We start from the raw sequence: 43,964 nt of genomic DNA, 5'->3' as shown, positions 1-43,964 counted from the left end.
TGCCCTGCTTCACCATCGCCGCCCGGTATTCGTCCCAGTCGGGGTGCTCACCGGCGATGTTGCGGTAGTACTCGACCAGTGCCTCGACGGAGTCGGGCGAGTCGATGACCTCGGCGGTGCCGTCGACCTGGACCCAGGGCCCGTTCCAGTCGTCGCTCAGCACGAGCACGCTGACCCGCTCGTCCCGCTTGGCGTTGCGCGTCTTGGCCCGCTCCGGGTAGGTGGACACGACGATCCGGCCCGAGTCGTCGACCCCGCAGGTCAGCGGGGAGGCCTGGGGGCTGCCGTCGGCACGCCGGGTGATGAGGATCGCGCGGTGCCGGGGACGTACGAAGTCCAGCAGCTCGTCGAGGGAGACGGACGTGTTGGTCGCGATGTTCGGTGCCATGGGGCCAGCGTAGGCGCGGGGGCGGCGCGGGGGCGGGCGCCGGGGCCGCCCCGGCCGTGCCCACGCCCACGCGCGTACCCCTGCCCGTGCCCGCGCTCCTGCCCGCGCTCACGCCTGCGGCAGCGACTCCCCCTGTACGGCCTGGATGTCCAGTTCGACCTTGAGCGTCGTGCCGATGGCGGCGATGCCCGCCTGGACGACCTGGTTGTAGGTGATGGCGAAGTCCTCGCGGTGCAGGTCGGCCGTCGCGCGGAAGGCCGCCCGGGTGCCGCCCCAGGGATCGGCGCCGGTGCCGAGGTAGGCGAGGTCCAGGTCGACGGGGCGGACGACGCCGCGCAGGGACAGGTCGCCGTGGACGGTCCAGCGGTCGGGGCCCGCGGCCGTCAGGCCGGTCGAGCGGTAGGTGATCTCCGGGTGGGCGTCGGTGTCCAGGAAGTCCGCCGAGCGCAGGTGCGTGTCGCGCACGGCGTTGCCGGTGTCGATGGAGGCGGCGCGGATCACCGCCGCCACCCGCGATTTTCCGACGTCGTCGGGGGCGATCTCGACGGACGCGGTGAAGTCGGTGAACCGGCCGCGCACGCTGGAGATGCCGAGGTGCTGGGCGACCGCGCCGACCGTGGAGTGCGCCGGGTCGACGGTCCACGGGCCGGGCGGCGGCAGTTCGGTGCCGCCCTGCCGGGCCAGCGTGACCGTGCCGACCTCGGCCCGGCCGCTCGCGGTGACCAGCGCGCTCGCGGCGGCCGGCGCGTATCCGACGGCGGTGACGATCACGGTGTACGCCCCCGGCGCCAGCGCGGCCGTGCCGCGTACGGCACCCTCCGCGTCGGCCTCGGCGCGCAGCACCTGCGTGCCCGTCGTGTCCGTCACCGTGACGACCGCGTGCGACACGGCCCATCCGTCCCGGGTGCGGATCCTCGCGGTCAGTCCCATCTCACGCAACTCCTCGAAGAGACCGGCCCGTGGCGGGGAGCTCCCCACCACGGGCCGGTGCCGTGTCGTGCTACTCGCCGGGGTGGGCGAGTGCGATGTCGTGGCCGTCCACGCCGGTGCCGGCGACGGTCAGGGAGGTGGCCACCGGCGGGTAGCCGGTCGCGATGACCGTGTAGTCCCCGCCGTCCAGGTCGGTGAAGGCGTACGCCCCGTCCACACCGGTGGTGGCGGTGCCGACCACGTTGCCCGCCGCGTCGACGAGCGTCACGCGCGCGTCGGCCAGCGGACCGTGCGGCGCCCGGACGACGCCCTGGACCTGCGCCCCCGCGTCGAGGACCAGCTCCACGCGGGTCACCCCGGTCGCGCCGACCTCGACGGGCAGGGCGCGCGGCCGGAACCCGGCGGCGTTGACCGCGACGGTCACGGCACCCGGCACCAGCTCGGCGAAGGAGAACTCGCCCTGCTCACCGGTGGTCGCGGTGGCCAGCAGATCCCCCCGCACGTCGGTGACGACGACCATGGCGTGCCCGACGGGCTCGCCCGTCTCGGCGGCCCGCACGACACCGCCGAGCCCGCTGGTCCCGCTGAGCAGGATGTCGTACGCGACCGGCTCGCCGTTGACGACGATCGTGGACGCCTGCGGCTGGAACCCGTCGGCGGAGGCGATCAGGACGTACGAGCCCGCGCCCGGCGCGTCCAGCCCGTAGGAGCCGTCGGCCTGCGCGACCGAGCGGCCCAGCTGACGGCCCGCGAGGGAGATCAGCGTGACGGCGGCCTGCGGCACGGGCGCGCTCTCGGCACCGCGGACCAGACCGCGGACCGGGATGCCGCCGGAGGAGGCCGCGGGGGCCTCGGTGGTGGTGGCGGTGGTGGCGGCGAGCCGCTGCGTGTCCTCGGGACCGGCCTCGGCGGCGGCACCGGCGAGGGCCTGCTCACCGGCGGGAGCCGGGGCCTCGACGGCGGCCGAGGTCGAGGCCGGGGCCGGGGTCTGGGCCGGGGCGTCCGCGGAGTCCGTCTGCGCCAGCGCGCCCATGGTCCGCAGCGGGACCTCCTTGATGAACAGGGTGATGAGGAAGGCCAGCAGGGCCATGACGGCGGCGATCAGGAAGACGTCCGCGATGCCGTGGCCGTACGCGCTCTCCATGACCGTGCGCAGCGGCAGCGGCAGCTTGTCCATGTCGGGGATGGCGCCCCCGGAGTCCGAGGCGGCGGAGGCGTACTCGGGGCCGAGGTCCGCGATGCCGTCCCGGGCGTAGTCGCCGATGCGGTGGGCCATGACGGCGCCCAGCGCCGAGACGCCCATCGCACCGCCGAGGGAGCGGAAGAAGGTGACCGTGGAGCTGGCCGCGCCGAGGTCGCGCGGGGCGACCTGGTTCTGCGTGGACAGCACCAGGTTCTGCATCATCATGCCGACGCCGAGGCCGAGCAGGGCCATGAAGACGGCGGTCTTCCAGTACGGGGTGTCGTAACGGATGGTGCCCAGCAGGCCGAGGCCCGCCGTGATGAGCACGCCGCCGCCGACCAGCCAGGCCTTCCACTTGCCGGTGCGGGTGATGAGCTGTCCCGACACGGTGGAGGAGACGAAGAGCCCGCCGATCATCGGGATCGTCAGGACACCGGACATGGTCGGCGACTCGTCGCGGGCCAGCTGGAAGTACTGGGCGAAGAAGACCGTGCCGGAGAACATCGCGACGCCGACGAACATCGAGGCGGCGGAGGACAGCGTGATGGTGCGGTTGCGGAAGAGGCGCAGCGGGATGATCGGTTCGGCGGCCCGCGACTCGACGAGCACGAAGATCAGCCCGAGCGCGATCGAGCCCGCGACCATCGTGTACGTCTGCCAGGACAGCCAGTCGTACTTGTCACCGGCGAAGGTGACCCAGACCAGCAGCAGCGAGACCGCGGCCGAGATGAAGAACGCGCCGGCCCAGTCGACCTTGACGTCCCGCTTCACGACGGGCAGGTGCAGGGTCTTCTGCAGCACGATCAGCGCGATCACGGCGAAGGGCACGCCGACGTAGAAGCACCAGCGCCAGCCCAGCCAGCTCGTGTCGGTGATGACACCGCCGAGCAGCGGACCGCCGACGGTGGCGACGGCGAAGGTCGCGCCGAGGTAGCCGGAGTAACGTCCGCGCTCCCGCGGGGAGATCATCGCCGCCATGACGATCTGGGCGAGGGCGGAGAGGCCGCCCACGCCGACGCCCTGCACCACGCGGCAGGCGATCAGCATGCCGGGGTTCTGCGACAGACCGGCGGCGGCCGATCCGAGGACGTAGACGACGAGCGCTATCTGGACGAGCGCCTTCTTGTCGTACAGGTCGGCGAGCTTGCCCCACAGGGGGGTGGTCGCGGTCATCGCCAGCAGGGTGGCGGTGACGACCCAGGTGTAGGCGGACTGGCCGCCGCCGAGGTCGCCGATGATCTCCGGGAGGGCGTTCGAGACGATCGTGGACGACAGGATCGCCACGAACATGCCGAGGAGCAGCCCGGAGAGGGCCTCCATGATCTGCCGGTGGGTCATCGGAGCGTCGCCGGCGGACCCTCCGCCGTGCTTCGCGTGAGCCCGCACACCGGCTGGTGTGGTCGTTGCCATGGACTTCCTTCTCTTACGTCGCTTGTGCGGGTGTACGGGTGGTCCGGTCACGTGACGGTCCACGTGGGTGTTCGCTCTCGGGAACGGGCGGGGGCCGGTGGGGCCGGTGCGGGGTGGACCGGCAGTCGCCGAAGCTGGCGCGCAGCCGGGTCATCAGCCCGATGAGCTGACCGACCTCGTCGTCGGTCCAGTCGCTCAGCCGCTCCGCCAGCAGATCGGTGCTGCGGCGGGTCAGCTCGGCGAGCATCGCGTGGCCCTCGGGGGTGAGGCGCAGGATCCGCGAGCGCTTGTCCGTGGGGTCCGGGGACCGCTCGATCCAGCCTCGTTCGGCGAGGTGCGCGGCGTGCCGGCTGGTCACCGACATGTCGACGGCGAGCAGCTCGGACAGGGCACTCATGCGCAGGTCGCCGTGCCGGTCGAGCAGTGTCAGCACCCCCGCCGAGCCGGGCGAGCAGTCGGGCGGCAGGATCCGTCCGAGGTCCCGCTTCACGGCTCCGACGGCGCTGAGCTGACGCGCCAGCTCCTCGAACTGTGCCTGCCCTGCCATCACACCTCCCGCTTTTGTTGCTTAGGGCAACCATAGAAGCGCTTGGTTGCTACAGGCAAACAAATAGGGGGTGGGTGCCGCAAAAAGTTGGCAAAGACAAGTATTGCCGGAGTAAATGCCCAGGTGGGGGAACCGGCCGGGCGGGAGGGCGGGAGGAGCGGGCCGAATCGGTCGGGCCTGAGCACGCCCCCGCTTGGGACACCCCGGCCGCTTTCGCTAGTGTCTCGGGGCATGGCTAACACGCAGGGCCCCCAGGGCAACCACGACCCCGCCGGCAGCACCCAGATGTTCCGGGCGTTCGTCGACGAGGGCACCCCTCAGGCATCCCGCCAGGCCCCGGCCCCGGCCGGCCCCCGCCTCGGCCTGATCCTGGGCGTCGTCGCGGCGGTGGCGATCGTGGCGGCGGTGGCCTGGCTGGCACTGAAGTAGCGGACAGGACGGCGCGCCCCGACGGTACGGCCCGCTCGGCGGCGCCCGCTCGGGGGCGGCCGTCCCGGGCTTCGTCGCCCGGCCGCCACCCGCACCCCCGGTCGGGCGGCGCGGTCGTTCCCGCACCGGCACGCCCCGTGTCTGCGCAGGCATGCCCGGCGGACCCGCCAGGCGTCCACGCGCACCGTCCAGGTGCCGCGCTCACGGGCTTTCGGGGCGACCGGTGCCGGGAACTCCTCCCTCGGCCCGGTCGACGCCCAGGGCGCCGACGAGGTGTGTCCCCGGGGTGACCGACCCCGAACAGGCCGGTGCGTCGGCCGTGTTGGGGAAGCGGGAGGTGCCTGCCCGCACCACCGGCGGTCCGCGGCGGCGCGTTCGGACTCGCTCGCGGTCGAGGCGGCCGGGCCGCAGTGCCCGCCCGCCGGCAGGACTCCCGCACCTACGACGACGGCCGCCGAAGCGCCCGGTGAGGCGCCCCGGCGGCCCTGTGGCCACGCCGGCCGGCGCACCGCACCGGTGTCACCGGCGGTCCGTCCGGGAACAAGCCCGCGAACGGTGGTGCGGACCCGGCGACGGGCCCGCACCACGGCTCAGTCGGAGATCAGGCCCTCACGGAGCTGGGACAGGGTGCGCGTGAGCAGACGCGAGACGTGCATCTGGGAGATGCCGACCTCCTCGCCGATCTGCGACTGCGTCATGTTGGCGAAGAAGCGCAGCATGATGATCTGCCGCTCACGCGGCGGCAGCTTGGCCAGCAGGGGCTTCAGCGACTCGCGGTACTCCACGCCCTCCAGCGCCGTGTCCTCGTAGCCGAGGCGGTCGGCGAGGGAGCCCTCGCCACCGTCGTCCTCGGGGGCCGGCGAGTCGAGGGAGGAGGCGGTGTACGCGTTGCCGACGGCCAGCCCGTCGACCACGTCCTCCTCGGAGACGCCCAGGACCAGGGCCAGTTCGGCCACCGTCGGCGAGCGGTCCAGCTTCTGGGAGAGCTCGTCGCTGGCCTTGGTGAGGGCCAGCCGCAGCTCCTGGAGGCGGCGCGGGACGCGCACCGACCACGAGGTGTCGCGGAAGAAGCGCTTGATCTCGCCCACGACCGTCGGCATCGCGAAGGTCGGGAACTCGACGCCCCGTTCGCAGTCGAAGCGGTCGATCGCCTTGATCAGGCCGATGGTGCCGACCTGGACGATGTCCTCCATCGGCTCGTTGCGCGAGCGGAAGCGTGCCGCCGCGTACCGCACGAGCGGGAGGTTCAGCTCGATGAGCGTGTCCCGGACGTACGCGCGCTCGGGGCTCTCCTCGTCGAGCGCGGCCAGCCGCAGGAACAGGGAGCGGGACAGGGTGCGGGTGTCGATGGCTCCCGTGGCCGGGAGCGCCGGGACGGGAGCGGCCTCGAGGGCCGTGACGTCGTCGAGCACGTCGGGCTCGACGGGCGTGACGGGCTCGGTGGGCGCGGACTCGCTCTTCGTGAGCATGAGCACCTTCGAGCTGCCCTGGTCTGCGGACATGCCACCCCCTTTGGGTCGCGGGACGGTCGTGGCGAACGCTCCGGATCGAGGAACGCCAGCCTTCACCTGAATACCGGAGCCGAAGCCTCGGCAAACGCGCTTCCGGCAGAATGTCACATGTCGGCAACACGCTGTAGTGACATGTCGACATGTGAGTCTCGAATAGGCCCTGGAAACAGGGGGTGTGACGGTTTATCAGCACGGTTCGGCCGGGAATCGCCCCGCTGGGTGATTCGCCCGTGCCGGTGAGGGATCGCTCCCGCGTTCGGTTGCGGATCTTCACCCCGAAGGACCACGCGTCCCCGTCCGCCAGGGAGTTGCCGCCGCCTGCCGCCTGCCGCCTGCCGCCTGCCGCCTGCCGCCTGCCGCCTGCCGCCTGCCGCCTGCCGCCCGCCGCCCGCCGCCCGCCCGCCGCCGCCCGCCACGGCCTGCCGGGGTGCTGTCGCCGCGGTGGAGGAGCCGTGACCGCCGGGGAGTCGCCGCCGCCCGTCGAAGGGCTGTCGCCGCCCGCGGAGGGCCTGGCGGGGGCCGTCAGGCGTCGATGCGGTTCGCCGACCTCAACCGCTGGAAGCTGCGCGCCAGGAGGCGCGAGACGTGCATCTGGGAGACCCCGAGTTCCGCGCTGATCTGCGACTGGGTCAGATTGCTGTAGTAGCGCAGCAGCAGGATCCGCTGCTCGCGCTCGGGGAGCTGGACCAGGAGGTGGCGGACCAGGTCGCGGTGCTCCACCCCGTCCAGCGCCGGATCCTCGTAACCGAGCCGGTCCAGCAGGCCGGGCAGCCCGTCACCCTCCTGCGCGGCCTCCAGGGAGGTCGCGTGGTACGAGCGGCCGGCCTCGATGCAGGACAGCACCTCGTGCTCGGCGATGCGCAGCCGTTCGGCGATCTCGGCGGTGGTCGGCGTCCGGCCGAAGGCCGTGGTCAGGTCCTCGGTGGCGCTGTTGACCTGCACCCACAACTCGTGGAGCCGGCGCGGGACATGGACGGTGCGCACGTTGTCGCGGAAGTACCGTTTGATCTCGCCCACGACCGTCGGCATCGCGAAGGTCGGGAACTGCACGCCCCGGTCGGGGTCGAAGCGGTCGATGGCGTTGATCAGGCCGATGGTGCCGACCTGGACGACGTCCTCCATGGGCTCGTTGCGGGAGCGGAAGCGGCCGGCGGCGTAGCGTACGAGCGGGAGGTTGGCCTCGATGAGCGCCCCGCGCACGCGGTCGTGCTCCGGGGTGCCCGGTCGCAGGTTCTTCAGCTGGGCGAAGAGGACCTGGGTCAGCGCCCGGGTGTCCGCGCCGCGGCGCCGTTCGGGCGTCGGGGCGGGTGCCTCCTCCTGAGGCGGCGCAGTACTGGCCGACACGGTCAACGCCACCTCTTCGTCAGATCAACATCGGTCAACTCATCCATCAAAAGCGGTCATAGCATCACAAGACATGTGCAGTGTGTGCAAGTACCCCATAAGACCGTGTTGAGGGAGAAGTTGGGTGCAGGACGCGCGAAAGCCCCCCGCCGTTCCGGCGGAGGGCTCAGTGCGGCACGGTCCGGTCCGCGCGCCGGGGGGCGGGGGCGCGAAGGCGGGTGCGAGGCGTCAGGTGCGAAACATCGGGCGCGAAGTCGGTGCGAAGTCGGCCGCCCGGTCGGGCCGCGGCGTCAGAACGCGTAGTCGGCGACCACCCAGGTGGCGAACTCGCGCCAGAGGGCCACGCCCGCCTGGTGCGCCGGGTGCTCGAGGTACCGCTTCAGGGCTTCCGCGTCCTCGACCGCCGAGTTGATCGCGAAGTCGTAGGCGATGGGCCGGTCGCTGATGTTCCAGCCCAGTTCCCAGAAGCGCAGCTCCTCGATCTGTCCGCCCAGGGCGCGGAAGGCCGCTTCGCCCTCCACCACCCGGGGGTCGTCGCGGGTGACGCCTTCGTCGAGCTTGAAGAGGACCAGATGGCGGATCAAGGGCACTCCCGGTGAGTACGGCTGCCGGCTGCTACTTCGCTCCGTCGGCGAGCCAGGTGAAGAAGTCGCCGATGGCGCTGGCCGCGTCCGATATGCCCTCGAAGGCTATCTGGACGTAGTCCGCCGCCTTCTCCGGGTCCGTGATGATCACGTAGAGCACGAAGACCACGATCACGTAGACGGCGATCTTCTTGGCGTTCACCGCCACCGCGGCCTCCCTCTGAGTGCTGCCCCTGGGGCCCCCTGCTGCCGGCCGCGAGTGTAACCCTCACATCGTTTCTTCCGACCAACGCCACGACGGGCAGGGCGTTTCACGGGGACACCGTGCCCACCGCACAGCAGAACACCCCCTGACCCGTGTCGCCACGGTTCAGGGGGTGTCATCAGCGGTAGCGGAGGGATTTGAACCCTCGGTGACTTGCGCCACACTCGCTTTCGAGGTCTGTTCGTGCTGGTCACGGCGTGAACCGCACCCGTTCAACCTCGTTCATTCCCGTCCGGCCGCTCGAAGCGTGAACCGCTGTGGACGGCTCCGGACGGGGTTGAATGAGACGGAAACTGAGACGGAGTGAGACGGGCGTCCGCCGCACTGACCAGCCCTGTCACCACTGGCAGAAGGCTACGGCGGCATCGTCGCCGGATTTGTAGCGCGGCCACCGTCGCCCTGTGGGGTCGGTGGCTTCGGCCTTTCGCACGGTGGCGATCAGCTCTTGCGGGCCGCCGGTGCGGAGCGTTGTGAAGACTTCGGACCACGTGGCCATGCCGTACTCGGTGACCAGCCGCGACGCGCCGTCGGAGAGCACCGCCGCGGCCCGCACGTCCTCGGCGGGAGTGCTGCCGACGACGGCGTGAGCGGCAGCTTCCGCGTCCGATGCGGCGACCCAATAACCGGTGGGTGTGTTGCGGGTCTGGCGTTGCTCGGTGACGAGCCGGCGGAGCGCTTCCCGATGCTCCACCGTGTTCGTCTCGTACTGCTCGACTTCCGCCCGCAACTCGGGAAGGACGCCGTCCACCCGCAGGTCGGTGTGCACGGTGCAGCCGCCGGCGCCTTCCAGCACGATGGGCGAGTCCGCCAGGACCAGGTGGTCAAGGAAGCCGGGGCGCTCCCGAAGAATCGCCACCGTCGCCGAAGGCGTTCCGGGGTTGCCGAGGTCGCACTCAGGGTGCAGCGTGGCCACTCGTTCGAGGGCGCTCGCCAGCCCTGCCGTGAGCGACGTGTCCGGGTCTGCGAGCGCGCCCACAAGCTGACTGCCCAAGTGCGTCACGTACCAGGGCACGCCGTGGCGGCATCCGGTGTCCAGGCCCGCCGTGCTGAGTCCGTCCAGCACGACGGCGAGCGTTGGCGTACCGGCCACCCAGTCTTCATTGGGAGCGGCTCCACCGGGTTGGGTGTCAATGGCGACGCGCATTCTCAGCCCTCGTGTCGGTACAGCGGAGTGACGCGTCGACTCTCCAGCACTTCGAGCGTCTTCGGGTCGTAACGGCACGAAATCAGGGTGGAGAAGCGACGCGTGCGAACCTCTCGGTAAAGCTCTGCCAGGTTGTTCTCCAGGAAGTGAACGACCCCGTTCGCGCCGATCGCGTGGATACCGGCGACATAGAGGAACGTCCCCTTCCCGTCCAGACGGGGAAGCCGCCCCAAGTACCCGACATCGCCGGCCGACCCGTCTTCGTCCTGCGGTGACCGGTACTTCTTCCCGGCCACCTGGTCCACCAGGTGCCACGTGCTGTCTTTGGCAAACCGAAGGTTGTCGTCACCTTCGAGCACCTGCGCCACGATCGGGGAGAGGCGCGGGCCGCAGATCACGACGTGGTTGTCCCGATTGAGGTTCACGATTCCGGTGGGCGGAATCACCTCGTACTGCGTGTCGAGCTTCATCCCGCCCAGCAGCTTGCGCAGGTGCTCGAAGTTGTTGAGGTCCTCTCGGGTGACCACTTCGCTGGGGTTCTGATCGGGCCCCTTACCCGCTTCGTACTTGCCTCCGAGTGACACGGTGACCAGGTCCGTGCCGAAGAACGCGCGCTCTGGCGGTGGGCCGGCGGACGCGAGCTGCCCCACGCGCCCCCGGCTGACACCAAGTCGCTTCGCAATCTCGGCCTGAGTCATGCCCGCTGCCTGAGCCTCTTCGATCGCTTCCCGGCGGACGCGCGACAGCTCGTTCACGTGGCTCTGATACCGCGCCATCAGGTCGATTGCGGCTTTGGCGCGGTCAACGGGGTCCGTGATCCCAAAGACCTTCTCCATGTCGTTCTGCACGTCTCTCCCAACGTCGCCTAGGGGGGCTATCGAACTCTACCGCGAGAGGGGGTTGCGTACAGCTTCGAGTTTGCCTACCGTACCTATCAAGCGAGACGGCAACCCCCCCTAAGCAAGCGGGAGGAATGTGCTGTCGCCGCTGTTTCACCTGCACGTATGCATGGGGCGGAGGACGCTGCAAGACCGCCCGTCAAGGCCAGAAATCAGGGCTTCGGCCTGACTGGCGAGGTGGCCCGGTGACCGCGAGCAACGGCCGGAGGGTGGGGACGTGGTCCCCCTTGCAGTGCTGTTTCCGTGCCCCTTCGACCTGGGAGTTCCGATGCTTCGACGAACCCTGTGGGCGCCGCCGTGATGGACCGGCCGGCGGCGCCCGTACGCGACCCCGGCCCGTGAGCTGTGCATCCGCTCGCGGCCGATCCGGTCCGCCCTTCTTCCTGCCATCGCAGCGGCTAGCGCTGCGGCCGGTTGCCTCCCCCGCCCGTCCGGCAGCGCTTCGTGCGCTGGCCGTACGGGCGGGGCGGCGGGGAGCCGGAACCTTCTGTCTCCAACGGCGCGCGGCCCCGGTGTTCGAGCACCGGGGCCGCTGTTCGGGCCGTTCACCCCTGTGAGAGGAACACGACCCAATGAGTCACATCGTGACTGTTCAGGACGCTGTTACCGCGTTCGCCGACTTCATGGAGCCGACGGCCGCGGAGCTGGACGCGATCGAGCGAGAGATGCCCGCGATCCTCGCGGACGTCGACCTGATCGACGCGCAGATCATCACGCTGGACCGCATGCCGAGCGAGGTGGACGCCCGCCGTATCCGCCGGGCCCGCCGCCGGGTGTTGGCCGCGCGGCGGGACCTGGCCAACCAGGGCGGTACCGACGCTCCGGTGGTGGCGTGATGGCGGGGGAGTTCACGGCGCAGATGTCCGTGTACAAGGGACGCTGGCGCCTGTACATCGTCCTGTTGGACGGTCTCACCTGCCCGTGGCCGGAGTACAGCTTTGACCGGGTCGCTCCGGTGCCGACGTTCACGGAGCGCGTGGACGCGCTCAGCGTGCTGGGCTTCGAGCCGGTGCCGGGCGCTGAGTGGCGGTGGACCGAGGACAGCGAGGACCCCGACGATCCCGCCTCTGCGGTGATGCTGATCGCCGCCGTTCAGGTGCGTTCATGGACGGGGGCGGGCGCGTGAACGGCGATCCGATCCGTTCGGCGGAACGCGCGCTGTCGGTCGGCACGTGGCTGATCGTGGCCGGCGCGATGCTGTACTCGATCCTGACCGTGACCCCGCTCGCCGCGGCGCACACCCCGGATGAGTGGGACTGGACGGCGCCGATTCTGCCCTTGGTGGTGGATGCGGCCGTGGTCATCGTGGTCCGCCTCGATGCGGTCCTGGCCCGCCTTGGCGGGCACGGTGGGTGGTGGCCGCTGGTGCTGCGGTGGATGACCGGCTGTATGACGCTGGCGCTGAACGTCGCCGATTCCGCGCTGGCCGGCGACCTGGTGGGCGTGGCCGTGCATGCGGTGGCGCCGCTGCTGCTGATCGTCACCGCGGAGACCGGTCTGGCCTACCGGCGCGCCATCACCGCCGCCGTCACCGCGCGGGAAGCCCAGCAGCGGGCCGACCGCGAGGCGGCCGAGCAGGCGGCCCGGGAGCGGGCCGAAGCCGCCCGCCGACAGGCCCGCGAGGAGCGCGAGCACGCCGCCGCGTTGGCGCGTGAGCAGCGTGAACACGAAGCCGCTCTGGCCCGCGAGCAGGCCGAGCGGGAGGAGCGTGCCCGCCGTGAGGAGCGCGAGCGGGAGGCCGTCCGCGAGGCTGCCGAGCGGGAGATGCGGGAACGCCGTGAACGCGAGCGTGAACAGCGTGAGCGCGACCGTGAGCGCGCCGAGCGGGAAGCGGCCGAGCGTGAACGCCGTGAACGGTTCGAGCGAGAGGCGCGGGCCGAGCGTGAACGCGCCGCCCTGCTGGCCGCCGGCCCGGCCGTCGAGAAGTTCCCCGAGGACCGGGCCCGCCAGACGGTGCGGGCCGCGTTCGAGGCCGGGTTGCCGGTGCGCGCCGCGGCGGAGCTGTGTGGCTGGTCGGTGGGGTGGGTCTCCGCCCGCTATGCCGAGCACCGCGGCGCGGATGCCGGCGGTGCTGAACTGGCGCTCGTGAGCCGCTGATGGGTGCCTTACCGGTCTACCCCTGGCGGCTCGCGCCGGAAGGGTTGGCCACCCGTCGTCAGCTGCGCGCGATGGACCTGCGGCCGGGCGGGCAGGACGTGGCGGCGCAGATCGAGCGCTCGCGCCGTCGGCGCCCGCCGCTGGTCGCCTACCTCTACCGCGTCGACGACGCGAAGCCGGTCCGGCCGATGACCCCGGCCCGATGGGCGGCCCTGGCCAAGGCCAACGCCGCCCGCCGCATGTGCCCGCAGTGCCGCCGGGATGCCGGCTACGTCATCCCCGCGGAGCTGGGCGCGTGCGTGCCCTGCGCCTACCCCGACGACGAACAGCGTGCCGCCTGACGTCCCCTCTTCGCCTTCCTGAACAGGAGTGTTCCTGTGTCCAGTCGTACCCGTGCCCGCGGTGCCAAGACGGCCGCCGGTGTCCACACCGTCCGCATCCCCCGCCAGCGGGGCCGCCGCGGCGCCGACCCGTTCGTGGTCGTCGTCCCCGAGCGGCCGTCCCTCACCCGCGAGGCACTCGGCTTCCTGGGCGGGCTGCTGTGGCGCTCGCGTCACGCCCTCGCCCCCACCGGTCTGGCCGTCCTGGCCCTGGTCGTCGCCGCGCTGCTGCACGTCATGGCCTGGTGGTCCGGGCTGATCCTCGCCCCCACCGCCGCCGGCCCGCTGGCCTGGCTGCTGGTCATGCAGCGCCGTCGCCCCGCCACCGGTGCCGTTCTCGCCTGGCGCATCGGCCTGGCCGCGCTGCTGGCCTCCGCGCTGGCCTGGCTCGCCGTCGCGGCCGGCTGCGGGCCGCTCGCGGGCGCGCTGGAGCTGTGGTGGCTGCTCACCCTGATCGCCGCTCAGTCCGCCTGGCTCGTCGTCCGCCGCACCCACTGACCTCAAGGGAGATCCTCAGATGGCAGCTTCCACCCGTACCGGCGGCACGAACGGCGCCGCCAACAGCAAGGGCAACAAGTTCGCCAACGCCGGCGCCGCCGCGGGCGGCTTCGTCGGCGCGTTGGGCGGCTCGTTCGTCCCGCCGGTCAACGTGACCGTGAACAACACCAAGACCACAACCCGCGGCGGCGGCAACGGCGGCTCGCACGCCGAATCGCTGCTGCCCGCGCCGGAGTTCGGATCCCCGGCGCAGGTGCGCAACTACTGCAACACCCTGCGGGCCGCGGCCGTGACGCTCTCGATCGAGGTGGCGATGGGGGCGGAGATCCTCAAGGGCGTGCTGGCCGCAGTGCCGGACCCGGAAGGTCGGGCATTCGGCTCCCGCATCCGCGCGCAGAAGGTCACCCGCAAGATGCAGCGCGCCGCGGACGACCTGCGCGACGCCGCGAAGAACGCCGCCGCCTGCTACTCGGTGTTCCAGCAGGAGTTCGAGGAGGAGATCAACCGAGTCCGCCACCGCGCCCGACGCCCGCAGCAGCCGGTCATGAACTGGACCCAGCAGTAGAGGAGGCTGCCCGATGACACGCAACAACGGCCGCCGCGCACGGCACACCGACTACCCCAACGACGGCATGACCGTGCCCTACGCCGGCGCGGGCTGGCTGCCCGGTGAAGGGGGCGGGGGCAGCAGCGTCCGCGGCTACCTGCTGCACCGCGCCAAGCCGCACCTGCCGCCGTGGCTCGCGGTCGGCGCGACCGGCCTGGCCGGTGCGCTCGGCAACTGGCGGTGGGGCGACAGCGCCGCCGCCGGCGTCGGCCTCACCCTCGCCTCCGTCGCCCTGACCGGCGTCACCTGGTGGGCGGGCAAGTCCACCAGCGCTCAGCGCCGCCTGCACTCCGCGATCACCGTGGCCGCCGGCTCCGGCTGGCTCACGGCCGCCTGCCTGGCCGGACCGACCGCCGGTCCGATCGATGACCTGTTCCTGATGGGCGGGCCGGTCGTGGCCCTGTCGTGGAACGTGCGCATGGTGCTGCGCCACAACACCGACCCCTCCGGCGAGAGCGGCGACAAGGGCCTGTTGGAGAAGATCGGAATGGCCCGGGCGCAGCTCGGTGCGGCGAAGGTGGAGCCCAACCGGGTCACCGCCCCGGTGGCGCTCGCACCGGGCGAGCAGACCAACGACGACATGGCCAAAGCCCTGGGCAACCTCGCCTCCGCCTTGGACCTGCCGACGTCTGCCGTGCGCTATCTCCCCGATCCCGACTCCAACCGGCGCGGGGACCTGGTCATCGTCCCCGAGGACATGCTGGCCGATGTGGTCGAGTGGGAAGGCCCCTCCAAGTTGGGGGATTCGATCGCGGAGCCGCTGGTCATCGGCCGCTACGACGACGGTGCCCCGCTGGTCATGTGGCTGCCCGGCGACCCCGAGACCGGCCGCAACTCCACCCATGTCCTGACTGCCGGCATGTCCGGGTCGGGTAAGGGCGATGCTGCCCTGAACCTGCTGACGGAGATCCTTTCCCGGCGGGACGTGATCGTGTGGTTCTCCGACCCCAAGGCCTTTCAGGATTTCGCGCCCCTGCGGGGCGGTCTGGACTGGTCTGCGGAGGGCGGCACACAGACGGAGGTCATGGTGGCCGCCGTCCAGGAGGTCATCCCCGCCCGCACCCGCTGGCTCGGCGCCCACGGCTACCGCCAGTGGGTACCGGCCGCTGCGGAGCGGCAGAACAGCCCGGAGCACACCTGCCGGCCGGACGGCCAGCCGTGCGGCTGCCCCGGTATGCCGTTCCTGGTCACCTGGTTCGAGGAAGCCGCCAACACTCTGCGCGCGCTGGGCGACGACGCGTTCACCGGCATCGCACAGGAGGCCCGGTCCGCGGGAATCTCGCTGATCGTGTCGCTTCAGCGCCCGTCCTTCGACCAGATGTCGACCTCCACCCGCGCGTCGCTGCCGTCCGTGATCGCGCTCGGCTGTGACCGGCGCGACGAGGGATTCTCACTGCCGGACGACGTGCTGGCCGCGGGCGCCCACCCGGGCGCCTGGGGCAACCGGCGGCCCGGATACTGCTACGTCGTCTCCCCGGGCATCCCCGAGGACCGCTACCCCTCCCCGGGCCGCACCCGCCGCTTCACCCACCGGGCCGTGCCCGTCATGGAGCTGCTCGCCACCTGGGCCCAGCGCAACGGCGCCACTGCCGACCCCGTTACCGCCGGCGCCGCGGCGGCCGTCGCCGGCAACGCCTACACCGGTCGCACCGCACCCGCCACCGCCGGCCCGGCTCCCGCGCCGCGGCTGTCCGTCGTGCACGACGAAGGGGACGACATGCAGCAGCACCCCGGCCGGCACGTCGACCCCGAGGACGCCGGCATCGACCCCGAAGCCGAGCTTCCCGACGCGCAGGACGGCGACGACGAACCGATCTTCGGGCAGGAAGCCGGCCGCAAGCCTTCCCCCGAGGAAGCCCGGGAGCTGTTCGCCCGCGCGCTGGAGGAGTTCGAGGAAGCCGGACAGATGATCGTCGGTCCGAAGGACTTCATGGACTGGTGCGAGCGGCACCAGCTCTCCCGCCCGTGGGTGTCCGCGCGGCTCAAGGAAGCCGCCGTGGAAGGCCGTCTGGAGCCGACGAACGCCACCGGCCGGTGGCGGATCGTCCCCATCCTGACGGCCGCCTGACACCTGACACCGTCACGGCCGCCTGACACCCAAACCCCTAGGCACACGCGCTGTCACGCACTCCTGACCCCACCCCGTGACACCCGTCTGACACCTACCCCGTGCGCCCGTGCCCGCTCTCGCGGGGGCGGACGCGCGGCTCACCCCAGGGAGCCCTGATGACCCACCACGACCCGCCGGGGACCATCGCCCCGCACATCCCCGCCGACACCTACCGCCACGCACAGGCCACCGGCGCCCCGGTCGTCATCGTCGTCCACCACACCGACCCGACCGGCCGTCCGCTGCGGCACTACCTCTTCCCGCTCGCCGTCGCCGGCGCCGGCGTGATCGGCGTCTTCGGACTCGTCGCCGCGTTCCTCGCGCTGCTCGACTTCGCCGCCCACACCGCCACCGTCATCGCCGGTGCCACCGGCCCCATCGGCATCGGCGGCATCACCCTCCGACTCTTCCGCGGCAAGCACACCTAGCTACGCCAAGGGCGGCCCCCATCGTCTCGCCAAAGCCGCGGGGCCGCCCTTGTCCAACCAGCCCACTACAGACCTGTTGGAGGTCATCCAGCATGACGCAACCCACCCGCATTGGGCGAGTGCCCGGCTCGCCGCCGACGATCGTCGCCCTGTGCGCCGGCTACGGCGGCCTGGAGGCCGCGATCCGGGCCCGCATCGGTGGCCGGGTCGCCGCGTTCGCCGAGAACGACCCGCACGCCGCGACCGTGTTCACCCACCGCCACCCCGGCGTGCCCAACCTCGGCGACATCCGCACCGTCGACTGGAGCCTGGTCCGGGACGTGTTCCGGCCGGACGTGATCGGCGCCGGTTTCCCCTGCCGCAACACCTCCAACGCTGGACGAAGGGACGGGATCAATGGCCAGTGGTCGCGAGTCTGGAAGAACGTCGCTGAGGCTGTGGGCCACCTTCGACCGCGTCTCGTCTTCCTGGAAAACGTGGCGGCGCTCCGCTCGCGGGGGCTGGACGTCGTCGCCGCGGACCTGGCCGCGATCCGGTATGACCTCCGGTGGACATGCGTACGCGCTGGTGACCCCGAAACCGGCGCCCCGCACGAACGCGACCGCTGGTTCGCAGTTGCCCATCCCGCTGATGCCGACCCCCACCAGCTCGGACGGCACTGGCGGCCCCGGCACCAGCCCGAAACGACGGGGCGGGATGAACCTGCGCACCGCCGTCACCAAACTCCCGCCACCCCCACAGCCGTGAGCTTGCTGCCCACCCCGGCGGCCCGCGACTGGAAGTCCGGCGCGTCCAACCTGCTCGACAGGAACGCCCGGCCGCTCAACGAGGTGGCCGTGAACCTGCTTGCCGACGTCGACACCACCCCCACCGGGCCGGTCCCGCTGGACCAACGATGGATCGCCGCCGACGGCACCGACTACGGGCCCGCCGTCCGCCGGTGGGAGCGCATCACCGGACGGCCGGCGCCGTGCCCGACCGAACCGGGCACCCGCGGCAACCGGCGCCTGTCCCCACTGTTCACCGAATGGATGATGGGCCTGCCCGAAGGATGGGTCACCGCCGTCCCCGACATCCCCCGCAAGGAACAACTCAAGATCCTCGGCAACGGCGTCGTGCCCCGCCAGGCCCACCACGCCTATGGACTGCTGCTCGGTACTGCTGCGGCCAGGCCCGCATGGGGGGTGGCGGCGTGAGCGAGCACCTGTTGCGCGCGGCCCTGGCCGCCGCCGACCGCGGTTGGCACGTCTTTCCCCTGCGCCCCGGCACCAAGCGGCCCGCCCTGCACGGCGAGACCGCGTGCCCCGGCACCGGCCCCTGCGCGAGCGGCCACGCGAAGTGGGAGGAGCGCGCCACCACCGATCCGGACCGCATCCGGGCCACCTGGGCGCACGGCGCGTACAACGTCGGCATCGCCACCGGCCCCTCCCGCCTCCTGGTTATCGACCTCGACGTACCGAAAGAAAAGGGCAGTTCGGACGCGCCTTGCGGCGCGGCAACCTTCGCAGCGCTCTGCGAGCGCGCCGGCCACGCCGTCCCGGCCACCTACCGGGTGCGGACCGCGAGCGGCGGGGAACACCTGTACTTCACTGCGCCCGACGGGGCCCGGCTGGGCAACACGGCGGGCACCGTGGCCGCTTCCGTGGACACCCGTGCGGCCGGTGGCTACGTCGTCGCCGCTGGCAGCATCGTTCCCGGCGGCCGGTACGAGGTTGAGGGCGGGACCGCTGCAGTGTCGCTGCCGGGGTGGCTGCTGGCGCTGCTGCGGCCGGCCCCCGTCGCGCCCGCGGTGCCGCTCCGACTGCCCGCGGTCGACGGGAGCCGCGCGGCACTGGCCGCGCTGGAGGCCGAATGCGCCGTGGTCGTCGGCGCGCCGGACGGGTTGCGCAACGTCACGCTGAACCGCTGCGCCTTCAAGGTGGGTCGGTTCGTCGCATGGGGCGACCTCCCCCGACACGTGGCAGAGGACGCCTTCCAAGCGGCGGGAGAGGCGCGGGGACTCACCGCGGCGGAGTGCCGCGCCACGATCCGCAGCGCTCTGGACAGCTCCGTCCGCAAAGCCCGCCCCCGGGAGACGGCATGAGCACCTCTGCCCGCCCCCGCTTGGAAGGCCAACCCACCCCCGCCACCGGCCCGCACGCCGCACGACCGGCCGCGCCCGGGCCGACCGTGGGCGAGCCGCAAGGCGCCGCCCGCAAGGGCGTCGTAACTGCTCTCCGCCCTGGCCCGCGCCCGGCCGACGACCCGACGCCGGACCGGCCCGGCATCCGTATCTACGCCCCACCGCTCTACCGCCACCCCAACGACGGCGCCCGCTGGTCCAAGCGTCTCGGTGCCACCCCCACCGCGGCCTACGCCTGCCTCTGCGGCGAAATTCGCACCGCCCGTGGCCAGGACGCCGTGGCCGCCCTGGCTACGGCCTACGCCGCCCACAAGCACGCCTGCACGGGGATGCCCGCCCCGGACACCGAAAGCAGGAACGCAGCATGACCGACACCACACCCGCCGCGCCCATCGACGGCGCCGCGCTGCTGGACGAAGTGGAGCACTTCCACCGCCGCTTCAACGTCTTCCCCACCGAAGCCGCGTTCGTCGCCGTCACCCTGTGGGACGCGCACGCCCACCTGCTCGACGCATTCGACTCCACCCCCCGCCTGGCCTTCCTCTCGCCCGAACCGGGGTCGGGGAAGTCCCGGGCCCTGGAAGTGGTCGAAACCCTCGTACCGCGCTCCATGGCTGCGGTCGACGCCTCCGCCTCCGCCCTGTTCCGGTCCGTCTCTGGAATCGACGGCGGCCGGCCGACGATCCTCTTCGACGAGATCGACACCATTTTCGGGCCGAAAGCCGGAGACAACGAGCAACTCCGCGGGTTCATCAACGCCGGCCACACTCGCGGACGGGTGATGTACCGGTGCGTCGGAGACGGCTCCAACCAGCAGGTACAGGGCTTCCCCTCGTACTGCGCCGTTGCCGTCGCCGGACTCGGCTCCCTCCCGGACACGATCATGACCCGGTCCGTCATCGTCCGCATGCGCCGCCGGGCCCGCAACGAGAAGGTCGAGCAGTTCCGCACCCGCATCCACGTACGGGAGGGCAATCAGCTCCGGGACCGGCTCGCCAAGTGGGCCGAAAGCGTGCAGGAGCAAGTCACCGACGCCTTCCCCGAGATGCCCGACGGAGTGGCCGACCGGCCCGCGGATGTATGGGAACCCTTGCTCGCCGTTGCGGACGCCGCCGGGGGCGACTGGCCCGAGCGGGCCCGCGAGGCATGCAGCGTGATGGTCAAAGCCTCCCAAGCCAACGACAAAGGCAGCATCGGTATCCGGCTGCTCACCGACCTGCGCGACCACGTCATGATCGGCATCGATCGACTCCCCACCGTCGCCGTTCTCGACCGGCTCAACGCTCTCGACGACGCCCCGTGGGCCGACTTCAACGGTAAGCCGCTCGACTCCCGTCGGCTGTCCAAGATGCTCAGCGAATACGTCACCGTCGACGGCGACCCGGTCACCAGCCGCAACATCAAGACCGGCGGGGGCGTCCTCAAGGGCTATTACGCCAGCGATCTCTACGACGCCTGGCAGCGCTACTGCCCCCCACCCCCGGAAAGTCCGCTACCTCCGCTACCTGGCACCGAAAACACGGTCTGACCAGCAACAACGAGGTAGCGGCAAACGTCACCGCGAGCCGCTACCCCAACGCTACCCATCCGCTACCGCTACCCCTTCCCGCTACCTCGATCAGGCCCCTGACCTGTGAGGTAGCGGAAGTAGCGGAAGTAGCGGCCCTCAGAGGTACCCCGAAGGATCGCCCCAGAGGAGTCCCAACGTGAGCATCGCCATCGTGGACACCGCCCCGCTTGCGGACGTCAACGGCCCGGCCCCCGTTCTCCTGACCGTCGAAGAGGCCGCCCACTGCCTCCGGATCGGTCGGACTACCTGCTTCGCGCTCATCCGTACCGGTGAGCTGGAGTCTCTGATGGTCGGGGGGCTTCGGCGCGTTCCCGCCGACGCGCCGGCCGCCTACCTCGCCCGCCGTCGCGCTGAGCAGCAGGTGGCCTGACCCGTTCCACTCGCCGGAGCGCTGCCTAGCCATGGGCAGCGCTCCGGCCGTTTCCACCCCGCCTCTACCTCTCAAGGAGTCCGCCTGTGGCGGAAGACAAGAAGCGCACCCGACAGCCCAACGGCCGCAGTTCCATCTACCAGGGCAGCGACGGCAAGTGGCACGGCCGCGTGACCGTCGGCATCCGCGACGATGGCAAGCCGGACCGCCGCCACGTCGAGCGGAAGACCCGCGCCGAGGTGACCGCCGCCGTCCGCGAGTTGGAGCGGGAGCGCGACGCGAAGACCATCCGGAAGGCGGGCCGCCCCTGGACCGTCAAGACGTGGCTGACCCACTGGGTCGAGAACATCGCCCCGCTGGCCGTCAATGAGAACACGATGGTCGGGTACGGCGTCGCCGTTCGAAAGCACCTAATCCCCGCCCTCGGGACCCACCGGCTGGACAAGCTCAAGCCGGAGTACATCGAGAACTTCTACGGGCGCATGGTGGCCGACGGCCGTAAGGCGGGCACGATCCACCAGATTCACCGCACCTTCCGTACCGCGCTGAACGAGGCCGTACGGCGCAGCCACCTCGCCCGAAACCCCGTCCAACTCGCCAAGGCGCCCCGCCTCAGCGAAGAGGAGATCGAGCCGTACACCGTGGAAGAGGTCCAGCGGCTGCTCCGGGCGGCCGACGACCGCCGGAACTCCGCCCGGTGGGCCGTCGCGCTCGCCCTCGGACTCCGACAGGGCGAGGCACTTGGCCTCAAGTGGGCGGACGTCGACCTTGACCGGGGTGTCCTGATGGTCCGGCGGAGCCGCCGCCGGCCGCGCTACGCCCACGGCTGCGGGGACACCTGCGGCAGGAAGGCCGGGTACTGCCCGCAGCGTCAGCGAACCAACCCGGAGACGGCCGATACGAAGTCTCGCGCCGGACGGCGAGCCGTGGGGCTGCCCTCACAGCTCGTAGACCTGCTGCGCACTCATCAGGTCAAGCAACAAGCCGAACGCGCGGCGGCCGGCGCCGACTGGACGGACGAAGGATGGCTCTTCGCTACGCCGACCGGGCGAGGCACATCACCCCGGACGGACTACGACGACTGGAAGCAGTTGCTTGACGACGCGAAAGTCCGCGACGGCCGACTGCACGACGCCCGACACACCGCCGCTACGGTTCTGCTGATCCTCGGAGTCTCGGAGCGGGCCGTCATGGGGCTCATGGGCTGGTCCACCACGGCCATGGCCGCGCGGTACCAACACATGGTCGACTCCGTCCGCAGTGAAGTCGCTCGACAGGTCGACGGGCTCATCTGGAATCCAGACGTAGTCGGGTCGAACGAAGATGACGACGGCTTCGCCGGGTCATGCCCTCCGGTCGATTAAGCCACGTGTGACGGGAGCGGTCCGTTAAAGACCGCTCCCGTCACACGTGGCTTCCTGATTACGAACGGAATCAGGAAGCCCTTGACTGCTCCTCGGCCGTGCTCGCGAGTACTGTCCCAGAGGGCCCGGCGATCATTGCCTGCACAAGCAGGCTTAGGACCTCCGCGCGCTTCTCGTCACTCAAACCCGCGTCGGCCATCAGCCGCTCGGCTGCCAGATATCGGGAAAATTCAAGAGGTTGGTCGAAGTAGGCGCGCAGGTGCCCTGCGGCAGCCTCCTGTGACCTGATGAACGTTCGGCTGATGTAACCAGCCAACACAGCAGAGACCGCCCCGAGCCCTCCTGCGACGACGGTGCCCGCTGTTGTGCTGGCATTGAAAGCGACGATGACAAACGCGATGAGCAGGGTGAATCCGAGCCCCATAGCGATCTGAGCGTTACGGAACGACTGCCTCGCCTGCCCTAGGGCAATACCGTGGTAGTGATCAAGGCGACGGTGCGTCACCTTCCACAACTCCGACAGGGTGAGACGAATCTGCGACTCGTCGGGTACTGGATCCTCCCGAGGTCCGGGTGGTGCGTCGCGAGTTATGAGGACTCTCCCGGCGCCTCTGCGGGTGACGTAGTCACCCCGCAGCGCGTTTTCCAACCCCTGCTCGGCTTCGCGTACCCGAGCGCGAGAGGCCTCTTGCGCCGACTCTTCGTTACGCCAGACAAAGGACCTGAAGACGGCGTATAAGCCGCACACCCCCGCCATAAGGGCAAAAGCATCTAGTGAGCCCCTGAAGAACCAGAACCCCGAAGTCAGCCCGAGGAGCAGAGTCATAAACGAGATCCACAGGAGGGCTACCTTCCTGCGGTTGGGCGCCTCAGGAGGCTCACTGTTCGACATGGTTGCTCAGCATGGGCGAGCAGCCACGGCCGCGTCCACTCCGCTCGGCGCCTGGAGGACTGAATGAGACGGAGACTGAGACGGGAAACCACGAGGGGCTCGGTCCATCGGACCGAGCCCCTCGTCTACCAGCGGTAGCGGAGGGATTTGAACCCTCGGTGACTTGCGCCACACTCGCTTTCGAGGCGAGCTCCTTCGGCCGCTCGGACACGCTACCGAGAGAGACCTTACAACAAGGTGAGCCCCGGTTTGAAATCGGATTCACCGGGAGCGGAAGAACTCGGTGAGCAACCGGGCGCAGTCCGCGGCGAGGACGCCCTCGACCACCTCGGGGCGGTGGTTGAGCCGACGGTCGCGGACGACGTCCCAGAGGGAGCCGGCCGCGCCCGCCTTGTCGTCGCGGGCGCCGTAGACGACCCGGTCCACGCGGGACTGGACGAGGGCGCCCGCGCACATCGTGCACGGCTCCAGCGTGACGACGAGCGTGCAGCCCGTCAGCCGCCACTGGCCGGTCCGCGCGGCGGCCCGGCGCAGGGCCAGTACCTCCGCGTGGGCCGTGGGGTCGCCCCCCGCCTCGCGTTCGTTGTGGCCGGCCCCGAGGACGGTGGTGCCGTCGGCGGCCAGAACGACGGCACCGACGGGGACGTCGCCGCCGCGGGCGGCCAGCGCGGCCTCGTCCAGGGCGAGCCGCATCGCGGCCCGCCAGCGGTCCCGTACCGGGTCGGCGGGCCGGCCCTCTTCGGTCGGTGCGGTCAGCGGACGGTCTCCAGGACCTCCGAGGCCCCGAGGGACTCGGCGATCTCGGTGAGCGCGTCCGAGGACAGCGACCTCAGTTCCTTCTCGCCGACGCCGAGGTCGTCGAGGATGCCGGCGTCGCCGACCGGGCCGTGCGGCACCGCCTCGGCCGGACCGGAGCTTCCCGCGCCGGCGGTGTCGTCCGTGTCGTCGTCCTCGGCGTCGCCGTCCTCGGTGCCGTCGAGGTCGAGGGCGTCCAGGTCGTCGGCGTCACCCGGATCTCGGCCGAGCAGTTCGTCGGTGAGCAGGATCTCACCGTACGAACTGCGGGCGGCGGCGCTTGCGTCGGAGACGAAGATGCGGGGGTCCTCCTCGCCGTCGATGCGGACGACCCCGAACCAGGAGTCCTCCTGCTCGATCAGCACGAGGACGGTGTCCTCGTCCGGAGAGGCTTCCCGGGCCAGGTCGGCGAGATCCGACAGGGTTTCCACATCGTCGAGCTCCGTGTCGCTCGCTTCCCACCCGTCTTCGGTGCGCGCGAGCAGTGCGGCGAAGTACACCGTGACTCTCCCACTGGTCTTAGGCGTGCCGGTTGGGGGTCCCCCCGGCCGGAGGTTACGGGCGGAGAGAGCTCAGGCTCCGAGCCCCACCCACTCGGAATCGTGGCAGAAACAAGGCGTCCAGGGGACGTCTTCGGCTCCCTGTGTCCGGACGTTTTGATCGCGGGTCCACGGGGGCGCCCGCAAGCAACTCACCAGCGCACTCGTTGCCACCACCGCGGATCGTACGCGGCTTTGCCGTGCGGTCACGCACGCCCACCCCCGTAACGGGCGTGACGCCGGCGGTCTTTCCCAGGGGCGCCGAGCGGACCGCTACCAGCGGAAGGTGCGCATGCGCATCGCGTGTCGGAGCCGGGCCGTCTTGGCGCGGCGCGGCTGGACGCGGTCGCGCAGCTCGCGGGCCTCGGCCAGCTCGCGCAGGAACTGCGCGCGTCGTCTGCGGCGCTGCGCTTCGGTCTCCGACGGCTCCTCCGACGGGTTCTCCGGCGGCTCCTCCGCTTGCGGCGTCGCACGCTCTGGCAGGTCAGGCATTGGTCCACCACCCTGGTCCGTTTCCACCACCTTCCCGCCGAAGGGCGGTTTGATGCCGACGAAAGCTTCGAGCGAGGGGGAGAGGCTCACTGTGTGCGGGGACGCCGGGCCGGTCGGGCCCGGTTACTGTTGTGGACATGCGTCTCCACGTCGTCGACCACCCCCTGGTCGCCCACAAGCTCACCACGCTGCGCGACCGCCGCACGGACTCCGCGACCTTCCGTCGCCTCGCCGACGAGCTGGTCACCCTGCTCGCCTACGAGGCCACCCGGGACGTGCGCACCGAGCAGGTCGACATCATGACGCCGGTCGCCGGCACCACCGGCGTCAAGCTCGCCCGCCCGCGTCCGCTGGTGGTGCCGATCCTGCGGGCCGGCCTCGGCATGCTGGACGGCATGGTCCGGCTGCTGCCGACCGCCGAGGTGGGCTTCATGGGCATGATCCGCGACGAGCAGACCCTCCAGGCCTCCACGTACGCCACGCGCATGCCGGAGGACCTGTCCGGCCGTCAGGTGTACGTCCTGGACCCGATGCTGGCCACCGGCGGCACGCTGGTCGCCGCGATCCGCGAGCTGATCAGGCGGGGTGCCGACGACGTGACCGCGGTGGTGCTGCTGGCCGCGCCCGAGGGCGTGGAGGTCGTGGAGCGCGACCTGGCGGGCACGCCGGTCACCGTCGTCACGGCGGCCGTCGACGACCACCTCAACGAGCACGGCTACATCGTCCCGGGCCTGGGCGACGCGGGCGACCGCCTGTACGGCGCGGCCGAGTAACCCCCGCCGTACCGGTCGGGTACGGCGCTCAGCAGCCCTTCTTCGCGGTCGCCGTCGGCTTCGGTGCGGCCAGGGCCGTCAGTTCCCTGGCCGCTTCCGGTTGGCTGGTCAGCGCCTTGAAGCCGTTGCCGATGATCAGGTCGATCGCGGCGCCCTTGCGGGCGGCGTCGGTGCGGCGCTCGGCGGCGGTGAGCTGGGTGGCCAGCACCGGCAGCGAGGTGTTCAGCGAGGCCGCCGGGCCGAGCAGCACGCCGGTGCCGGTGACCTTCTTGTCGTACTGCGGGCCGGCGTTGCCCACCTCGCCGATCCGGAAGCCGCGCTTCTTGAGTTCGTCGGCGGTGGTCTTGGCCAGGCCGCTGCGCGTGGTGGCGTTGAAGACGTTCACGGTGATCTGCGCGGGCCTGGGCAGGACGGCCGCCGGCGCGGTGGCCGCGGGGCTCGCCTTGGTCGAGCAGCCGGCCTTCGCGGCGGCCGCGGAGGCGGTGCCCCCGCCGCCGGTGAAGACGTCGATCAGCTGGAGGGTGCCCCAGCCGGCCACGCCGAGCACGGCTCCGCAGGCGACGACGACGCCGACAAGCCTGCCGCGTCGCCGGGACGGGCGCATCCGGGGGTACTTGTCCCCCGTGATCCGGTATTGGCCGCCCATGCCGGGAGGAGTCAGCATGCTCATGAGCGCAGCGTAGTGCGCCGGGGCGGCCATGCCTACCAGATGATCATTTGATAGCGCGCAGAGCACCCGAAAGGGCCAACCGGCCCCGGGCCGGGAGGCGAGGGGGTGGGCCGCTCGGAGGGCGGCTCAGTCCAGTTCGAGCACGCGCGCGTGAAGCACCTGGCGCTGCTGGAGGGCGGCTCGGACCGCGCGGTGGAGTCCGTCCTCGAGATACAGGTCGCCCTGCCATTTCACGACATGCGCGAAGAGGTCGCCGTAGAACGTGGAGTCCTCGGCGAGCAGGGTTTCCAGGTCGAGCTGCTGCTTGGTGGTCACCAGCTGATCGAGGCGGACCGGGCGCGGCGCGACGTCCGCCCACTGCCGGGTGCTTTCCCGGCCGTGGTCGGGGTACGGCCGGCCGTTTCCGATGCGCTTGAAGATCACACGGAAAGCCTACCGGTCCTGACGTTCCGGGCGCAGCCATGGCGGCGGAGTGTGGGGTCGGAAAAGAGGTGGCGAACCGGGGCACAAGGGAAGGGGTGGCTGTCGGTGAGGCCGCCGGGACCGCCTCCGGACACGCCTTCACCGGCCCCGTCCTCGGCACGGACGCCGGGGCGGCGTCGGTCCCCGGCGCGATGGGCGGCGCGGTCGTCGGCGCCGTCCTCCGCGGGAACGGTGCCCCGGGCCTCCGCGGGAACGGTGCCCCCGGGCCGGCCGCCCCGCCCGTCACCCGGCGTGCCAGTACCCCAGCGCGTGCGTCCTTTCCTTCGGGACCGCCAGTTCCTTGCGGACGTACGCCGACAGGGTCCGGGTCGTCCGGGTGTCGCAGGCGATCCAGACGTACGGGTCCGGGGTGGCTGTCAGCAGGGCGGGCAGCTCGGTCCGCACGCGGTCCACCAGTTCCGTACGGGGGGTGCGGCGCAGGTCGTGCCGGGCCGGGTCGGTGCGGAAGGGGAGGCCGTCCCCGTCGCCCTCGAACCAGATCGTGGCCGGTGCCGGGCCGAGGGCGTCGAGGAGGGAGTTGATCGCGGGGAGGGAGGCCGGGTCGCCGATCGCGAGGACCCGGGAGGGGGCCGGGGCGGGCCGGGCGAAGCCCGTGCCCTGGACGGTGGCCTCGATGGTGTCGCCGGGCCCGGCGGTCCGCGCCCAGTCGCTGGCGGCGCCCTCGTGCAGGGCGAACTCCAGGGAGAAGGTGCCGGCCGCCGGGTCGGGGTCGACCAGGGTGTAGGCCCGCTGGTGCGGCCTGCCCGCGTTGGTGAACCACAGCCGTACCCACATCGTCGGGTGGACGCCGGCCGTGGCGAGCAGCCCGCCGTCGGTGAGGTGGAGCCTGCGGTAGTGCGGGGTGACGTCCTCGGCCCCCGTGACGGTGAGGGTGAAGTCCTTCGCCCGCATCAACTTCAGGACCGCGCCCTCCCAGCCCCTCCCCTGCGCCATGCCCCTTCACCTCTCGCGTACGATTCCTGCACCGATTGATTAGGTGAGCCTAACCTAAATGTCAGAAGGGTCCCAGGGTGACGAGCGAGACGGACGGAGCCGCCCGGCGGACGGACGAAGCAACCGGGGCCGAGATCGAGGCCGAGCCCGGAACCGGTGAGATCTACCGCGACACCTGGGGCGTTCCGCATCTGCGGGCCGGCAGCGCCCACGCCCTCGCACGCCTCCAGGGCCGGGTCACCGCCCGCGACCGCGCCTGGCAACTGGAGGTCGAACGGCACCGCGCGCGGGGCACCTCGGCGTCCTTCCTCGGCCCGGAGGCCCTTTCCTGGGACCGCTTCGTCCGCCGCGCCCGCCTCGACGACACCGCCCGCCGCTGCTTCACGACCCTTCAGACGAGCGACCCGGAGACCGCCGCCTGGGTACGGGCGTACGTCGACGGAGTCAACGAAGGGCTGCGCCCGACCCCCGAGTTCACCCGCGTCGGCCTCACCCCCGGCCGCTGGGAGCCCTGGACGCCCCTGGCCGTCTGGCTCTCCACCCACATCCTGTTCGCCGGCTTCCCCGCCAAACTGTGGCGCGAGGAGGCCGTCCGCCACCTCGGCGAGGACGCCGTCGGCCTGTTCGCCACCGACGGGCCCGGCACCGCCGGCAGCAACGGCTGGCTGGTCGCCGGCGACCGCACGGTCACCGGGCAGGCCGTCATCGCCGGCGACCCGCACCGCTTCATCGAGGACCCCGGCGTCTACCAGCAGATCCGGCTGGCCTGCGACGAGTTCGACGTCGTCGGACTCGCTGTCCCCGGCGTCCCCGGCATCGCCCACTTCGGACACGCCGGCACGGTCGCCTGGGCCATCACCAACGCCATGGCCGACTACCAGGACCTCTACCGCGAACGCCTGCGCCGCACCGGCGCCGGCGTCGAGGCCCTCGGCCCGGACGGCACCTGGCGGCGGGTCGCCCGGCACACCGAACTCGTCCGGGTGGCGGGGGAGGAGCCCGTCGAGGTCGAGGTGCTGGAGACCGGACGCGGCCCGGTGATCGCGGGCGGCCCCGAGGGCCTCGACGACGGAAGCCCCGGCGGCACCGACGACGGCACCCCCCTCGCGCTCGCCCTGCGCCACCCGCCCCGCGTCACCGGCGACCTCGGCTTCTCCGCCCTGCTCCCCCTGCTGCGGGCCCGCCGGGTCACCGACGTCGACCGCGCCCTCGACCTCTGGGCCGAGCCGGTCAACGTCGTCCAGGCCGCCGACACCGAGGGCGGCCTGCTGCACCGGGTCGCGGGCCGCGTGCCCGTGCGCGCGCGGGCCAACCGCATCCGACCGGTGCCGGCCTGGGAGCCCGGCCACGAGTGGACCGGCTGGCACGAGATGCCCCGCGCCGGACTCACCGACGGCGTCGCCGTCATGGCCAACCAGCGCGGACCGGCCGCCGACCTGGGCGTCGAGTTCGCCCCGCCGCACCGCGCCGACCGCATCCGCGAACTGCTCGGCCGCCGCCGCCGGTGGTCGTCGTCCGACATGCCGGCCATCCACACCGACACCCACCTCGCCTCCGCCGCACCCCTGCTGGACCACCTGGCCGCCCTCGACGGCCTGACCCCCGCGGCGGCCGACCTGCGGGCGCGGCTCCTGCGCTGGGACCGCCGGATGGACGCGGACAGCCGCGAAGCGGGACGGTTCGCGGCCGTGCGCGGCGCGCTCGTGCGCCGCCTCGCCGCCGAGCCCGCCTTCGCCGCGCTCACCACCCCGCCCGCCTACCCCGAGGTCCTCCTGCCCTGGCTGGCCCTCGTCCCCCGCATCGGCTACGCCCTCGAACACCTCCTGCGCGCCGAGGACCTGTACGGCATCGACCGGCCCGAGCTGGTGAGGGAGGCCCTCGAAGAGGTCGCCGGGCAGCCGGCCGCCCCCTGGGGCGACACCCACCGCCTCGCCCCCTGGCGGGCCCTGCCCGACCCCTCCGGGGAAGCCCCCGCCCTCTCCGGCGACCACGACTGCGTGCTGTGCACCTCCGCCGTGCCCGGCTGGACCGACCTCGCCGCCCGCGGGCCGGCCGCCCGCTACGTCTGGGACCTGGCCCGCCGCGAGGACAGCCGCTGGATCGTGCCCCACGGCGCCTCCGGCCACCCCGACAGCCCCCACCACCACGATCAGCTCCCCCTCTGGCTCACGGGCGAGCTGGCCCCCGTCGTCACCGACTGGGCGCACCTGACGAAGGAGAACGATGACTGAGGTGAACGTCCACCACGTCCACGTGGAGGAGACCGAGGGCTTCGGCACCGTCCGCATCCGGCCCCTCGACGCCGAGGCCGACGCGGCGGTCGTGCACGGCTGGGTCAGCGAGGAACGGGCCGTGTTCTGGGGCATGAACGGCCTGACGAAGGACCAGGTCGCCGACGTCTACGCCCACATGGCCGGCCTCGACACCCACCACGCCTTCCTCGCCGAGCTGGACGGCGAGCCCGTCGCCGTGCTCCAGACGTACGAGCCGTCGCAGGACCGGGTCGGCGAGTGCTACGAGGTCGAGCCCGGGGACATCGGCGTCCACGTGCTGCTCGCGCCCGCCGGGGAGCGGGGCGCGCGGCCGGGCTGGTCGTCGGCGCTGATGGGCGCGTTCGCGTCGTACGTGCTGGTGGGGCTGGACCGGCGGCGGGCGGTGGTCGACCCGGACGTGCGCAACGAGAAGGCCCTCGCCCGCTTCCTCCGCCAGGGCTTCGAGGCCGGACCGGTCGTCACCCTCCCGGAGATCGACCTGCCGGACGTGTACCTGCCGGAGAAGACGGCGCAACTCGCCTTCCTCAGGCGGGAGGTAGCCTTCCCCGGGTGACCCCCGAGGACCTCGTCGCCCACTACGGTCTGGAGCCGATCCCCCGCGAGGGCGGCCTGTTCCGCCAGACCTGGGCCGGACCCGCGCTGCCGGACGGCACCCCCGCCGGAACCGCGATCGTCGCCCTGCTCACCGCGGACGACTTCTCCGCCCTGCACCGCCTCCCCGGCGACGAGATCTGGCACTTCTACCTCGGCGACCCGCTGGAACTGCTGCTGCTCGCCCCCGACGGCACCTCCCGCACGGCCGTGCTCGGCCCGGACGTCCTCGGCGGCCAGCACGCGCAGCTCACCGTCCCCGCGCGCACCTGGATGGGCGCGCGGGTGACGCCCGGCGGCGCCTGGGCCCTCTTCGGCTGCACCATGGCCCCCGGCTTCACCTACGCGGCCTACGAACACGGGGACGCCGCCGCCCTGACGGCGCTCCACCCGGACCGGGCCGCCCACATCGCGCGGCTGTGCCGTCCGTGACCTCGCCGGCGGCCCGGCCCGGCCGCCCCGGTGACGCCGGCGGCGCCCGCGTGCCCCTCGCCGCCCCGCTCGCCTCCCGGACCACCGGCCACGGCCCGGTGGTGGACGGCGCGGTGCCGGCCTGCCCCGTGCGGTGAGCAGGACGGCCTCACGGACCGTACGTATCTCCGAGCACGGGGAGTCCAGGAGTCCGGAGTACGGAGCGGTGACGTGAACGCAGGGCGCGACGGCGGACGAGGGCGCGGCACACGGAACGGCCGGGGCGCGGGCGCCCGGCGGTGGCGGGGGCTGGTGCTGCTCGGCACCACCCTGGTCCTGCTCCTCCTCGGCAGCGCCGGCCAGGCGTCGGCCCATGCCGCCCTCCGCGACGCCGACCCCGCCGACGGCTCCGTCCTCCCGACCGCTCCCCGCAGCATCACCCTGACCTTCACCGAGTCCGTCGCCCTGATCGACGACACCTTCCGCGTCTTCGACCCCCGCAACGGGCGCGTCGAGACGGGCGAGGCGCAACACGCCGACGGCCGGTCCGACACCGCCCGCGTCACCCTCCCGGCCCGGCTCGGCACCGGCACCTTCACGGTGGCCTGGCGGGTCGTGTCGGAGGACAGCCACCCCATCGCCGGCGCCTTCACCTTCTCGATCGGCGCGCCCTCCCCGACCCCGGCCGCCGTCCCCGGCGGCCCCGTGGAGGACCCGGCCACCGCGGGCCTGCACAAACTCGGCCGCTGGCTGGCGTACGGCGCCGCCGCCCTGCTCGTCGGGACGGCCGCCTTCGTCGCCCTGTGCCGCCCGCCGGACGTCCGGCCGCTGCGCGGGCTCCTCGTGGCCGGCTGGTGGACGTCCACCGCGTCGACGGTCCTGCTGCTCCTGCTGCGCGCCCCCTACGAGACCGGCGCCGGCCCCGCACAGGCCCTCGACCCCTCCGGCCTCACCCGGACCCTCTCCGGCCGGCCCGGCATCGCCCTGGCCGCCCGGCTGCTCCTGCTGGCCGGGGCCGCCGTCCTGCTGCTCCGCCGACGCGGCCGCGAACGGCCCACCCGAGCCACCCTCGCCACCGGCCTGGTCCTGGCCGTGGGCCTCGGCCTGACCTGGGCCGCCGCCGAACACGCGTCGGCCGGCATCCAGGTACCGGCCGCGATGACCTCCTCGGTGCTGCACCTGCTGGCCATGGCGGTGTGGCTCGGCGGCCTCACCGCCCTGCTCACCCTGCTCCGCCACGGCACCCTCCCGGCCGCCGTGGCCGCCCGCTTCTCCCGGCTCGCCGCCACCTCGGTCACCGTCCTCGCGGTGACCGGCGTCTACCAGGCCTGGCGCGGCCTCGGCACCCTCGACGCCCTGACGGACACGACGTACGGCCGGACCCTCCTGGCCAAGCTGGGGGCGGTGGGCGTGCTGCTCCTGGCGGGCGCCTGGTCGCGGCGCTGGACGGGACGGCTGGCGGGAGCGGAGGCGGCACGCGCGCGCGTGAAGGAGAAGGAGGCGGAGACGCCGGACGCGGAGGAGAGCGGGACGAAGGGCGGTACGAAGACGATGGCGATGGCGATGGCGGAGGCGGAGGCGGAGGAGACGGTGGCGGCGAAGACGCGGGCGAAGGTGGTGGCGGCGGTCGGCGCTCCGGTGAAGGAGGGGACGTCCGCGCGGAGGCCCGCGCAGGCCCCCGCCCCGTCGGACGGGCCGCCGTCCGGCGACGGCACGCCTCCCGCCCCGGCCCGCACCCCGGCCGAGGACGCGCACCGCCGCGCCCTGCGCCGGTCCGTCCTCGCGGAGGTGGCGGTCTCCGTCGTCGTCCTGGGCCTCACGACCGTGCTGACGGGCACCCTCCCGGGCCGGGCGGAGGCGGAGGCGGCGGCGTTCGAGCAGTCGATCGGGCTGCCCGTCGCCTCCGTGACCACGGTCCCCTTCGACATGAGCGGTCCGGGCACCCCCGGTGCCCGCGGCAGCGTGCAGATCACCCTCGATCCGGGCCGGGTCGGCGAGAACTCGGTGCAGGCCGTGGTCTACGGCCCCGACGGCGGCTTCGCCACCGTCCCCGAACTCCGCATGTCCTTCAGCCTGCCCGGCCGGGACATCGGCCCGCTCGACGCGAAGCTCACCGACCGGGGCGGCTACTGGGCCGCCGACGCCGTCAACCTGCCCCTGCCCGGCACCTGGGAGATGAGCGTGACCGTACGCGCCTCGGAGATCGACCAGGTGACGGAGACGACGCCGGTGCGCGTCACCGGCTGAGCGGGCCACCGGGGCGCGGGGCGGCGCCCCGCGCCGGTGTGCCCCTCTCCGGGAGCTCCCGAACACCAACTGAGACGGACAACGACGAAGGGCCCCGCTGCAAGCAGCGGGGCCCTTCGACATCGTGCCCGGTGAGGCACTGGCGGAGGATACGAGATTCGAACTCGTGAGGGGTTGCCCCCAACACGCTTTCCAAGCGTGCGCCCTAGGCCTCTAGGCGAATCCTCCGCGGCAAACAATACAAGACGTTGAGGAGTGCTCGCGAACTCGTTCCCGCCTGCCGCCATCGGGTACTGTGGGCGCAGCCCCTCACGCGGCGCTATCTGACTGAACTCCCCCAGGGCCGGAAGGCAGCAAGGGTAGGTCGGCTCTGGCGGGTGCGTGGGGGGCGCTTGCGTTCCGGGGCGGGGCCGGTTGTCGGTGGGCGCCTATAACCTCGTATGCGTGTCGTCTCTCGCGCTGTACCGCCGCTATCGCCCGGAGTCGTTCGCCGAGGTCATCGGGCAGGAACATGTCACCGACCCGTTGCAGCAGGCGCTGCGGAACAACCGGGTCAATCACGCGTACCTGTTCAGCGGACCGCGCGGATGCGGCAAGACGACCAGCGCGCGCATCCTGGCCCGCTGCCTGAACTGCGAGAAGGGCCCCACGCCCACGCCGTGCGGCACGTGCCAGTCCTGTCAGGACCTGGCGCGCACCGGCCCCGGCTCCATCGACGTCATCGAGATCGACGCCGCGTCGCACGGCGGTGTGGACGACGCCCGTGACCTGCGGGAGAAGGCCTTCTTCGGGCCCGCCGGCAGCCGTTACAAGATCTACATCATCGACGAGGCCCACATGGTCACGTCGGCCGGTTTCAACGCGCTGCTCAAGGTCGTCGAGGAGCCGCCGGAGCACCTCAAGTTCATCTTCGCCACCACCGAGCCCGAGAAGGTCATCGGCACCATCCGGTCCCGGACGCACCACTACCCCTTCCGCCTCGTGCCGCCCGGCACGCTGCGGGAGTACCTCGGCGAGGTGTGCCAGAAGGAGAACATCCCGGTCGAGGAGGGAGTCCTCCCGCTCGTCGTGCGCTCCGGCGCCGGTTCCGTGCGTGACTCCATGTCCGTCATGGACCAGCTCCTCGCGGGCGCCGGCGAGGCCGGTGTGACGTACGCCATGGCCACCTCCCTCCTCGGATACACGGACGGCTCGCTGCTCGACTCCGTCGTCGAGTCGTTCGCCACCGGGGACGGGGCCGCCGCCTTCGAGGTCGTGGACCGGATCATCGAGGGGGGCAACGACCCGCGGCGGTTCGTCGCCGACCTGCTCGAGCGGCTGCGGGACCTCGTCATCCTCGCCGCGGTCCCGGACGCCGCCGAGAAGGGGCTCATCGACGCCCCCTCCGATGTCATCGAGCGGATGCAGGCCCAGGCGGGAGTCTTCGGCGCCGCCGAGCTGAGCCGCGCCGCCGACCTCGTCAACCAGGGCCTCACCGAGATGCGCGGCGCCCACTCGCCCCGCCTCCAGCTCGAGCTGATCTGCGCCCGCGTCCTGCTCCCGGCCGCCTACGGCGACGAGCGGTCGGTGATGGCCCGCCTCGACCGGATCGAGCGCGGCGTGAACTTCTCCGCGGGCTCGGCCCCCGCCGCAATGCCCGCCGTGGGGTACGCCCCCGGGGCGGAGGCCCACGCGGCGGCCGCGCCGGCCCCGTACGGCGCCCCCGTCCCGCCGGCCGCCCCCGCCCCACCGGGGGGCGGCGCGGCCGCCGCCCGCGCCGCGGTGCGCGGCTCGACGGTTCCGAGTGCTCCGGCGGTTCCGAGCGGTCCCGCGGTTCCGAGCACCCCGGTGGCTCCGAGTGGTCCCGCGGCCCAAGCCCCTCATCCGCCCCAGGTCCCTCAGACGCCACCCTCGCCCCCGCAGGCCCCCGCGGCACCCGTTCCGGCCGCCCCGGCCCAGGCGAGCCCCGCCGTCGTCCCCGCCCCCGGCGCCTGGCCCACCGCCACCGCCGCCGGCAGCGGTCGTAGGCCCGGCGGCTGGCCCACCGCGACGCCCGCAGGTGGCGGACGCCCCCCGGCGACCCCCGCCCCCACCGTCGTGTCCGCCCCGGCCCCGGCCGGACCCGCAGCCGCTCCGGCCGCCGCCTACGCCCCGCCCGCCGGCGGCCCCGACCCCCGCATGCTCTGGCCCAACATCCTGGAGGCGGTCAAGAACCGCCGCCGCTTCACCTGGATCCTCCTCAGCCAGAACGCCCAGGTCGCGGGCTTCGACGGCACCACGCTCCAGATCGCCTTCGTCAACTCCGGCGCCCGCGACAACTTCGTCAGCAGCGGCAGCGAGGAGGTGCTGCGGCAGGCGCTGGCCGAGCAGTTCAACGTCCAGTGGAAGGTCGACGCGCTCGTCGACCCGTCCGGCGGCTCCGCGGCCCCGCCGGCCGGCGGTTTCGGCGGCCTCCCGGCCCCGCCCGGCCCCGGCGGCACCCACGCTCCGGGCGGTTACGGCGGTGGCTCTCCGGGCGGTTACGGCGGTGGCTACGGAGCCCCCGCCCCGGCCCCCGGAGCCGGTGCGGGCGGCGGCACACCGACCCCTCACACCCCGAACGCCTCCCCTCCCCCCGGTCCCCCGCAGGCCCGGTCGGCCCCGCCCCCGCCCTCCGCCCACGCCGCCCCGAGACCCCGGGCCGCCGCCCCCGAGCACGTCGCCATCGAGGACGACATCCCCGAGGACGACGACCCCGACCTCAACGAGTCGGCCCTCTCCGGGCACGACCTGATCGTGCGTGAGCTGGGCGCGACCGTCGTGGACGAGTTCACCAACGAGTAGCGGGCGCCGCCCGTCGCACGACGCCTGCCCGAAGGGCGGCCACCCCGGCCGAGGCCGCCCATGGTCACCCACTTCACGGTCAACCGCCTCACGGTCACACCGGCCGACAGGGCATCCGGCCGACAGGGCACCCCGGCCCGCGGTCGCCCCAGCCCACGGCGCGCTTCGGAGGAACCTACGAACACCTCGCCCCCCGTCCTTCGGAAGCCCGCACAAGCACCCGGAGCCGGGCCGGTTAGGCTGACCCCGTGAACGTCCTCGTCATCGGCAGCGGCGCCCGCGAACACGCCCTGTGCCGCTCACTGTCCCTCGACCCCGCGGTCACCGCGCTGCACTGCGCCCCCGGCAACGCCGGCATCGGCGAGGTCGCCGAGCTGCACCCGGTCGACGCCCTGGACGGCAAGGCCGTGTCCGCGCTGGCCACCGAGCTGGGCGCGCAGCTCGTGATCGTGGGCCCGGAGGCGCCCCTGGTCGCCGGGGTCGCCGACGCCGTGCGCGCGGCGGGCATCCCGGTGTTCGGACCCTCCCAGGAGGCCGCCCGGCTGGAGGGCTCCAAGGCGTTCGCGAAGGACGTGATGGCCGCGGCCGGTGTGCCGACCGCCCGCTCCTACGTCTGCACCACGCCCGCCGAGGCCGCCGCCGCCCTCGACGCCTTCGGCGCGCCCTACGTCGTCAAGGACGACGGCCTGGCCGCCGGCAAGGGTGTCGTCGTGACCGCCGACCTGGAGGCCGCGAAGGCGCACGCCGCCGCCTGCGACCGGGTGGTCGTCGAGGAGTTCCTCGACGGCCCCGAGGTCTCCCTCTTCGCCGTCACCGACGGCGAGACGGTCGTCCCGCTCCGGCCCGCCCAGGACTTCAAGCGCGCCCTGGACGGCGACGAGGGCCCGAACACCGGCGGCATGGGCGCGTACTCCCCGCTGCCCTGGGCCGACCCCAAGCTGGTCGACGAGGTGATGGAGACCGTCCTCCAGCCGACCGTCGACGAGATGCGCCGCCGCGGCACCCCGTTCTCGGGCCTGCTCTACGCCGGACTCGCCATCACCGGTCGCGGCGTGCGGGTCATCGAGTTCAACGCCCGCTTCGGCGACCCCGAGACCCAGGTCGTCCTGGCCCGCCTGAAGACTCCGCTGGCGGGCGTGCTGATGGCCGCCGCCACCGGCAACCTCGCCGACCTGCCGCCCCTGCGCTGGAGCGACGAGGCGGCCGTCACCGTGGTCGTGGCCTCGCACAACTACCCCGGCACCCCGCGCACCGGCGACCCGATCACCGGCCTCGACGAGGTGGCCGCCGAGGACGCCCCGCACGCGTACGTCCTGCACGCCGGCACCCGGCGCGACGGCGACACGGTGGTCAGCGCGGGCGGCCGCGTCCTGTCCGTCACGGCGACCGGCGCGGACCTCGCCCAGGCCCGGGAACGGGCGTACCGGGCGGTCGCGCGCATCGGTCTGGACGGTTCCCAGTACCGCACGGACATCGCCGCGAAGGCGGCGGCCGAGGCGCGCTGATCCCAGCGGGCGCACAGCTCCCAGCAGGCACTTCCAGGCCCCGGGTCCAGGACGGGAACGTCCGTCGGATCCGGGGCCTGTTCCGTGCCCGCGGACATGCACCTTTCCCCAAAGCCATTCCATCGGGTGAGCGCTCTTCCATCCGGCTGACGGACGCCGACGTGCCAACTAGGGTGCGGCGCAAGCGTTCCGGCACTTGGCCCACCGGCATTGCGATGTCGGTGGCGACTGCCACAGTGGGGGAGTGAGCAAGACCAGGAGAGCCGGGACGGCCTGCACTGAGGGGAGGGGGTGAGGTCCGGAGTGACCGGTATCGGAGTGGAGGCGCGCGCCCAGGGGGCGCGGGCCAGGGCGCTGGCGGTGCTGCGGATCCGCAGCCGGGCGCTGGCCGTCGCGCTGCTGCCCGCCGCAGCGGCGGTGATCCTGCTCGCGGGCGGTTCCAGCGGCCGCTTCGTGGGCCACGGCTGGGACATCGCCCGTTGGGCGACGTCCGTGTTCGCGGTCCTCGTGCTGCTGGCCGCCGGGGTCATCGCCCTGGTCGTCGTCCGGGCCCGGCCCGCCGTCACTCCCACGGTCGCGATCGCCGAGAGCGCGGCCCCCGATCTGTACCGGCTGGTGCGCGACCTCGCCGACCGTCTCGACGTCCCCGCGCCCTCCGCGATAGCGCTCACCCCGGACTGCGACAGCTGGCTGGAGGACCGCACCCACCCGGCCCACGGCCCGCCCGTGCGCCGCGCGCGCGACGAGATGGCCGGCCCCGGGCCCCACCCCCACGGCCGTACGGCGACGGCGCCGGTCCTCGTCATCGGCTCCCCGTTCCTGTGGTGGATGCGGGTGGGCGAGCTGCGCGCCGTCCTCGCCCCGGTCGTCGCCGGTACGGGCCCTTCGGCGCACCCCGACATAGCGGCGGCCCGGCGCTTCGTGCACGGGCTGGACGCCGCGGTGGCCGCGTCGGCCGACCGCGGCCGCAGCCCCGGCGTGCGGCTGCTCGGCGCGGGCGTCGGCTGGGTCGCCCGCCTGCTGCTGCGGAGCTGCCGGACGCACGCGGCGGAGATGGAGCGCGGGGTGGCCGCGGCGGCGGCCGAACGGGCCCAGACCGTGGACTACGGGCTGCGGATCGTCGCCCAGGAGCAGGTCGGACTGGCGTACGCCGGCTGGGACCGGCTCCTCACCCGCGTGGCGCTGCCCGCCTGGCGGATGGGCCGCTGGCCCTCCCGGCTCGACGTCGGGGTGGTCGCCGCCCTCACCGAGCTGTCCCGGCGCGACCGCCTGGCCGAGGGCTTCGCCTCCCGACTGGGCGAGCGCCCCGCCTGCGACCTGCTGGAGGAGCCCGGCGTGATCGACGAGGCCACGTCCCTCCTCGCCGCCCGCCTCTTCCACGGCGGCCCGGCCGAGACCGGCCCCGACTGGTCCCCGGTCGCCTGGCAGGAGTATCCGGACGAGGTCGTCGACCGCAAGTGGCGTACCGACGCGGCCCGTCTCCACCGCGTGCTGGACGCCCTGGGCGTCCGCCGCACCACCCCGGCCGCGCACGGCCCCACCCTGGCGCGCGTGCTGGACCACCTCACCGGTCCCGGCCCCGCCCGGGACGGAGAGTCCGGCCCCGTCTCCCGCACCCCCTTCGGCGACGCGGACGAGGACGACGGATTCCCCCAGAACCCCCGGAGCACCGCCCTGGCCGCCCGCCTCGGGGCCGAGGTCGCCCGCGAGGAGGCCGAGGGCGCGCCGTCGGGGTCGGGAGGGCGACCGGCCGGCCAGGGCACCGGGGCCGCGCTCTGGGACGACCGCGCGCTCCCGCTCTTCCCGCTCCAGCCCCCGCGCACCGACCGCGAACTGCTCGCCGACCACGTCACGGCGATGGTCTGCTGCGCCGCGATGGACATCGTGGGCGCCACCCCCGGCCTCGACTGGCTCGACGGTCCGACCCTCCTGGTCGACGGCGAGCGCGTGACCGACCTGACGGCCCGCGTGCTGAGCCTGGTCGAGGACGGCGACGCGATCCCACTGCACACCTGGCTGGTGGAAGTGGGCATACGCCCGGAGAAGCCCGTGCGCCTCGGCTGACGAGGACCGGCCGGCCGGGCGGAAGGGCGACCGGCCGGAAGGCGACCGCCGCCCGCAGCGGAGCATTTAGTTCCACTTTCAGCCAATTCGCGACGAACGGTGACCGTCTGCGGGCGTTGTGTGATGTGCTGGGACCGATCCCGCTCACGGCAAGCGCCGGCGACACAGGACAACCGCGCACCACCCGCGAATCGTCGCGCCGCGCCACGCCACGGGCAGGAGACGACCAGCCAGGCACGCCCGTACGCCCAGCGACGGGCGTGCCCCGGGCGCACCGCCTGCCGACCACAGGCACCCGCCCGGCACCCGCACAGCCCTATCCGCACCGCACGCGAACAGCCCGCACACACACCGGCAATACGGGGGTCAGAGGGAGGGAAGCACCATGGGACACAAGCACATCCGCCGATGGGAATCGGGAGCGCTGGCGCACGCCGTGACGGATCCCTTCGGCCAGGGCCCCCTCCCGTGGCTGCGCGGCAGCGAGACCTACTTCGACGACACCGGCCAGGTCGTCCCCTGGTACGTCGACCCGGTCCCCGCCGCCACCCCGGAGCCGGCCCCCCGGATCCCGTCCCCCCGTTCCGCCGGAGGCCCCCGCTCCGCCGACGACGTCCGCCGTCAGATCAAGGGCTTCACCGCCACCGGCGCGGTCGCCCCGGGCGAGGCCATCGACTTCCACATCACCGTCGACCCGCCCCAGGAATTCAGCGTCGACATCTACCGCATCGGCCACTACGACGGTGACGGCGCGGCCAGGATCACCACCAGCCCCCGCCTCCCCGGCATCGTCCAGCCCCCGCCCCTGACGGCCGACCGCACGGTCTCCTGCCACCACTGGTGGCTGTCCTGGCGCCTCCAGGTCCCGTCGTACTGGAACGTCGGCGCGTACGTCGCCGTCCTCACCACCGCCGACGGCCACCGCTCCCACATCCCGTTCACCGTCCGCGACAACCGTCCGGCCGACTTCCTCCTGCTGCTCCCCGACATCACCTGGCAGGCCTACAACCTCTACCCCGAGGACGGCCGCACCGGCGCCAGCCTCTACCACGCCTGGGACGAGGACGGCCGCCTCCTCGGCGAGGCCGACGCGGCGACGACCGTCTCCTTCGACCGGCCGTACGCGGGCGCCGGCCTCCCCCTGCACGTCGGCCACGCCTACGACGTCATCCGCTGGGCCGAGCGCTACGGCTACGACCTCGCCTACGCCGACGCCCGCGACCTGCACGCCGGTCACGTCCAGCCCACCCGCTACCGCGGCCTGGTCTTCCCCGGCCACGACGAGTACTGGTCGACTGCCATGCGCCGCACCGTGGAACTCGCCCGCGACAGCGGCACCTCACTCGTGTTCCTCTCCGCCAACACCCTGTACTGGCAGGTGGAGCTGGGCCCCTCCCCGTCCGGCGTCCCCGGCCGCCTGCTGACCTGCCGCAAACGCAAGGGCCCCGGCAGGCCCGTGCTGTGGCGCGAGATCGACCGCGCCGAACAGCAGCTGGTGGGCATCCAGTACGCGGGCCGGGTCCCCGAACCCCACCCCTTGATCGTGCGCAACGCCGGTCACTGGCTGTGGGAGGCGACCGGCGCACACGAGGGCGACGGCATCGAGGGCCTGGTCGCGGGCGAGGCCGACCGCTACTTCCCGCGCACCCCGCTCCCGCCCCACGAGGAACGCACCCTCCTCGCGCACTCCCCCTACACCGACAGCAGGGGCGCCCTGCGCCACCAGGAGACGTCCCTCTACCGGGCCCCCTCCGGCGCCCTGGTCTTCGCCTCCGGCACCTTCGCCTGGTCCCCGGCCCTGGACCGTCCCGGCCACGTGGACCCCCGCGTCCAGCGCGCCACGGCGAACCTCCTGGACCGCATCTGCAAGCGCGACTGAAGGCCCTCCGGCCGTGGCCCCGCCCGGCCCACGCCGCCGTCCCCCTCTCGGCCCCGGCCCGGCCCCGCAGCCGTCCACCCGGCTGCCCCGCCCGGCCGTGCCCCCGACCCCCGCTGTCCGCGGCCGATCCCGGTGTACGGGACAATCGAGCCACTCAGACAGAACCACGGGGAGGAACCGTGTCCGGATTCGTAGAAAAGCCCGAACCCCTGGAGGTGCCGGGCCTGGTGCATCTGCACACCGGCAAGGTGCGCGAGCTGTACCGGAACGAGGCCGGCGACCTCGTGATGGTCGCCAGCGACCGCATCTCCGCCTTCGACTGGGTCCTGCCCACCGAGATCCCCGACAAGGGCCGCGTGCTGACGCAGCTCTCCCTGTGGTGGTTCGACCAGCTCGCCGACCTCGTCCCGCACCACGTCCTGAGCACCGAGCTGCCCGACGGCGCCCCCGCCGACTGGGCCGGCCGCACCCTCGTCTGCAAGTCGCTGAAGATGGTCCCGGTCGAGTGCGTGGCCCGCGGCTACCTCACCGGCTCGGGCCTGGCCGAGTACGAGCAGTCCCGCACGGTCTGCGGCCTCGCCCTCCCCGAAGGCCTGGTCGACGGCTCCGAGCTGCCCGCCCCGATCTTCACCCCGGCCACCAAGGCCGCGGTCGGCGACCACGACGAGAACGTCTCCTACGAGGAGGTCGCCCGCCAGGTCGGCGCCGACACCGCCGCCCGGCTGCGCCAGACGACCCTCGCGGTCTACGGCCGGGCCCGGGACATCGCCCGCGACCGGGGCATCATCCTCGCGGACACCAAGTTCGAGTTCGGCTTCGAGGGCGAGACGCTCGTCATCGCCGACGAGGTCCTCACCCCGGACTCCTCCCGCTTCTGGCCGGCCGACACCTGGCAGCCGGGCCGCGCGCAGCCGTCGTACGACAAGCAGTTCGTGCGGGACTGGCTGACCTCGCAGGCCTCCGGCTGGGACCGGGCCGGCGAGCAGCCGCCGCCGGCGCTGCCGCAGGAGGTCGTGGACGCGACCCGCGCCAAGTACATCGAGGCGTACGAGCGGTTGACGGGCACGAGCTGGTCGTAGCGCTTCCGGGCACGACGAAGCCCCCCGGCCGAGACCGGGGGGCTTGATCCAGAGCGGACGACGAGGCTCGAACTCGCGACCTCAACCTTGGCAAGGTTGCGCTCTACCAACTGAGCTACGTCCGCAGTGCGCCGTGGCGCGAGAGCAACTATACCCAACCCCGCTCACGCGCGAGACGTACCGCCGCGTGGCGGTTCTCCGCTCCCAGCTTGGACACGGCCGACGACAGGTAGTTGCGCACCGTCCCCGGCGACAGCGCGGCCCGCTCGGCGATCTCCGTGACGGGCGCCCCGTCGGCGGCGAGTTCGAGCACCTCCGCCTCGCGCGGGGTCAGCGGGGAGTCCCCGGCGGCGATCGCGTCGGCGGCCAACTCGGGGTCGACATAACGGTTTCCGGCCCGCACGGTACGGATGATCTCCGCGAGCCGCTGTGCGCTCACCGTCTTCGGGACGAACCCGCGCACACCCGCCGCAAGCGCCCGTTTCAGATGGCCGGGGCGGCCGTGGCTGGTCACGATCAACGCCTGGCAGTCGGGCAGTTCGGCCCGCAGCGATGTGGCGACCTTCACACCGTCGGCGCCCGGCATCTGGAGATCCAGGACGGCCACGTCCGGCCGGTGCGCCCGCGCCATCGCCAGGGCCTCGGGCCCGGTGGCCGCCTCGGCGACGACCACCAGATCGTCCTCCAGCGAGAGCAGCGCGGCCAGCGCGCCCCGGATCAGGTGTTCGTCGTCGGCGAGCAGCACCCGCACCACACCGCTCACGAGGCGGCCTCGCCCACCGCGACGTCCTGCACGGCCAGCGGCACCTCGGCCACCACCCGGAACACCCCGGCCCCGGCGATCCCCGCCTCCAGCGTCCCGTCCACCTTCCGCAACCGCTCCGCCAGCCCGGCCAGCCCCGACCCCCCGCCGGACGTGCCGCCGCCGTCCGCCCGGTCCGCCCCGTCGTTCTCCACCGTCAGCACCACCTTCCCGCCGGTCACCCGGACCTCCACCGCGCACCTTCCCGCATCCCCGTGCCGCAGCACGTTCGTGGTCGTCTCCCGCACCACCCAGCCGAGCGCCGACTGCACCTCGGCGGGCAGTCCGCCGGCCTCCCCGCGCACCTCGCAGTCGATCCCGGCCGCCGTCAGCACCCCCTGCGCGCCGACGAGTTCGATCCCGAGGTCGGCCTCCCGGTACCCGCGTACGACGTCCCGCACCTCCCGCTGGGACTCCCGCGCGATCCGCTGGACCTCGATCATCTGCTCGACGGCCTCGGGGCGCCCCCGACGGGCCAGCTGCACGGCCAGCTCGCTCTTGAGGGCGATCACCGCCAGGTTCCGGCCCATCACGTCGTGCAGGTCGCGGCCGAA

The 43,964-nt window shown here is 72.8% G+C and carries 45 protein-coding genes, 3 tRNA genes and 1 other RNA gene (1 of these 49 only partly in view); 27 read left to right on the top strand and 22 right to left on the bottom strand.

Annotation, left to right across the window (positions count from 1 at the left end; all coding sequences use genetic code 11):
• The 4 genes from ACH4N1_RS04680 to ACH4N1_RS04665 all read right to left on the bottom strand — a co-directional run.
• Positions 1 to 388 (bottom strand): PPOX class F420-dependent oxidoreductase (locus ACH4N1_RS04680; RefSeq protein WP_398094511.1); only part of this gene is annotated, 388 nt, incomplete at its 3' end.
• Between the two features lie 108 nt (positions 389 to 496).
• Positions 497 to 1,318 carry a YceI family protein gene (locus ACH4N1_RS04675; protein ID WP_398094510.1) on the bottom strand — a complete coding sequence of 274 codons (822 nt, stop codon included), beginning with the start codon at positions 1,316 to 1,318 and terminating at the stop codon, positions 497 to 499.
• Positions 1,319 to 1,388: 70 nt separating this feature from the next.
• Positions 1,389 to 3,911: an MFS transporter gene (locus ACH4N1_RS04670; RefSeq protein WP_398094509.1), complete on the bottom strand. Its 2,523-nt coding sequence runs from the start codon at positions 3,909 to 3,911 to the stop codon at positions 1,389 to 1,391.
• A gap of 13 nt (positions 3,912 to 3,924) precedes the next feature.
• Entirely contained in the window at positions 3,925 to 4,458 is a 534-nt protein-coding gene (locus ACH4N1_RS04665) for a MarR family winged helix-turn-helix transcriptional regulator (RefSeq protein WP_398094507.1), read from the bottom strand.
• Between the two features lie 231 nt (positions 4,459 to 4,689).
• On the opposite strand from ACH4N1_RS04665, the gene ACH4N1_RS04660 reads away from it, so the two are divergent.
• On the top strand, positions 4,690 to 4,887 hold the full coding sequence (locus ACH4N1_RS04660; protein ID WP_382782565.1) for a hypothetical protein: 198 nt from the start codon (positions 4,690 to 4,692) through the stop codon (positions 4,885 to 4,887).
• Positions 4,888 to 5,477: 590 nt separating this feature from the next.
• Here ACH4N1_RS04660 and ACH4N1_RS04655 read toward each other — a convergent pair.
• The 6 genes from ACH4N1_RS04655 to ACH4N1_RS04630 all read right to left on the bottom strand — a co-directional run bounded on the left by ACH4N1_RS04655 (position 5,478) and on the right by ACH4N1_RS04630 (position 10,583).
• Entirely contained in the window at positions 5,478 to 6,389 is a 912-nt protein-coding gene (locus tag ACH4N1_RS04655; RefSeq protein WP_363090864.1) for an RNA polymerase sigma factor SigF, read from the bottom strand.
• A gap of 531 nt (positions 6,390 to 6,920) precedes the next feature.
• Complete coding sequence (locus ACH4N1_RS04650) at positions 6,921 to 7,748, bottom strand: RNA polymerase sigma factor SigF (protein WP_363090905.1); 828 nt, start codon at positions 7,746 to 7,748, stop codon at positions 6,921 to 6,923.
• Between the two features lie 284 nt (positions 7,749 to 8,032).
• The gene (locus tag ACH4N1_RS04645) at positions 8,033 to 8,326 is read right to left on the bottom strand and encodes a Dabb family protein (protein WP_398094506.1); all 294 of its coding nucleotides are present in this window, start codon (positions 8,324 to 8,326) and stop codon (positions 8,033 to 8,035) included.
• Positions 8,327 to 8,357: 31 nt separating this feature from the next.
• Complete coding sequence (locus ACH4N1_RS04640; RefSeq protein ID WP_363090862.1) at positions 8,358 to 8,534, bottom strand: hypothetical protein; 177 nt, start codon at positions 8,532 to 8,534, stop codon at positions 8,358 to 8,360.
• A gap of 394 nt (positions 8,535 to 8,928) precedes the next feature.
• A complete protein-coding gene (locus tag ACH4N1_RS04635; RefSeq protein ID WP_398094505.1) occupies positions 8,929 to 9,735 on the bottom strand; it encodes a hypothetical protein in 807 nt (268 codons plus the stop codon).
• A 2-nt stretch (positions 9,736 to 9,737) separates the two neighbouring features.
• Complete coding sequence (locus tag ACH4N1_RS04630; protein WP_398094503.1) at positions 9,738 to 10,583, bottom strand: sigma factor-like helix-turn-helix DNA-binding protein; 846 nt, start codon at positions 10,581 to 10,583, stop codon at positions 9,738 to 9,740.
• 623 nt (positions 10,584 to 11,206) lie between these two features.
• Here ACH4N1_RS04630 and ACH4N1_RS04625 point away from each other — a divergent pair.
• From ACH4N1_RS04625 to ACH4N1_RS04560, 14 genes are all read left to right on the top strand, one after another.
• Positions 11,207 to 11,470 (top strand): DUF6284 family protein, encoded by a 264-nt coding sequence (locus ACH4N1_RS04625; protein WP_398094502.1) that lies wholly within the window; start codon positions 11,207 to 11,209, stop codon positions 11,468 to 11,470.
• The gene (locus tag ACH4N1_RS04620; RefSeq protein ID WP_398094501.1) at positions 11,470 to 11,760 is read left to right on the top strand and encodes a DUF6303 family protein; all 291 of its coding nucleotides are present in this window, start codon (positions 11,470 to 11,472) and stop codon (positions 11,758 to 11,760) included. The genes ACH4N1_RS04625 and ACH4N1_RS04620 overlap by 1 nt, the downstream gene beginning before the upstream one ends.
• The gene (locus ACH4N1_RS04615; RefSeq protein ID WP_398094499.1) at positions 11,757 to 12,731 is read left to right on the top strand and encodes a DUF2637 domain-containing protein; all 975 of its coding nucleotides are present in this window, start codon (positions 11,757 to 11,759) and stop codon (positions 12,729 to 12,731) included. Before ACH4N1_RS04620 ends, ACH4N1_RS04615 begins: the two co-directional genes overlap by 4 nt.
• The gene (locus tag ACH4N1_RS04610) at positions 12,731 to 13,072 is read left to right on the top strand and encodes an RRQRL motif-containing zinc-binding protein (protein ID WP_398094498.1); all 342 of its coding nucleotides are present in this window, start codon (positions 12,731 to 12,733) and stop codon (positions 13,070 to 13,072) included. The genes ACH4N1_RS04615 and ACH4N1_RS04610 overlap by 1 nt, the downstream gene beginning before the upstream one ends.
• A gap of 36 nt (positions 13,073 to 13,108) precedes the next feature.
• A complete protein-coding gene (locus tag ACH4N1_RS04605; protein ID WP_398094497.1) occupies positions 13,109 to 13,609 on the top strand; it encodes a hypothetical protein in 501 nt (166 codons plus the stop codon).
• A 19-nt stretch (positions 13,610 to 13,628) separates the two neighbouring features.
• Positions 13,629 to 14,174 (top strand): plasmid transfer protein TraA, encoded by a 546-nt coding sequence (traA, locus tag ACH4N1_RS04600; RefSeq protein WP_398094496.1) that lies wholly within the window; start codon positions 13,629 to 13,631, stop codon positions 14,172 to 14,174.
• 67 nt (positions 14,175 to 14,241) lie between these two features.
• Complete coding sequence (gene traB, locus ACH4N1_RS04595; RefSeq protein ID WP_398095226.1) at positions 14,242 to 16,284, top strand: plasmid transfer protein TraB; 2,043 nt, start codon at positions 14,242 to 14,244, stop codon at positions 16,282 to 16,284.
• Positions 16,285 to 16,442: 158 nt separating this feature from the next.
• The gene (locus tag ACH4N1_RS04590; RefSeq protein WP_398094495.1) at positions 16,443 to 16,754 is read left to right on the top strand and encodes a hypothetical protein; all 312 of its coding nucleotides are present in this window, start codon (positions 16,443 to 16,445) and stop codon (positions 16,752 to 16,754) included.
• 92 nt (positions 16,755 to 16,846) lie between these two features.
• Positions 16,847 to 17,950 carry a DNA cytosine methyltransferase gene (locus ACH4N1_RS04585; RefSeq protein ID WP_398094493.1) on the top strand — a complete coding sequence of 368 codons (1,104 nt, stop codon included), beginning with the start codon at positions 16,847 to 16,849 and terminating at the stop codon, positions 17,948 to 17,950.
• Positions 17,947 to 18,837 carry a bifunctional DNA primase/polymerase gene (locus tag ACH4N1_RS04580; RefSeq protein WP_398094492.1) on the top strand — a complete coding sequence of 297 codons (891 nt, stop codon included), beginning with the start codon at positions 17,947 to 17,949 and terminating at the stop codon, positions 18,835 to 18,837. The genes ACH4N1_RS04585 and ACH4N1_RS04580 overlap by 4 nt, the downstream gene beginning before the upstream one ends.
• Entirely contained in the window at positions 18,834 to 19,244 is a 411-nt protein-coding gene (locus ACH4N1_RS04575; RefSeq protein ID WP_398094491.1) for a hypothetical protein, read from the top strand. Before ACH4N1_RS04580 ends, ACH4N1_RS04575 begins: the two co-directional genes overlap by 4 nt.
• Positions 19,241 to 20,404 carry a DUF3631 domain-containing protein gene (locus ACH4N1_RS04570; RefSeq protein WP_398094489.1) on the top strand — a complete coding sequence of 388 codons (1,164 nt, stop codon included), beginning with the start codon at positions 19,241 to 19,243 and terminating at the stop codon, positions 20,402 to 20,404. Before ACH4N1_RS04575 ends, ACH4N1_RS04570 begins: the two co-directional genes overlap by 4 nt.
• Positions 20,405 to 20,582: 178 nt before the next feature.
• The gene (locus ACH4N1_RS04565) at positions 20,583 to 20,816 is read left to right on the top strand and encodes a helix-turn-helix domain-containing protein (RefSeq protein WP_398094488.1); all 234 of its coding nucleotides are present in this window, start codon (positions 20,583 to 20,585) and stop codon (positions 20,814 to 20,816) included.
• An 86-nt stretch (positions 20,817 to 20,902) separates the two neighbouring features.
• Positions 20,903 to 22,180, top strand: coding sequence for a tyrosine-type recombinase/integrase (locus ACH4N1_RS04560; RefSeq protein WP_398094486.1), 1,278 nt, complete (start codon positions 20,903 to 20,905; stop codon positions 22,178 to 22,180).
• A 70-nt stretch (positions 22,181 to 22,250) separates the two neighbouring features.
• Here the strand turns inward: ACH4N1_RS04560 and ACH4N1_RS04555 are convergent, their stop codons facing one another.
• The 5 genes from ACH4N1_RS04555 to ACH4N1_RS04535 form a co-directional block, all read right to left on the bottom strand.
• Positions 22,251 to 23,072 carry a hypothetical protein gene (locus tag ACH4N1_RS04555; protein ID WP_398094484.1) on the bottom strand — a complete coding sequence of 274 codons (822 nt, stop codon included), beginning with the start codon at positions 23,070 to 23,072 and terminating at the stop codon, positions 22,251 to 22,253.
• Positions 23,073 to 23,204: 132 nt separating this feature from the next.
• Positions 23,205 to 23,289, bottom strand: a tRNA-Ser gene (locus tag ACH4N1_RS04550).
• Positions 23,290 to 23,333: 44 nt separating this feature from the next.
• Complete coding sequence (gene tadA / locus ACH4N1_RS04545) at positions 23,334 to 23,765, bottom strand: tRNA adenosine(34) deaminase TadA (RefSeq protein ID WP_366060199.1); 432 nt, start codon at positions 23,763 to 23,765, stop codon at positions 23,334 to 23,336.
• A gap of 59 nt (positions 23,766 to 23,824) precedes the next feature.
• Entirely contained in the window at positions 23,825 to 24,367 is a 543-nt protein-coding gene (locus ACH4N1_RS04540) for a hypothetical protein (RefSeq protein WP_398094482.1), read from the bottom strand.
• A gap of 312 nt (positions 24,368 to 24,679) precedes the next feature.
• On the bottom strand, positions 24,680 to 24,898 hold the full coding sequence (locus ACH4N1_RS04535; RefSeq protein WP_398094480.1) for a hypothetical protein: 219 nt from the start codon (positions 24,896 to 24,898) through the stop codon (positions 24,680 to 24,682).
• 137 nt (positions 24,899 to 25,035) lie between these two features.
• On the opposite strand from ACH4N1_RS04535, the gene upp reads away from it, so the two are divergent.
• The gene (upp, locus tag ACH4N1_RS04530; RefSeq protein WP_382782575.1) at positions 25,036 to 25,671 is read left to right on the top strand and encodes a uracil phosphoribosyltransferase; all 636 of its coding nucleotides are present in this window, start codon (positions 25,036 to 25,038) and stop codon (positions 25,669 to 25,671) included.
• 28 nt (positions 25,672 to 25,699) lie between these two features.
• Here the strand turns inward: upp and ACH4N1_RS04525 are convergent, their stop codons facing one another.
• The 3 genes from ACH4N1_RS04525 to ACH4N1_RS04515 form a co-directional block, all read right to left on the bottom strand.
• Complete coding sequence (locus ACH4N1_RS04525) at positions 25,700 to 26,317, bottom strand: LytR C-terminal domain-containing protein (RefSeq protein ID WP_398095224.1); 618 nt, start codon at positions 26,315 to 26,317, stop codon at positions 25,700 to 25,702.
• A gap of 150 nt (positions 26,318 to 26,467) precedes the next feature.
• Entirely contained in the window at positions 26,468 to 26,764 is a 297-nt protein-coding gene (locus ACH4N1_RS04520) for a type II toxin-antitoxin system VapB family antitoxin (protein ID WP_004943146.1), read from the bottom strand.
• A gap of 282 nt (positions 26,765 to 27,046) precedes the next feature.
• Complete coding sequence (locus ACH4N1_RS04515; protein ID WP_398094478.1) at positions 27,047 to 27,757, bottom strand: siderophore-interacting protein; 711 nt, start codon at positions 27,755 to 27,757, stop codon at positions 27,047 to 27,049.
• Positions 27,758 to 27,891: 134 nt separating this feature from the next.
• Here ACH4N1_RS04515 and ACH4N1_RS04510 point away from each other — a divergent pair, with 134 nt between their 5' ends.
• The 5 genes from ACH4N1_RS04510 to ACH4N1_RS04490 all read left to right on the top strand — a co-directional run bounded on the left by ACH4N1_RS04510 (position 27,892) and on the right by ACH4N1_RS04490 (position 33,279).
• Complete coding sequence (locus ACH4N1_RS04510) at positions 27,892 to 29,988, top strand: penicillin acylase family protein (RefSeq protein WP_398095223.1); 2,097 nt, start codon at positions 27,892 to 27,894, stop codon at positions 29,986 to 29,988.
• On the top strand, positions 29,981 to 30,583 hold the full coding sequence (locus tag ACH4N1_RS04505; protein WP_398094477.1) for a GNAT family N-acetyltransferase: 603 nt from the start codon (positions 29,981 to 29,983) through the stop codon (positions 30,581 to 30,583). The genes ACH4N1_RS04510 and ACH4N1_RS04505 overlap by 8 nt, the downstream gene beginning before the upstream one ends.
• Positions 30,580 to 31,053: a cupin domain-containing protein gene (locus ACH4N1_RS04500; protein ID WP_398094476.1), complete on the top strand. Its 474-nt coding sequence runs from the start codon at positions 30,580 to 30,582 to the stop codon at positions 31,051 to 31,053. Before ACH4N1_RS04505 ends, ACH4N1_RS04500 begins: the two co-directional genes overlap by 4 nt.
• Positions 31,050 to 31,190, top strand: coding sequence for a hypothetical protein (locus tag ACH4N1_RS04495; RefSeq protein WP_398094474.1), 141 nt, complete (start codon positions 31,050 to 31,052; stop codon positions 31,188 to 31,190). Before ACH4N1_RS04500 ends, ACH4N1_RS04495 begins: the two co-directional genes overlap by 4 nt.
• A gap of 154 nt (positions 31,191 to 31,344) precedes the next feature.
• Positions 31,345 to 33,279 carry a copper resistance CopC/CopD family protein gene (locus ACH4N1_RS04490; protein ID WP_398095222.1) on the top strand — a complete coding sequence of 645 codons (1,935 nt, stop codon included), beginning with the start codon at positions 31,345 to 31,347 and terminating at the stop codon, positions 33,277 to 33,279.
• 140 nt (positions 33,280 to 33,419) lie between these two features.
• Here the strand turns inward: ACH4N1_RS04490 and ACH4N1_RS04485 are convergent.
• Positions 33,420 to 33,507, bottom strand: a tRNA-Ser gene (locus ACH4N1_RS04485).
• A 72-nt stretch (positions 33,508 to 33,579) separates the two neighbouring features.
• On the opposite strand from ACH4N1_RS04485, the gene ffs reads away from it, so the two are divergent.
• The 6 genes from ffs to ACH4N1_RS04455 all read left to right on the top strand — a co-directional run bounded on the left by ffs (position 33,580) and on the right by ACH4N1_RS04455 (position 42,608).
• An RNA gene (ffs, locus tag ACH4N1_RS04480) (signal recognition particle sRNA small type) lies at positions 33,580 to 33,678 on the top strand.
• Between the two features lie 45 nt (positions 33,679 to 33,723).
• A complete protein-coding gene (locus tag ACH4N1_RS04475; RefSeq protein ID WP_398094472.1) occupies positions 33,724 to 36,081 on the top strand; it encodes a DNA polymerase III subunit gamma and tau in 2,358 nt (785 codons plus the stop codon).
• A 248-nt stretch (positions 36,082 to 36,329) separates the two neighbouring features.
• Positions 36,330 to 37,586: a phosphoribosylamine--glycine ligase gene (gene purD / locus ACH4N1_RS04470; protein WP_398094470.1), complete on the top strand. Its 1,257-nt coding sequence runs from the start codon at positions 36,330 to 36,332 to the stop codon at positions 37,584 to 37,586.
• A gap of 303 nt (positions 37,587 to 37,889) precedes the next feature.
• Positions 37,890 to 39,650, top strand: coding sequence for a hypothetical protein (locus ACH4N1_RS04465; RefSeq protein WP_398094469.1), 1,761 nt, complete (start codon positions 37,890 to 37,892; stop codon positions 39,648 to 39,650).
• Positions 39,651 to 40,035: 385 nt separating this feature from the next.
• Positions 40,036 to 41,529 carry a N,N-dimethylformamidase beta subunit family domain-containing protein gene (locus tag ACH4N1_RS04460; protein ID WP_398094468.1) on the top strand — a complete coding sequence of 498 codons (1,494 nt, stop codon included), beginning with the start codon at positions 40,036 to 40,038 and terminating at the stop codon, positions 41,527 to 41,529.
• A 179-nt stretch (positions 41,530 to 41,708) separates the two neighbouring features.
• The gene (locus ACH4N1_RS04455; protein WP_398094466.1) at positions 41,709 to 42,608 is read left to right on the top strand and encodes a phosphoribosylaminoimidazolesuccinocarboxamide synthase; all 900 of its coding nucleotides are present in this window, start codon (positions 41,709 to 41,711) and stop codon (positions 42,606 to 42,608) included.
• 52 nt (positions 42,609 to 42,660) lie between these two features.
• On the opposite strand, the gene ACH4N1_RS04450 is transcribed toward ACH4N1_RS04455, so the two are convergent.
• The 3 genes from ACH4N1_RS04450 to ACH4N1_RS04440 form a co-directional block, all read right to left on the bottom strand.
• Positions 42,661 to 42,733: transfer RNA gene (locus tag ACH4N1_RS04450), tRNA-Gly, on the bottom strand.
• A gap of 23 nt (positions 42,734 to 42,756) precedes the next feature.
• Positions 42,757 to 43,371 carry a response regulator gene (locus ACH4N1_RS04445; protein WP_398094464.1) on the bottom strand — a complete coding sequence of 205 codons (615 nt, stop codon included), beginning with the start codon at positions 43,369 to 43,371 and terminating at the stop codon, positions 42,757 to 42,759.
• On the bottom strand, positions 43,368 to 43,964 hold the 3' end of the coding sequence (locus ACH4N1_RS04440) for a sensor histidine kinase (protein WP_398094463.1). 693 nt of this gene lie beyond the right edge of the window; the window shows 597 of its 1,290 coding nt (coding positions 694-1,290); its start codon lies beyond the right edge, outside the window; its stop codon occupies positions 43,368 to 43,370. Before ACH4N1_RS04440 ends, ACH4N1_RS04445 begins: the two co-directional genes overlap by 4 nt.

Source organism: Streptomyces sp. NPDC017202, assembly GCF_044331705.1.
Lineage (GTDB): Bacteria > Actinomycetota > Actinomycetes > Streptomycetales > Streptomycetaceae > Streptomyces.
Note: the sequence above shows the minus strand (reverse complement) of the source record. Positions and strands in the feature narration are given on the sequence as shown.

Excerpts from the sequence above, each read along its gene's own strand:
- ACH4N1_RS04675 (WP_398094510.1), bottom strand. The coding sequence starts at position 1,318 with ATGGGACTGACCGCGAGGATCCGCACCCGGGACGGATGGGCCGTGTCG.
- ACH4N1_RS04670 (WP_398094509.1), bottom strand. The coding sequence starts at position 3,911 with ATGGCAACGACCACACCAGCCGGTGTGCGGGCTCACGCGAAGCACGGC.
- ACH4N1_RS04665 (WP_398094507.1), bottom strand. The coding sequence starts at position 4,458 with ATGGCAGGGCAGGCACAGTTCGAGGAGCTGGCGCGTCAGCTCAGCGCC.
- ACH4N1_RS04660 (WP_382782565.1), top strand. The coding sequence starts at position 4,690 with ATGGCTAACACGCAGGGCCCCCAGGGCAACCACGACCCCGCCGGCAGC.
- ACH4N1_RS04655 (WP_363090864.1), bottom strand. The coding sequence starts at position 6,389 with ATGTCCGCAGACCAGGGCAGCTCGAAGGTGCTCATGCTCACGAAGAGC.
- ACH4N1_RS04635 (WP_398094505.1), bottom strand. The coding sequence starts at position 9,735 with ATGCGCGTCGCCATTGACACCCAACCCGGTGGAGCCGCTCCCAATGAA.
- ACH4N1_RS04625 (WP_398094502.1), top strand. The coding sequence starts at position 11,207 with ATGAGTCACATCGTGACTGTTCAGGACGCTGTTACCGCGTTCGCCGAC.
- ACH4N1_RS04620 (WP_398094501.1), top strand. The coding sequence starts at position 11,470 with ATGGCGGGGGAGTTCACGGCGCAGATGTCCGTGTACAAGGGACGCTGG.
- ACH4N1_RS04610 (WP_398094498.1), top strand. The coding sequence starts at position 12,731 with ATGGGTGCCTTACCGGTCTACCCCTGGCGGCTCGCGCCGGAAGGGTTG.
- traA (WP_398094496.1), top strand. The coding sequence starts at position 13,629 with ATGGCAGCTTCCACCCGTACCGGCGGCACGAACGGCGCCGCCAACAGC.
- traB (WP_398095226.1), top strand. The coding sequence starts at position 14,242 with ATGACCGTGCCCTACGCCGGCGCGGGCTGGCTGCCCGGTGAAGGGGGC.
- ACH4N1_RS04590 (WP_398094495.1), top strand. The coding sequence starts at position 16,443 with ATGACCCACCACGACCCGCCGGGGACCATCGCCCCGCACATCCCCGCC.
- ACH4N1_RS04585 (WP_398094493.1), top strand. The coding sequence starts at position 16,847 with ATGACGCAACCCACCCGCATTGGGCGAGTGCCCGGCTCGCCGCCGACG.
- ACH4N1_RS04575 (WP_398094491.1), top strand. The coding sequence starts at position 18,834 with ATGAGCACCTCTGCCCGCCCCCGCTTGGAAGGCCAACCCACCCCCGCC.
- ACH4N1_RS04570 (WP_398094489.1), top strand. The coding sequence starts at position 19,241 with ATGACCGACACCACACCCGCCGCGCCCATCGACGGCGCCGCGCTGCTG.
- ACH4N1_RS04555 (WP_398094484.1), bottom strand. The coding sequence starts at position 23,072 with ATGTCGAACAGTGAGCCTCCTGAGGCGCCCAACCGCAGGAAGGTAGCC.
- tadA (WP_366060199.1), bottom strand. The coding sequence starts at position 23,765 with ATGCGGCTCGCCCTGGACGAGGCCGCGCTGGCCGCCCGCGGCGGCGAC.
- ACH4N1_RS04535 (WP_398094480.1), bottom strand. The coding sequence starts at position 24,898 with ATGCCTGACCTGCCAGAGCGTGCGACGCCGCAAGCGGAGGAGCCGCCG.
- upp (WP_382782575.1), top strand. The coding sequence starts at position 25,036 with ATGCGTCTCCACGTCGTCGACCACCCCCTGGTCGCCCACAAGCTCACC.
- ACH4N1_RS04525 (WP_398095224.1), bottom strand. The coding sequence starts at position 26,317 with ATGGGCGGCCAATACCGGATCACGGGGGACAAGTACCCCCGGATGCGC.
- ACH4N1_RS04515 (WP_398094478.1), bottom strand. The coding sequence starts at position 27,757 with ATGGCGCAGGGGAGGGGCTGGGAGGGCGCGGTCCTGAAGTTGATGCGG.
- ACH4N1_RS04505 (WP_398094477.1), top strand. The coding sequence starts at position 29,981 with ATGACTGAGGTGAACGTCCACCACGTCCACGTGGAGGAGACCGAGGGC.
- ACH4N1_RS04460 (WP_398094468.1), top strand. The coding sequence starts at position 40,036 with ATGGGACACAAGCACATCCGCCGATGGGAATCGGGAGCGCTGGCGCAC.